This window comes from Pseudoalteromonas umbrosa, assembly GCF_030125375.1.
GTDB classification, from domain to species: domain Bacteria; phylum Pseudomonadota; class Gammaproteobacteria; order Enterobacterales; family Alteromonadaceae; genus Pseudoalteromonas; species Pseudoalteromonas umbrosa.
On sequence record NZ_JASJUU010000010.1, the window covers coordinates 1 to 57,671 of the forward strand.

The 57,671-nt window shown below is 43.2% G+C and carries 56 protein-coding genes (1 of these 56 running past the window's edge); 34 read left to right on the plus strand and 22 right to left on the minus strand.

The window, feature by feature from the left end:
• Positions 1-478: 478 nt before the first annotated feature.
• Complete coding sequence (locus tag QNM16_RS23985; RefSeq protein ID WP_284022909.1) at positions 479-1,012, plus strand: gamma carbonic anhydrase family protein; 534 nt, start codon at positions 479-481, stop codon at positions 1,010-1,012.
• On the opposite strand, the gene QNM16_RS23990 is transcribed toward QNM16_RS23985, so the two are convergent.
• Entirely contained in the window at positions 998-1,237 is a 240-nt protein-coding gene (locus QNM16_RS23990; RefSeq protein WP_063360129.1) for a DUF1488 family protein, read from the minus strand. The two genes, QNM16_RS23985 and QNM16_RS23990, sit on opposite strands and share 15 nt — an antisense overlap.
• Positions 1,238-1,239: 2 nt before the next feature.
• Positions 1,240-2,049 carry a shikimate dehydrogenase gene (gene aroE / locus QNM16_RS23995; protein ID WP_284022770.1) on the minus strand — a complete coding sequence of 270 codons (810 nt, stop codon included), beginning with the start codon at positions 2,047-2,049 and terminating at the stop codon, positions 1,240-1,242.
• A gap of 26 nt (positions 2,050-2,075) precedes the next feature.
• Here aroE and QNM16_RS24000 point away from each other — a divergent pair, with 26 nt between their 5' ends.
• Both QNM16_RS24000 and QNM16_RS24005 read left to right on the plus strand, forming a co-directional pair.
• Complete coding sequence (locus QNM16_RS24000; RefSeq protein ID WP_063369194.1) at positions 2,076-2,537, plus strand: group II truncated hemoglobin; 462 nt, start codon at positions 2,076-2,078, stop codon at positions 2,535-2,537.
• A gap of 103 nt (positions 2,538-2,640) precedes the next feature.
• Entirely contained in the window at positions 2,641-4,248 is a 1,608-nt protein-coding gene (locus tag QNM16_RS24005) for a methyl-accepting chemotaxis protein (protein WP_284022771.1), read from the plus strand.
• Positions 4,249-4,310: 62 nt separating this feature from the next.
• On the opposite strand, the gene hemF is transcribed toward QNM16_RS24005, so the two are convergent.
• The 6 genes from hemF to QNM16_RS24035 all read right to left on the minus strand — a co-directional run bounded on the left by hemF (position 4,311) and on the right by QNM16_RS24035 (position 9,247).
• Entirely contained in the window at positions 4,311-5,237 is a 927-nt protein-coding gene (gene hemF, locus QNM16_RS24010) for an oxygen-dependent coproporphyrinogen oxidase (protein WP_284022772.1), read from the minus strand.
• Positions 5,238-5,241: 4 nt separating this feature from the next.
• On the minus strand, positions 5,242-5,817 hold the full coding sequence (gene tsaC / locus QNM16_RS24015) for an L-threonylcarbamoyladenylate synthase type 1 TsaC (protein WP_284022773.1): 576 nt from the start codon (positions 5,815-5,817) through the stop codon (positions 5,242-5,244).
• Positions 5,804-6,382 carry a DNA topoisomerase family protein gene (locus QNM16_RS24020; protein WP_063360170.1) on the minus strand — a complete coding sequence of 193 codons (579 nt, stop codon included), beginning with the start codon at positions 6,380-6,382 and terminating at the stop codon, positions 5,804-5,806. Before QNM16_RS24020 ends, tsaC begins: the two co-directional genes overlap by 14 nt.
• Positions 6,383-6,552: 170 nt before the next feature.
• Positions 6,553-7,026, minus strand: coding sequence for a DUF494 family protein (locus tag QNM16_RS24025; RefSeq protein ID WP_063360135.1), 474 nt, complete (start codon positions 7,024-7,026; stop codon positions 6,553-6,555).
• Positions 7,027-7,028: 2 nt separating this feature from the next.
• Positions 7,029-8,108, minus strand: coding sequence for a DNA-processing protein DprA (gene dprA, locus QNM16_RS24030; RefSeq protein WP_284022774.1), 1,080 nt, complete (start codon positions 8,106-8,108; stop codon positions 7,029-7,031).
• 26 nt (positions 8,109-8,134) lie between these two features.
• Complete coding sequence (locus QNM16_RS24035; protein WP_284022775.1) at positions 8,135-9,247, minus strand: LysM peptidoglycan-binding domain-containing protein; 1,113 nt, start codon at positions 9,245-9,247, stop codon at positions 8,135-8,137.
• A 116-nt stretch (positions 9,248-9,363) separates the two neighbouring features.
• Here QNM16_RS24035 and def point away from each other — a divergent pair, with 116 nt between their 5' ends.
• Genes def through trkA form a run of 4 tightly spaced genes read left to right on the plus strand, consistent with a single transcriptional unit; the run spans position 9,364 to position 13,527 of the window.
• The gene (gene def / locus QNM16_RS24040; RefSeq protein WP_237138917.1) at positions 9,364-9,873 is read left to right on the plus strand and encodes a peptide deformylase; all 510 of its coding nucleotides are present in this window, start codon (positions 9,364-9,366) and stop codon (positions 9,871-9,873) included.
• Positions 9,874-9,904: 31 nt separating this feature from the next.
• A complete protein-coding gene (gene fmt / locus QNM16_RS24045; protein WP_284022776.1) occupies positions 9,905-10,849 on the plus strand; it encodes a methionyl-tRNA formyltransferase in 945 nt (314 codons plus the stop codon).
• Positions 10,849-12,132 carry a 16S rRNA (cytosine(967)-C(5))-methyltransferase RsmB gene (gene rsmB / locus QNM16_RS24050; RefSeq protein ID WP_284022777.1) on the plus strand — a complete coding sequence of 428 codons (1,284 nt, stop codon included), beginning with the start codon at positions 10,849-10,851 and terminating at the stop codon, positions 12,130-12,132. The genes fmt and rsmB overlap by 1 nt, the downstream gene beginning before the upstream one ends.
• Positions 12,133-12,150: 18 nt before the next feature.
• Positions 12,151-13,527: a Trk system potassium transporter TrkA gene (gene trkA / locus QNM16_RS24055; RefSeq protein ID WP_063360141.1), complete on the plus strand. Its 1,377-nt coding sequence runs from the start codon at positions 12,151-12,153 to the stop codon at positions 13,525-13,527.
• A gap of 46 nt (positions 13,528-13,573) precedes the next feature.
• Here the strand turns inward: trkA and QNM16_RS24060 are convergent, their stop codons facing one another.
• The 5 genes from QNM16_RS24060 to QNM16_RS24080 all read right to left on the minus strand — a co-directional run bounded on the left by QNM16_RS24060 (position 13,574) and on the right by QNM16_RS24080 (position 20,027).
• Positions 13,574-14,251: a flagellar brake protein gene (locus tag QNM16_RS24060; protein WP_284022778.1), complete on the minus strand. Its 678-nt coding sequence runs from the start codon at positions 14,249-14,251 to the stop codon at positions 13,574-13,576.
• A gap of 242 nt (positions 14,252-14,493) precedes the next feature.
• Positions 14,494-15,945, minus strand: coding sequence for a TrkH family potassium uptake protein (locus QNM16_RS24065; RefSeq protein WP_284022779.1), 1,452 nt, complete (start codon positions 15,943-15,945; stop codon positions 14,494-14,496).
• 83 nt (positions 15,946-16,028) lie between these two features.
• Positions 16,029-16,643 (minus strand): YigZ family protein, encoded by a 615-nt coding sequence (locus QNM16_RS24070; protein ID WP_284022780.1) that lies wholly within the window; start codon positions 16,641-16,643, stop codon positions 16,029-16,031.
• An 87-nt stretch (positions 16,644-16,730) separates the two neighbouring features.
• Entirely contained in the window at positions 16,731-18,053 is a 1,323-nt protein-coding gene (gene pepQ, locus QNM16_RS24075) for a Xaa-Pro dipeptidase (RefSeq protein WP_284022781.1), read from the minus strand.
• A 105-nt stretch (positions 18,054-18,158) separates the two neighbouring features.
• A complete protein-coding gene (locus QNM16_RS24080; RefSeq protein ID WP_284022910.1) occupies positions 18,159-20,027 on the minus strand; it encodes a transglycosylase SLT domain-containing protein in 1,869 nt (622 codons plus the stop codon).
• 380 nt (positions 20,028-20,407) lie between these two features.
• On the opposite strand from QNM16_RS24080, the gene fadB reads away from it, so the two are divergent.
• The 4 genes from fadB (at position 20,408) to QNM16_RS24100 (ending at position 24,535) form a co-directional block, all read left to right on the plus strand.
• A complete protein-coding gene (gene fadB, locus QNM16_RS24085) occupies positions 20,408-22,570 on the plus strand; it encodes a fatty acid oxidation complex subunit alpha FadB (protein ID WP_284022782.1) in 2,163 nt (720 codons plus the stop codon).
• 1 nt (position 22,571) lies between these two features.
• Positions 22,572-23,738 carry an acetyl-CoA C-acyltransferase FadA gene (fadA, locus tag QNM16_RS24090; RefSeq protein ID WP_284022783.1) on the plus strand — a complete coding sequence of 389 codons (1,167 nt, stop codon included), beginning with the start codon at positions 22,572-22,574 and terminating at the stop codon, positions 23,736-23,738.
• A 181-nt stretch (positions 23,739-23,919) separates the two neighbouring features.
• Positions 23,920-24,159 carry a sulfurtransferase TusA gene (tusA, locus tag QNM16_RS24095; RefSeq protein WP_063360147.1) on the plus strand — a complete coding sequence of 80 codons (240 nt, stop codon included), beginning with the start codon at positions 23,920-23,922 and terminating at the stop codon, positions 24,157-24,159.
• 235 nt (positions 24,160-24,394) lie between these two features.
• Entirely contained in the window at positions 24,395-24,535 is a 141-nt protein-coding gene (locus QNM16_RS24100; RefSeq protein WP_284022784.1) for a hypothetical protein, read from the plus strand.
• 115 nt (positions 24,536-24,650) lie between these two features.
• On the opposite strand, the gene QNM16_RS24105 is transcribed toward QNM16_RS24100, so the two are convergent.
• The 7 genes from QNM16_RS24105 to dnaA all read right to left on the minus strand — a co-directional run bounded on the left by QNM16_RS24105 (position 24,651) and on the right by dnaA (position 34,377).
• Complete coding sequence (locus tag QNM16_RS24105) at positions 24,651-25,103, minus strand: hypothetical protein (protein ID WP_284022785.1); 453 nt, start codon at positions 25,101-25,103, stop codon at positions 24,651-24,653.
• Positions 25,104-25,168: 65 nt separating this feature from the next.
• Complete coding sequence (glyS, locus tag QNM16_RS24110; protein ID WP_284022786.1) at positions 25,169-27,238, minus strand: glycine--tRNA ligase subunit beta; 2,070 nt, start codon at positions 27,236-27,238, stop codon at positions 25,169-25,171.
• A gap of 2 nt (positions 27,239-27,240) precedes the next feature.
• A complete protein-coding gene (gene glyQ, locus QNM16_RS24115) occupies positions 27,241-28,140 on the minus strand; it encodes a glycine--tRNA ligase subunit alpha (RefSeq protein ID WP_039611136.1) in 900 nt (299 codons plus the stop codon).
• Between the two features lie 184 nt (positions 28,141-28,324).
• Entirely contained in the window at positions 28,325-30,742 is a 2,418-nt protein-coding gene (gyrB, locus tag QNM16_RS24120) for a DNA topoisomerase (ATP-hydrolyzing) subunit B (protein ID WP_284022787.1), read from the minus strand.
• 12 nt (positions 30,743-30,754) lie between these two features.
• Positions 30,755-31,843 carry a DNA replication/repair protein RecF gene (recF, locus tag QNM16_RS24125; protein WP_284022788.1) on the minus strand — a complete coding sequence of 363 codons (1,089 nt, stop codon included), beginning with the start codon at positions 31,841-31,843 and terminating at the stop codon, positions 30,755-30,757.
• A gap of 10 nt (positions 31,844-31,853) precedes the next feature.
• Entirely contained in the window at positions 31,854-32,957 is a 1,104-nt protein-coding gene (dnaN, locus tag QNM16_RS24130) for a DNA polymerase III subunit beta (protein WP_284022789.1), read from the minus strand.
• 10 nt (positions 32,958-32,967) lie between these two features.
• A complete protein-coding gene (dnaA, locus tag QNM16_RS24135; protein WP_284022790.1) occupies positions 32,968-34,377 on the minus strand; it encodes a chromosomal replication initiator protein DnaA in 1,410 nt (469 codons plus the stop codon).
• A 695-nt stretch (positions 34,378-35,072) separates the two neighbouring features.
• Between dnaA and rpmH the strand changes: the two genes are divergently transcribed.
• The 4 genes from rpmH to yidC all read left to right on the plus strand — a co-directional run bounded on the left by rpmH (position 35,073) and on the right by yidC (position 37,680).
• Positions 35,073-35,207 (plus strand): 50S ribosomal protein L34, encoded by a 135-nt coding sequence (gene rpmH / locus QNM16_RS24140; RefSeq protein WP_005492430.1) that lies wholly within the window; start codon positions 35,073-35,075, stop codon positions 35,205-35,207.
• Positions 35,208-35,213: 6 nt separating this feature from the next.
• A complete protein-coding gene (gene rnpA, locus QNM16_RS24145; RefSeq protein ID WP_284022791.1) occupies positions 35,214-35,627 on the plus strand; it encodes a ribonuclease P protein component in 414 nt (137 codons plus the stop codon).
• Between the two features lie 188 nt (positions 35,628-35,815).
• Entirely contained in the window at positions 35,816-36,040 is a 225-nt protein-coding gene (yidD, locus tag QNM16_RS24150; RefSeq protein ID WP_284022792.1) for a membrane protein insertion efficiency factor YidD, read from the plus strand.
• A gap of 8 nt (positions 36,041-36,048) precedes the next feature.
• A complete protein-coding gene (gene yidC, locus QNM16_RS24155) occupies positions 36,049-37,680 on the plus strand; it encodes a membrane protein insertase YidC (protein WP_284022793.1) in 1,632 nt (543 codons plus the stop codon).
• A gap of 194 nt (positions 37,681-37,874) precedes the next feature.
• Here yidC and QNM16_RS24160 read toward each other — a convergent pair whose 3' ends face one another.
• Positions 37,875-38,012 (minus strand): hypothetical protein, encoded by a 138-nt coding sequence (locus QNM16_RS24160; RefSeq protein ID WP_284022794.1) that lies wholly within the window; start codon positions 38,010-38,012, stop codon positions 37,875-37,877.
• A 289-nt stretch (positions 38,013-38,301) separates the two neighbouring features.
• Here QNM16_RS24160 and QNM16_RS24165 point away from each other — a divergent pair, with 289 nt between their 5' ends.
• From QNM16_RS24165 to QNM16_RS24175, 3 genes are read left to right on the plus strand one after another with little or no spacing between them, the layout of a single operon-like run.
• Positions 38,302-38,973, plus strand: coding sequence for a cytochrome c biogenesis protein CcdA (locus tag QNM16_RS24165; protein WP_284022795.1), 672 nt, complete (start codon positions 38,302-38,304; stop codon positions 38,971-38,973).
• Between the two features lie 16 nt (positions 38,974-38,989).
• Complete coding sequence (locus tag QNM16_RS24170) at positions 38,990-39,448, plus strand: TlpA family protein disulfide reductase (protein ID WP_284022796.1); 459 nt, start codon at positions 38,990-38,992, stop codon at positions 39,446-39,448.
• Positions 39,448-40,179 carry a TlpA family protein disulfide reductase gene (locus QNM16_RS24175; RefSeq protein ID WP_284022797.1) on the plus strand — a complete coding sequence of 244 codons (732 nt, stop codon included), beginning with the start codon at positions 39,448-39,450 and terminating at the stop codon, positions 40,177-40,179. Before QNM16_RS24170 ends, QNM16_RS24175 begins: the two co-directional genes overlap by 1 nt.
• Before the next feature lie 9 nt (positions 40,180-40,188).
• Here the strand turns inward: QNM16_RS24175 and QNM16_RS24180 are convergent, their stop codons facing one another.
• Positions 40,189-42,360 (minus strand): winged helix-turn-helix domain-containing protein, encoded by a 2,172-nt coding sequence (locus QNM16_RS24180; protein WP_284022798.1) that lies wholly within the window; start codon positions 42,358-42,360, stop codon positions 40,189-40,191.
• A gap of 125 nt (positions 42,361-42,485) precedes the next feature.
• On the opposite strand from QNM16_RS24180, the gene mnmE reads away from it, so the two are divergent.
• From mnmE to QNM16_RS24260, 16 genes are all read left to right on the plus strand, one after another.
• Positions 42,486-43,850, plus strand: a complete 1,365-nt coding sequence (gene mnmE, locus QNM16_RS24185; protein WP_284022799.1) for a tRNA uridine-5-carboxymethylaminomethyl(34) synthesis GTPase MnmE — start codon at positions 42,486-42,488, stop codon at positions 43,848-43,850.
• Between the two features lie 840 nt (positions 43,851-44,690).
• Positions 44,691-45,137: an FMN-binding protein MioC gene (gene mioC / locus QNM16_RS24190; RefSeq protein WP_284022800.1), complete on the plus strand. Its 447-nt coding sequence runs from the start codon at positions 44,691-44,693 to the stop codon at positions 45,135-45,137.
• Positions 45,138-45,552: 415 nt separating this feature from the next.
• Positions 45,553-47,442 (plus strand): tRNA uridine-5-carboxymethylaminomethyl(34) synthesis enzyme MnmG, encoded by a 1,890-nt coding sequence (gene mnmG, locus QNM16_RS24195; RefSeq protein WP_284022801.1) that lies wholly within the window; start codon positions 45,553-45,555, stop codon positions 47,440-47,442.
• A 15-nt stretch (positions 47,443-47,457) separates the two neighbouring features.
• The gene (rsmG, locus tag QNM16_RS24200) at positions 47,458-48,078 is read left to right on the plus strand and encodes a 16S rRNA (guanine(527)-N(7))-methyltransferase RsmG (protein WP_237138894.1); all 621 of its coding nucleotides are present in this window, start codon (positions 47,458-47,460) and stop codon (positions 48,076-48,078) included.
• A gap of 13 nt (positions 48,079-48,091) precedes the next feature.
• Positions 48,092-48,877, plus strand: coding sequence for a ParA family protein (locus tag QNM16_RS24205; RefSeq protein WP_063360162.1), 786 nt, complete (start codon positions 48,092-48,094; stop codon positions 48,875-48,877).
• A 15-nt stretch (positions 48,878-48,892) separates the two neighbouring features.
• Positions 48,893-49,837 (plus strand): ParB/RepB/Spo0J family partition protein, encoded by a 945-nt coding sequence (locus QNM16_RS24210; RefSeq protein WP_284022802.1) that lies wholly within the window; start codon positions 48,893-48,895, stop codon positions 49,835-49,837.
• A gap of 138 nt (positions 49,838-49,975) precedes the next feature.
• Positions 49,976-50,356 carry an ATP synthase subunit I gene (locus tag QNM16_RS24215; protein ID WP_063360164.1) on the plus strand — a complete coding sequence of 127 codons (381 nt, stop codon included), beginning with the start codon at positions 49,976-49,978 and terminating at the stop codon, positions 50,354-50,356.
• A gap of 15 nt (positions 50,357-50,371) precedes the next feature.
• Positions 50,372-51,232, plus strand: a complete 861-nt coding sequence (gene atpB / locus QNM16_RS24220) for a F0F1 ATP synthase subunit A (RefSeq protein ID WP_284022803.1) — start codon at positions 50,372-50,374, stop codon at positions 51,230-51,232.
• A gap of 66 nt (positions 51,233-51,298) precedes the next feature.
• A complete protein-coding gene (atpE, locus tag QNM16_RS24225; RefSeq protein WP_023400939.1) occupies positions 51,299-51,532 on the plus strand; it encodes a F0F1 ATP synthase subunit C in 234 nt (77 codons plus the stop codon).
• Positions 51,533-51,583: 51 nt separating this feature from the next.
• A complete protein-coding gene (atpF, locus tag QNM16_RS24230) occupies positions 51,584-52,054 on the plus strand; it encodes a F0F1 ATP synthase subunit B (RefSeq protein ID WP_046357200.1) in 471 nt (156 codons plus the stop codon).
• A 16-nt stretch (positions 52,055-52,070) separates the two neighbouring features.
• Positions 52,071-52,604 (plus strand): F0F1 ATP synthase subunit delta, encoded by a 534-nt coding sequence (gene atpH / locus QNM16_RS24235; protein WP_063360166.1) that lies wholly within the window; start codon positions 52,071-52,073, stop codon positions 52,602-52,604.
• 14 nt (positions 52,605-52,618) lie between these two features.
• Positions 52,619-54,160 carry a F0F1 ATP synthase subunit alpha gene (gene atpA, locus QNM16_RS24240; RefSeq protein ID WP_063369164.1) on the plus strand — a complete coding sequence of 514 codons (1,542 nt, stop codon included), beginning with the start codon at positions 52,619-52,621 and terminating at the stop codon, positions 54,158-54,160.
• A 49-nt stretch (positions 54,161-54,209) separates the two neighbouring features.
• A complete protein-coding gene (gene atpG, locus QNM16_RS24245) occupies positions 54,210-55,070 on the plus strand; it encodes a F0F1 ATP synthase subunit gamma (RefSeq protein WP_039611157.1) in 861 nt (286 codons plus the stop codon).
• 32 nt (positions 55,071-55,102) lie between these two features.
• The gene (atpD, locus tag QNM16_RS24250; RefSeq protein WP_023400934.1) at positions 55,103-56,488 is read left to right on the plus strand and encodes a F0F1 ATP synthase subunit beta; all 1,386 of its coding nucleotides are present in this window, start codon (positions 55,103-55,105) and stop codon (positions 56,486-56,488) included.
• Between the two features lie 14 nt (positions 56,489-56,502).
• On the plus strand, positions 56,503-56,919 hold the full coding sequence (locus tag QNM16_RS24255) for a F0F1 ATP synthase subunit epsilon (protein ID WP_039611158.1): 417 nt from the start codon (positions 56,503-56,505) through the stop codon (positions 56,917-56,919).
• Positions 56,920-57,215: 296 nt separating this feature from the next.
• Positions 57,216-57,671 carry the 5' end (the start) of a winged helix-turn-helix domain-containing protein gene (locus tag QNM16_RS24260; RefSeq protein ID WP_284022804.1) on the plus strand. It continues 1,716 nt past the right edge of the window, so only the first 456 of its 2,172 coding nucleotides appear in the window; it begins with the start codon at positions 57,216-57,218; the stop codon falls past the right edge of the window.

Consider the following 57,671-nt stretch of genomic DNA (forward strand, 5'->3'; position numbering starts at 1 on the left):
ATAAATTGACTATATAGTCACTCATAAGAAATTGAGACTCTAAATATTTTGTTAGAACTCAATCTGTACGAGTGCCCACACAGATGATTGCTTCATATTTTTAAAGAACAGTGTAACTAACTCTCGGTTAGTTACCGCAGCCTTGCTGCGAAGTGGAGCGCCATATTAACCGCTTCACTTTTAAAGTCAACTAGAAAATTTAATTTTTTAATTAATCTTTCAATTTAACTTTAACCTTCACTTTAGTTTGCGTTTTCTCTCGCATCCCCCGTGTCAGTGGGTGCGCATTATAGGGAGCTGAGAAAATTGTGCAAGCACTTTTTAGAGAAAACTTATAAAAATACGCTGCTCGCGCAATTATTGAGCTAAACACACTAAAAGTGTACATTAAGCATTCGATTGTAGGTTTGTTATCTCTCTGTAGAGATTTAAATCATTAAACTCTACACTAGTGCTATCTTCTTTTTAGAGTCTTAAAATCATGTTAAGAACGTATAAAGGTATCGCCCCTAAGTTATCTGAAGGGGTATATGTAGATGAAAGCGCAGTTTTAGTTGGCGATATTAGTATTGGCAAACATAGTAGTGTGTGGCCTTTAGTGGCCGCGCGTGGCGATGTTAATTATATCACTATTGGTGAGCGGACCAATGTACAAGATGGCAGCGTTTTACATTTGACACGTAAAAGTCAAACAAATCCTGAAGGCTACCCTTTGATCATCGGTGATGATGTGACTGTTGGCCATAAAGTTATGCTACACGGCTGCAAGCTAGGCAATCGTATCTTGGTCGGTATGGGTGCGATTGTCATGGACAATGTCACCGTTGAAGATGATGTCATTATTGGTGGCGGTGCGCTAGTCCCACCTAACAAGACGCTGGAGTCTGGCTATTTATACGTTGGCAGCCCAGTCAAGCAAGCTCGTAAATTAACAGATCAAGAGCTCGCTTTTTTAAAAGTCTCCGCGCAGAATTACGTAGAGCTTAAAGATGAGTATTTAGAGGAAGGTTAACTCTATTTCACCAGATGCCGAATAGCTTTCATCCTCTATGAGCTCTTCGGCTTGCATTTCATAATCAAACTGATGATTTCTAAAATGCACCAAAGGTTCTTCTAGCGTTGCAGGTACCGCAATTACACATGGCACTATCATGCCAGAAACCATGGCAGTAAAGACTAATCGACTAAGAGCAACATCATAGTGAATATCATCATTAAATAAGACCGCTTGATTCATGATTATTTTACCCTTTCCAATACCGCTTCAACATTTGGAGATTTACCTCGCCACACAGTATACGCTTCAGCAGCTTGCCCAACTAACATGCCAATACCATCAATTAGCTGACAATTTGAATTATGCGTCGCTATCCAGTTTAAAAAGCTCGTCTGCGTATCACTATAAAACATATCGTAGCCCCAACTTGTCTGCGCCACGACATTACTTGCAATATTCGGTATGTCACCGGTGACGCTCGAGGATGTCGAGTTTATCACACCTGTGTAAGGTAAATGTGGGATTTCATTGAGTGCCACAGCCGTGACTTCACCGTAAGAGGCAAATAACGTCGCTAATTGTTGCGCTTTTGACACCGTACGATTTGCTACTACGATGTGTTTAACACCAGCCTGCAATAATGGATATATACACCCCCTTGCTGCACCACCAGCGCCCAAGAGCAAAATGACAGCATCTTGTAATTGCACTTGATGTCTGAGTAAATCCGATACTAGGCCAGCACCATCCGTATTATCACCTAATACTGTTCCATCATCTTGTCGCTTTAATGTATTAACAGCGCCAGCCAGTTTTGCCCGCTCAGTTAGCAGATCAGCATAATTAAATGCTTCTTCTTTGAACGGTAAAGTGACATTCGCGCCAAGTCCGCCATCTACAAAGAACGCATTGATACTATTAACAAAGCCATCTACCGGCGCCAATATAGCGGTATAGTCAATCTGCTCATTAAGTTCAGATGCAAATTGCGAATGAATCTCTGGCGATTTAGAATGCTTTATCGGGTTACCAAAAACCGCGTATTTATCCATTTTTAGCCTAACAATAGTGATAGTGAATGAAGCAGTTAATTAAACGTATCTTTAATAAAGATGCAAGTGAAGATCCTAAGACATCGCAAAATCATCATGCACCTAACCCCGAGCGCACGCCCTATGAATTAATTGGTGGTGAAAAAGGGGCGCTCGCTTTAGCAAACCGTTTTTATGATGTTATGGAAAGCGATCCCTATGCAAAACCACTTTACGACATGCACCCACTGCCACTTGATAGGATCCGTCAGGTATTTTTTGAATTCTTGTCTGGTTGGTTGGGTGGTCCTGACTTATTTGTCGAAAAGTATGGTCATCCGCGTCTGAGAATGCGCCACATGCCTTTTACTATCAACCAAGACCTGCGTGACCAATGGATGTATTGCATGGATAAAGCATTAGATGCTGAGATTGATAACCCACTACTGCGTGAAGGCTTAAGAAAGTCGCTGGCACAATTAGCGACACATATGATTAACCAAGACTAGTGTGCTATTTGTAATTTTGCATTAGCGAAGTCACTTTTGCGCTGAGTCAAATGGTACAGGATTATTCACACGCATAATGGATGCTTAATTTCTATTAGGTGCGATGCGTGTGAAGTCTATTCAACATAAAATATATGCCCTGCTCGCCGTTACTGGTGTATTGGTACTCATAGCCAGTATCTTGAGCAATAGTAGTCAACAAAAAAACCTCGCCGAGCAAACTGTCGAAACCAATATTCGATTACTGGCCGATAATTACTTCGACTCTATCAATACCATGATGCTCACCGGCACTATGTCTAATCGACATATTCTCGGGGAAAAGCTTCGTAACCATGACAATATTGAAGATGCTCACATCGTCCGTGGTGCTCAAGTCAATAAACTTTACGGCCAAGGAAATACCAACGAATCCCCACAAACGGATGCTGAACATGCGGCACTCAGAGGTGAAGAGCTCTTAGTCATCGAGCAACGCGGTGATGAGCGAGTTATGACTTACCTAAAACCCATGGTTGCCAGTGCTGATTACAAAGGCACAAATTGCTTAGGTTGCCATCAAGCGCAAGAAGGTGATGTGTTAGGTGCAGTCAAAATCAGCTACTCTCTGAGCGATATCGATAATACTGTCGATACCAATACCATATTTAGTACCGCACTACTAAGTACCATCTTTGCCACTGCGTTCATCATTTTAGGTGTCTTATTCCGCAAACTATTTATCGTTCGCTTAAAAAGGCTTGGTAAAACCATGCGCCTTGCTACGTCCAACCAAGATTTAAGCTTACGTATTGAAGATGATATAGATGATGAGCTAGGCCGCCTTGCTACTAACTTCAATAAAATGATGGCAGCCTTTAAAGATAGTATCGCCGAGGTGTCCCGTTCATCAAAAATCCTGATCCACTCTGCGGAGCATATATACACCGCTGCAGAAACCACAGAAGAAGCAATACAAGCGCAAAAACAAGGGACAGATTCGGTCGCTGCCGCAATCAATGAACTAGAGAGTTCATCCAGTGAAGTAAAAAATACCACCCACTTTGCCTCTGAAAAGTCTGACAGTAGCAATCACCTTGCGGAGCAAAGTATGTCGATTGCCCACACCACAGAGCAAAGTATCAATCAATTAGCCGATGATATTCGAGATGCGGCTAATCAAGTCAGTCAACTGCAAACACAAACTCTTGCCGTTGGCAAAGTGCTAGAGGTGATAAGCAGTATTGCAGAGCAAACGAATTTGCTGGCGCTGAATGCTGCTATAGAAGCCGCACGCGCAGGAGAAGCTGGCAGAGGGTTTGCTGTGGTTGCCGATGAAGTGAGGACTCTGGCAACCCGTACTCATGACTCTACTGATGAGATACGCCGCACCATAGATAAATTACAACAAGAAGCACAACAAACCGTCAGCGCAATGACGGCTTCCTGTGCTGAAGCGGATGATCGCGCACAGCAAGTGCAACAGGTTGCTCAGGCGTTAAAGGATATTTCATCTCAAATGCATGAAATCAATGCACTCAATGTGCAAATTGCCGATGCCACGGAGCAACAAAATCAAGCTGCTGAAGAGATCAACCAAAGTGTCGTCGCCATTCGTGATAATGCCGAGCAATCATTGGAGGATGCCCACGGTAGTAAACGAGTCAGCGAAGAACTACTCGAGCTAGCACGCTCTTTAGACGAGCAGGTGCGAGGATTCACATTAGACTAACCAATAAAAAAGGAGCATCATGCTCCTTTTTTAATAACTCAATCTTTGATAGCTCAACCAATTTATGAGAGCGAGTCTATATTCAACCAATCTTGTGGTTTTAAGAAATGCTCATATAACTTTGCTTCATTAGAGCCAGACTCTGGGGTGAAGTCATACTCCCATCTAGCTAATGGCGGCATCGACATCAAAATGGACTCCGTACGACCACCACTTTGCAAACCAAATAGTGTGCCTCTGTCCCATACTAAATTGAATTCAACATAGCGACCTCGACGATAAAGCTGAAATTCGCGCTCTTGCTCAGTCACCGGGGAAGCCTTCCTGCGCTCAATGATGGGAACATAAGCAGGCAAAAAGCCTTCGCCAACGGCTTGCATAAAGGCAAAGCTCTTATCAAAGCCCCATTCATTCAGATCATCAAAAAATAATCCACCTACGCCACGGGTCTCATCACGGTGTTTTAAGTAAAAATAATCATCACACCACTTTTTATACCGCGGATACACGTCATCACCAAATGGGTCACATAGGTCTTTTGCGACTTGGTGCCAGTGCTTAACGTCTTCCAAATACGGATAAAACGGCGTTAGATCAAAACCACCGCCAAACCACCAAATTGGCTCCTCGCCTTCTTTTTCGGCAATGAAAAAACGTACATTGGCGTGACTGGTAGGTATATGTGGATTTTTTGGGTGAATAACCAAAGAGACACCACAAGCATGAAAACTTCGCCCTGCTAATTCTGGTCGATGCGCTGTTGCTGATGCAGGCATTGACGCGCCAAAAACATGAGAATAATTGACACCCCCTTGCTCAATGACATCACCACCTCTAAGCACACGCGTTCGACCGCCGCCGCCTTCTGCACGCTCCCACTTATCTTCCACAAATTTACCACTGCCGTCAGCTTGCTCTAAGCCCGCACAGATAGCATCTTGCAGCTGCAGTAAGAATTCCTTGACCGTCTCTAAATTGACTTTGCTCACGCACTTAGCTCCTAAATACTTTGCCTGTCATGGCATCACGGATTTGGCTTGGTGCAGTGCGACCACCTAATTCACCCGCTTGATAAAAGCCAACACGTTCATTAAACATAGCTTTGGCTTCATCAATGGTCATTGCAGGCTCTTCACCACTGAAGTTAGCACTGGTCGATACGAGTGGCTTACCAAATGTCTTACACAGTTGTTTCACAACAGGGTGATCGGTCACTCGAACCGCAATACTCGAATGCTCACCCGTTAGCCATTTTGGTGTAGTCGATTTTGCAGGTAGAACCCAGGTGACCGGTCCTGGCCATGCTGAAAAGATCTCTGCACGCTTATCCATTGGGATTTTTGCGTCATCGACATAGTCTAAGCACTGGGCAAAATTGTCAGCAATCAGGATCAGGCCTTTTTCAATTGGGCGCTCTTTTAACGCTAAAAGTTTATGTACCGCGCTTTCGCTATCCGGATCGCACCCCAAACCAAAAATGGCTTCTGTGGGATAACAGATCAACTCACCTTGCTGCAATGCGTCAATCGCAGATTGCGGCTTAGCTGTTTGATTTTCATTGTGACTCATAGGGATCCTCAATCATATGCTGACAAGCTTTTTGCGGACATTGTAGCATAGCTTTTCCAGCCCGCTTTTTTTGTACCATCACAGGCCAATCGCACTGCTCACACTGATGTGCTACGGGATATTGATTCAAGCTATATTTGCATTTAGGATAAGCATCGCACGCATAAAAAAACTTGCCGTACTTGTTCTGTCTTTTCTGAAGGTGCCCTTTATGACATTTAGGGCACTGAGGAAGCGTATCAGCTTGCTCCTCTTCTTCATGCACAATGAAGTCGCATTCTGGATAACCGGTACACCCTATAAACATGCCATATCGACCATTTCTGATCACCAATGCTCGGCCACATTCTGGGCAAGGTGCATCATCTAATACTTTGATTTCGTTGCTCTCATGATGAGCAAAAGCGCGCATATAATCGCATGTTGGGTAATTGGCACAGCCGAGAAATGCCCCATTTTTAGAGTGCTTGACCACCAGCTCTGAACCACATTTTGGGCAGATCTCATATTCTTTTTCTAATGCATGTTTATCTGCATTAAAAAGAGAGTGATCAATTTTGCTCATTTTTTTACCTTCACTGTGCATGCTTTGCGCTATTTTACTGCGTGTATCAATATAAGGACAATAAAATTACACATATATTAGTTAAGATAGGCGTATTTGAAAGAATTAGAAAAACTGAGGACATGAATTTGCTACGGCACTTTGATAGTTCAAATATGCCGCAGGCATTGTTAGTGTAGTAACCCTGATGGTTGCTCGAAGATTAAATCTTCCATTTGTGCGTAGGCATGCTCTTTTCCAGGTACATTAAATAGCACCATTAAAATCACCCATTTCAAATCATCCAAACAAATAGATGATTTCTCGAGTGCCAGCATACGGTCAACGACCATTTCTCTGGTCGTGCTATCGATCACGCCTATTTGCTCAACAAACATTAAAAAACCTCGGCATTCTACATCGAGTACTCGACATTCTTCAGCCGTATAAATGCGTATCGCTGAGTCTGGTTTTGCGTTTAAGTAAGGAAATTCGTCACTGTGTTGAAGATCTGCTAGTTGCTCTAACCAATCCAAGGCTTTATATATTTCTGATTGATCAAAGCCTGCGCCAACTAACTCATCTGTTAACTGATTTTGCTCTACGAAGATATCCGCTTCGCTGTGAATATAGTTCTCAAATAAATACATCAGGATATCAAACATATTTAACCCCTCGCTAATTTGATGTAGCCGTTTAATACACGTTCTACTTTGTCTTCAAGCTCTAAGTCCAATAGTCTGGCAAGTACCTGCTCTACTGGCCACTGGGTCCTCTGTGCTAAGGTATCAACGTCAGTTACCTCATAACCGAGATTTTGCAAAACGAGGCAAGCCTCCTGTTTTTTCTCACTTTCTATAATATATAGACTGTTTTCGGGTAAAAAGCTCACCTCTTCGATAATATCGCTGACATTTTCAGTCAGCTTTGCGCCCTGCTTTATTAAAAAGTGGCATCCCTCGGATAAACTGTGGCGAATGGAACCAGGAATAGCAAATACCTCTTTATTTTGCTCAATGGCATAACGCGCAGTGACCAGTGAACCACTTTTAATCTCAGCTTCAACCAATAACACGCCCAAAGAGAGTCCTGATATAATTCGATTGCGTCTTGGAAAATTAGTTCCATGGGGTTTAGTACCGGGCAAAAACTCACTGACTATCAAGCCTTGTTCAACAATGCGCCAATACAGCTCGTCATGACGCTTTGGATAAATCACATCTGCACCTGTGCCCAACACCGCGATAGTCCCCCGCACACTATCCAGTGCACCACGGTGAGCAGCGCCATCTATACCTCTTGCCATACCAGAGGTAATAACAAAATTGGCTGCTCCCAATTGCTTAGCAAAATCATACGCATTGTCCACCCCTAACCGAGATGCACTGCGACTACCGACAATGGCAACTTGAGGTTGATGCAGCAGTTCGCTGTTGCCGCGGCAAAATAATAACCAAGGCGGGCTACAAATATGTTTTAGTGACTCAGGGTAATGGGAATCAAAGTAATGGATAATATGAATTTTTGAAGATAAACACTGGGTAAGGATACGATCCACTTTGCGCCAATCTATGGTGACCAGTTGCTGCGCTATGTGGTCACTCAGACCCAGCTGACAAAGTGCAGGTTGAGAAAAAATAAAAAGTTCCGATAATTCTATCTTTTGTTTTAACGCCAAGATGGTGCTCACACCAATGCCACGACAAAGGTATAAGGCCACTGCTTCTCTCAATGATAAATGTGCCATGCTCCCTCCTTGAAGCAATATTTATGTTAATTCGTTACGCTGTCTCCTATCTGAGCTGGTTGAGTCGTTTTCATTACCATCGCGTAACTAATATTGTCATAGACTTTGAATAGCATCAGCTCACCCACCTTTTCACTGGGCATGTGCCACACAGTGCTATTCTCACTGTTTTCCTCACCAAACCAAGACCCTATTTCTCCTACGAGCTTATCAAGACTGCTGGAGTCTTCTAAATACTTTGGCGTCCCACCACGCTCTACGACTGTCGGAGACTGGCGCAATATGTCTAATACACTGCCTTCAACCAATTGCTGCTTACTGCCTACGTTCAGCACCACAACAGACATAGGGCCAAACTCACTGTGTTGACTGCTACTGGCGATAATGGTGCCATCAACCGCCTCCGTAGGCCTACTCATTTTAAATGTCGCTTTAAAATCTTGACCTTGCGGCAATGGCATTAAAAAGTCACCGGCTTTAACTTCTCTTTTAACTGTTTCAATTTTTACAGTGCTCGGCACCCCTTCAGATATATCTCCCGCATTTAAAGCCCGTGCAGTCCCAACCAAAATAGTTTCATATGCCAGTGTTTTTAGACCATCTTTATAAGCACTGCCCCGACGGTAAATACCATAATTCCCGCCTTGAACAAGGTTACCTTTTACATATAACAAATGACCCGTAATGCTCATTTTAAAATTTTTATTGGCACCCAGCACAATGGGATGTCCGTCAATATCATTTTGCTCAAGTGCTTGGTCGTAACTTAAGTAAGGCTCTAGTACAGATAGAGGTAACGTCGGTATCGCGGTGCCTTTTTCCGCTATGATACGCACGTGTGGAGATAATTTTCTTACCCCTTTATCAATTACCAATATCGGATTCCCATGCTCATCCTGTCCGAGCGATAAAATATCACCAGGGTAAATCAAATGCGGATTATCAATTTGCGGGTTTTGCTGCCACAATGCTCGCCACTTCCAAGGGCTATTTAAATACAAACTCGAAATATCCCATAGTGTGTCACCCTTCTTAACCACATACCGCTTGGGCGCGTCAGATTTAACCGTCAAAGTATCGGCCATCGTAGGGAATACAGCTGAAGCTGCCAGTAATAAGGCTGCAATTTGAGATTTCATTCCGAATTCCTTGAGTTATTTTTAGATATTATCCACCAAAACCTGTTAAAGGGGAACGTGAATGGCTAAAATAAGAGCATACATTACCCCATTTATACAGACTGTAAAAGGTATCCATGGCAAAGTTAGAAGTGCTTACATTTCCAGACGAGCGTTTGCGTACAGTGGCAAAACCGGTGGAAGAAGTAAATGATGAAATCCGTCAAATCGTTAAAGACATGTTAGAAACCATGTATGAAGAAAACGGCGTTGGTTTAGCAGCAACACAAGTTGATATTCATCAGCGTATTGTAGTGATTGACGTGTCAGAAGAACGTAATGAACCGTATGTTTTGATCAACCCTGAAATCATCGCCACAGAAGGGACTATGGTCTGCGAAGAGGGTTGTCTCTCTGTACCCTACTCATATGCAAAAGTAGATCGTGCAGAGAAAGTGACCGTCAAAGCCCTTAATGAAAACGGTGAAGAGTACCAATTTGATGCGCAAGAACTGCTTTCAAACTGTGTACAGCATGAGTTAGATCACCTTGCAGGCAAGCTTTTCATTGATTACCTGTCGCCACTTAAGCGCCAACGTATCAAGAAAAAAATTGAAAAAGAAGCGCGCCTAGCGGCTAAAGCGTAATCATACACATTTTTTATTGGACAGATTATTCGTGAATACCCCTTTACGTATCGTGTTTGCTGGCACGCCAGATTTTGCTGCTCGCCACCTTCAAGCATTACTCGACTCCCATCATGAAGTTGTTGCTGTTTACAGTACTCCAGATAAACCTGCTGGTCGCGGTAAAAAACTGAAAGCCAGTGAAGTCAAAACACTCGCTCTAGAGAATAACCTACCCGTTATCCAACCAGCTTCTCTAAAAAACGACGAAGCAAAGCAACAACTTGCTGAGTTAAATGCTGATGTTATGGTCGTGGTCGCATATGGACTGTTACTACCAAAAGCCATATTAGAAACGCCTAAACTTGGTTGCCTTAATGTACACGGCTCTATTTTGCCAAGGTGGCGTGGTGCTGCCCCCATTCAACGCGCTATTTGGGCTGGGGATAAAGAAACCGGTGTGACCATCATGCAAATGGATGAAGGCTTGGATACCGGCGACATGTTACACATCGCCACGTGTCCAATCGATACGCAAGAAACCAGTGCAAGCCTATACGCAAAGCTCGCTGAGTTAGGCCCATCTGCATTGGTAGAAACATTAGATAAGCTCGCAGCGGGTAACATCACCCCAGAAGTTCAGGATGACGCACTATCAAACTACGCAAAAAAGCTCTCTAAGCAAGAGGCTGACATTGATTGGGCCATGGAAGCTGCGCAAATTGAGCGTAATATCCGCGCGTTCAACCCATGGCCAATGTGCTTTACGCAAATGCAGTCACAGACAGTGAAAATTTGGCAGGCTAATGTCGTCGAACAGCAAGGTGAAGCTGGTACAGTTTTGAGCGCAAACAAACAAGGTATTGTCGTTGCGTGTGGTACTCAGGCCTTACAGATCACCCAACTGCAACCGCAGGGTAAAAAGCCAATGTCGGCGCAGGACTTTCTAAATGGTCGCGCTGAATGGGTAACGCCTGGCAATAAGGTAGGTGCCTAATGGCGAATGTACGCGCACTAGCGGCACAAACACTATTTCAAGTCGTGGATAAAGGTCAGTCGCTCACAGCCCAATTGCCTTATGCTAGCCAAAAGCTCCCTGTCAAAGATCGCGCTTTACTGCAGCAAATGTGCTACGGCGTGCTGCGCTATTTGCCGAGCCTTGAAAACTATTGTCAGCAGTTACTTGATCAACCACTACGGGGCAAGCGTCGCGTATTTCAGTTTTTGCTTTATGTCGGTATTTATCAACTTCAGCATATGCGCGTCCCCGCTCATGCTGCGGTAGCTGAAACCGTTAACGCACTTAAGTCATTAGGTGCGCCCGGTATGAAAGGTCTAGTCAACGCAGTACTGCGCAACTTTCAGCGTCAGCAGGTAACACTTGAGCAAAGTGCGAATGAAATCATGGTCTGTCAGTATAACCACCCAAGTTGGTTTATCAAAAAGCTTCAAGCTGCTTACCCTGAAACTTGGACTGACATCCTAGAAGCAAATCAACAACAAGCGCCTATGTGGCTGCGTGTAAATCAGCGTCAAGCCGACACTGTTACCTACGCTAAGCAACTAGATCAAGCAGGCATTGACTATACACTTGATGAATCGCATCCTGATGGTATTTTACTTGACCACCCAGTAGATGTGACAAAATTACCGGACTTCCCAACTGGAGCAAGCTCTGTGCAAGATGCCGCAGCGCAAATGGCCGCTCGCTTATTATCACCGCAAGATGGTGATCTTATTTTAGATGCATGCGCTGCTCCGGGCGGAAAAACCTGTCATATATTGGAACTGGCAGATGCCCAAGTAACCGCATTAGATGCTGACGAGAAGCGTTTAGAGCGCGTCACAGATAACCTCAATCGTTTATCACTAGAGGCGCTATGCGTGCATGGGCTTGCTGATGAACCTGATAACTGGTGGCAAGGCGAGCAATTTGATCGTATTCTGTTAGACGTACCTTGTTCTGCAACTGGTGTGATCCGTCGTCACCCTGATATCAAATGGTTAAGACGCGCAACCGACATTGATGAACTGGCAGCGTTACAAGCTAAAATACTGGATAATATCTGGCCATTGCTAAAGCCAGGCGGTACTTTAGTCTATGCGACCTGCTCTGTATTGCCGGAAGAAAACCACCAGCAGATCAGTGCTTTCTTATCACGCACAGACGATGCAAAACACATTACTTTGCACGCACAAGACAAGGTTGAACAGCCTGGCTTACAATTATTGCCTGGCATCACGGATGGCTTCTATTACGCCAAGTTGCAAAAACTCTAAACGTTGTAAGTTTAAGCTATGAAAATCATTATTTTAGGCGCTGGACAAGTTGGCGGTACACTGGCAGAAAACCTCGTTGGTGAGCAAAACGAAATCACGGTTGTTGATATCGACGGTGAGCGTTTACGTGAGCTACAGGATAAATATGACCTGCAAGGCGTCAATGGACATAGTGCGCACCCAGAAGTGCTCAGGCAAGCGGGTGCCGAAGATGCCGATATGATTATTGCCGTGACCAGTTCCGATGAAGTAAACATGGTTGCATGCCAAGTCGCCTATAGTATTTTCAATACGCCTACAAAAATTGCTCGGATCCGCTCCGAGCAATATCTAGACTATCGCGAAAAGCTATTCCACAACGATGATCTACCCGTAGATCATTACATTGCACCGGAGCAATTGGTCACCAAGTATATTCGTCGATTAATTGATTATCCCGGTGCACTGCAAGTTCTGCAATTTGCAGATGGCATGCTGTCACTGGTTGCGGTCAAAGCATATTATGGTGGCTTACTGGTTGGTTACGCGCTGTCAGCATTGAAAGAGCATATCCCTAATGTTGATACTCGAGTGGCTGCAATTTACCGTCAAGGTAAAGCAATCAAGCCTCTGGGTACAACCGTGATAGAAGCGGATGATGAAGTCTTCTTTATCGCCGCTACTAAACACATCCGCGCAGTCATGAATGAGCTGCAAAAACTAGAGCAATCGTATAAAAAAATCATGATAGCAGGTGGCGGTAATATCGGTGCAGGTCTTGCTCGCTCGTTAGAGAAAAATCATAGTGTTAAACTGATTGAACGCAATCACAGTCGTGCATCTCAGCTTTCTGAAATGCTTGATAATACGGTTGTATTCTGTGGTGATGCCTCTGATCAAGAGCTCCTATCTGAAGAACATATCGAACAAGTAGATGTGTTTATTGCCGTTACGAACGATGATGAAGCCAATATTATGGCTGCCATGTTAGCCAAACGTATGGGTGCGCAAAAAACCATGGTGCTGATCCAACGCAGTGCCTATGTTGACCTTGTGCAAGGTGGTGAAATTGATATCGCAATCTCACCTCAGCAAGCCACGATTTCAGCCCTATTGACCCATGTTCGTCGTGGTGATATCGTCAATGTTTACTCGCTACGTAAAGGTGCTGCAGAAGCCATCGAAGCCGTCGCACACGGTGATGAGAATACCTCCAAAGTCGTAGGTCGAGCGATCCGTGATATTAGATTGCCACACGGCACAACCATTGGCGCAATAGTGAGAGACTCTGAAGTACTTATTGCCCACGATCACACTGTAATTGAGTCAGGTGATCACGTTATCATGTTCTTAATCGATAAAAAGCAAATAGGTGTCGTAGAAAAGCTATTCCAAGTCAGTGCGCTATTTGTATAACACACATCCGAGATGGCCTGTATGCGCCATCTCATCACAGCGAAGATTACTCATTACCCAGTACAGAAATATCAATTAAATAATCTTTGAGTATCGCCTGTACTTGCTTATCTTGGCTGTCTAAATGTATGCCCAATGACACTATGTCTTCTTGGTTTTCTTTCACTCGGCACACTTTACCGACAAGCGTGAGCTTTCGAGCATCTTTGCCCTCAATTAAAATCTCACAAGACAGTTCTTTTAACTCTTCTGGCAAATGCGTTTTCTGAACATCAAACATTAAACCCGCTAAAGAAATATCTTTGATGACACCTACTTCACTTTTCCCTTCAACATTCAATACAGCTGGTATCAAAGTAGGAATACGAGTTTGAGCACGTAGTTTATAGGTTTGCACTTCGTTAGGGTAATATAGATAAATGAGTCTGGCTGGGTGTGTTGTGACAGATTTAATGGTTTCTTTAAATGCGATAATTTGTCCATCACCTTCTTCAGGTAAAGCACGTACAATCACCTCAGTGCCTTCTTTGACATAATCCATTGCTGCCCCCAAGCGCTGGTGGCTGGGGTGGTTTAAAATAATAAATTGATTCTCAAGGGCACCGACAAACTCAGTTTTAATCCGCTTGCGATTGGCTGGCAGTACAATCTCCATATCGACAATACTTCCCGCCCGCATCTGTAAGACTTGCAAACGATTTTCTGCCAACTCTTGTATAGTCATGCTTAATACCTCTAACTATCTCGCTGTGTCTTTTAGCAGTATGACATCGGTTTATGACGCCATCGCATAATTACTATGAATTATCGTCTAGAGAGAGGAAAACTTTAACTTTTAAGCGAGAATTCACACTTGATGATGGGTTGAAAAGCCCATCATCAGACTTTTGGAGGGAGTAAAAAGAGCAACTCTAAAGAACATGACCACGGCATCCTTGCCTTAGTATAAACCCAATATCTAAAGACCTAGCCACGCCAAAACGTTGGCGTAAATAACACTAATAGAGTAAATATTTCTAAACGACCAAATACCATCGCAAGCGTCAAAATCCACTTAGCGGTATCGGTGATATCACCATAGTGCGCAGCCACATCCCCCAAGCCTGGACCTAGGTTATTGAGGCAAGCGGCTGTTGCAGAAAACGCGGTGATATTATCAAGCCCCGTGCCCAGTAGCGCGATCATGATAATTACAAACACCAAAGCATAGGCGGAGAAAAATCCCCATACCGCTTCAACCACCTTGTCTGGTAAGGCTTTTCTACCCAATTTAATCGAATAGATGGCTCTTGGGTGCACCAAGCGATTTAGTTCCCTTATTCCCTGCAAGTACAGTAAAAACACACGAACCACCTTCATCCCACCACCAGTAGAGCCGGCGCAACCACCAATAAAGCTAGAAAAAATCAGTAAAATAGGCAAAAACAGCGGCCAAGCTGAAAAGCTATCGGTTGCAAAGCCCGCTGTCGTACTGATTGAGACAGCTTGGAACAAAGCATGATCTAGTGTCTCATCACCATCGCTATACACTTGATTTGAAGATAATACCGCAAAACAGATCACCACCAGCGCCAGTTGAATAAACAAGAAGACTTTAAATTCAGGGTCGCGTAAATATGCTCGCACACTGCGACTTGCCACCGCCGCATAATGCAGCGAGAAATTAACTGCGGCAATGAGCAAGAACACCACACAGATAAAGTTAATCATCGGGCTATCAAAGTGACCAATCGACGCGTCATACGTAGAAAAGCCGCCTATCGCAATGGTCGCAAACGCATGACAAATGGCATCAAACCAGCCCATTCCAGCAAACTTATACGCCAGCGTACACGCAGCAGTCAGGGCCACATAAATGTACCAAAGGTGTTTTGCCGTATCGGCAATACGCGGCGTCATTTTCGAGTCTTTCACCGGGCCCGGTGTTTCTGCACGATATAACTGCATCCCACCAACGCCAAGCATAGGCAGCACCGCGACCGCAAGTACAATGATCCCCATGCCGCCAAGCCACTGCAGCTGTTGACGGTAAAACAGTACTGACTTTGGTAAATACTCTATCCCAGTTAAGACCGTGGCACCTGTGGTTGTTAAACCAGAAAATGCTTCAAATACCGCGTCGGCAAAAGAGAGGTTAGGTTCATCGAGAAATATAAGAGGTACGGATGCAAACGATCCCAGTACCAACCAAAATAACACCACAATCAAAAAGCCTTCTCGGGCTTTGAGTTCACCGCGTTCTTTTCGGTTTGGGTAATAGGCCATCAGACCAATTAAGACACTAAAGATAAAAGCCAAAACGAAAGGCACACCACCACCATCTTTGTAGATCAAAGACACCAGTGCTGGCGGCACCATAGTCAAACTAAACAGTGCGACGAGTTGGCCAAGAATTTTTATAATGGTACGAAATTGCATAACGCAGATCGCTTGTTGTTATGATTAAACTTGATTGTCTAATACACTCGGGCGTTAGTAAACCTCATAACCCGACAAAGCAATTACTTTTGTAGTTTCATTGTCACACTACCGTGGGTCAGATCAAATATTGACTGAATGGCCAGCTTGGCTTCTCGGGCATCAATCTCTATTTGCCAGCCAATATTTGCTGTAAACGTATGTTGGATATTCAGCACCTGATACTGACTAGCTAAGTGTTGCTCAATGACCCCTTGCAGCGCATAGTCGGACTCACCTATGAGCACTGCTGCAGGTACTTTCACAGCTGTCGTCAGCACATTCAAGGCGTTATTCAAAGTGCCCCCATAGGCTCGAACTAGGCCACCTGTTCCCAGCTTAATCCCCCCGAAATAACGTGTTGTCACCGCGGTAATTTCACCAATGCCAGAACCCATTAAGACATTCAACATGGGTTTTCCAGCCGTGCCATTCGGCTCACCATCGTCAGAAAAGCCCAAGACATGACTGCCTCCTGGTGCCCCAGCCACATGCGCCCAACAGTTGTGACGCGCATCTGGATATGCGTCATTAATACTGCGAATAAATGCTTTTGCATCATCCACTGTAGGGGTATGCGCAACATGCACCAAAAACGTACTTTTTTTGATTTCTTCGTGGTGTGAAATGGTTTCAGTTGGGATTTTATATTCTGACATAAGGTATTTTCTAGCAAAAAGGAGCCTTTCGACTCCTTTTATTAAACAAGCTGAGCCGCACTTGAACCAGTACGACACACCAACATATTAATCTAAGTTAAGATCGCGCGTCATATTCTCTAAACGGTCTTCGTGAACAATAATATTGTCTTCAATACGGATCCCGCCATATGGCTTAAACTGGTCAACCTTATCCCAATTGATATGCTGCGCGTGTTCGCCTTTCGCTAAATCGCTAAGTAATGAATCAATGAAATATAAACCAGGCTCAATGGTAAATACCTGCCCAGCTTCAATGCGTCTTGTACAACGTAAGAATGGGTGCCCTTCAGGTGGTGCCTGATGTGTACCTTGCTCATCAGCCATAAAGCCCCCCATGTCATGTACTTGCAAGCCAATGTGGTGGCCCAATCCATGCGGAAAGAACGTTGATGAAATACCCTTCTCGACAATCTCATCTGCACCTAAGTTCACCACTTTAAAGTCAGACAAAATTTGCGCCATACGACGATGGCAATCAATGTGTAGGTCACCGTACAGTTTGCCCAGCTCTAGTGCATTACCAAGGGCTATTTGATGTTGGTTTAACGCATCTACCATTTCTGCAAATTGCCCTTGCTTAGCAAAGTCATAGGTACGCGTGATGTCTGAAGCATAACCATTGAAGTTGGCGCCTGCATCAATTAAGAATGAGAGATGCTTGCTCGGAGCCTGACGTTCAAAATGCGTGTAGTGCAAAATCGCACAGTGCTGGTTAAGCGCCACGATATTGCCATACGGCGTATCATTTTCCATATGTGCAGTCGCATTCAAATACGCCTGCTGAATAGAAAACTCAGATCCACCAGCATAAAATTCATCTCTGGCAGCTTGGTGGCCAAGTACCGCAATGCGGTTAGCTTCGCGCAGACAGGTCAGCTCATATTGTGTCTTGTAAGCACGATGATAATGCAGATAGTTCATCACTGGCTCTGGGTTCATTTGACCAAAACCAAGCGCTTGCGCGACCTCGAGGTATTCGCCGATATAGGCAAACTTCTCTTTGTCATAAGGCAGTAGTTTTTCAACCTGCTCAGGGTGAACTAGCAACGTAATATCAAAATGCTCAGCCCAAAAATCACTTGGCTCATCAGGGACTTTATGCCAAAAATCTACAGGACGATAAAAAATCAATTTAGGCTTATCTACGCCATTGGCCACTAACCAACAGTGTGGGTTATCGATGACCGGTAACCAAGCTTTAAACTGCGGATTAACTTTAAATGGATAATACATATCATCCAAAAACTGGCGTTTAGCTTGACCGGAATGAATAACTAAGCCATCTAGGCCTTCGCGCTCAACGATGGTTTTAGTACGCGCCTGAAGCGTGGTGATATGCTCTGCATACAAATTTGCTAATGTGTCCACAGTGTACCCATATTAATTCTGTTCGATTATGTTTGAGTCTAACATAGCACCGTCTCAAAAACGATGCCATGCCAACTCCTTGAAATGACGTTACAGCACGACGCTTTAACGTTTGCCGCCTATACTCATATCCAAGATCCCTGCCAACACATTCCCATCTCGACCAAGCTTGGTATGATAGACCTGTCGATACGCCATCACATTTTTCACATAGTCCCGAGTTTCTCGATATGGAATAAGCTCAATCCATAATTCAGCAGGCATGGCTTCATCCGGTACCCAGCGCTTCACTCTGTGATAACCAGCGTTATAGGAAGCGGTCGCTAATATCTCATTGCCCTTAGTTTTACGCTTTAAGTACTCCAAATAGTCCGTCCCAAGACGAATATTAATAGACGGTGTCATCAACTGCTTCTTAGAGACACGCTTTTTCGCCACATAACGGGCTGTGCTCGGCAGCATCTGCATCAAGCCATAAGCATCAGCAGAGGATCTCGCATCTGGTGCAAAACTACTTTCACGACGTGCCACCGCATAGCTCCAAGCAAGATCAACCCGATTTCGCTCACTATAACGCTCAAATAAACTGTCAAACGCCATCGGGAAGCGTAAATCGACATAGTTCCATGCTTTAATCTGCGCTAGGGTATAAATGGTGCTGTCATACCAGTCTAATTCTGCAGCCAATATCGATGCCGCAAGCTTTTCTTCAGTACTGGATGTGTTAGTTAAATAGTTCCATTCTCTACGAGCGTGGGTAAAACGCTCCAGTTCATACAGTGCTTTTGCCCGTTTAAAGCCGGGCGCTTGTGACACACTCGCTAACGTTTGCTCATTGACATCCAGTGACTGCGCATTCATTGACGGTGGTAAGTTCAGTCGCGCCGCTGCCAGAAAACCATAATAATCTCGCTTACTGGCCAGTGACTGCCACAGTGATGTCGCTTTGGCTGAGTCTCCACGTTTAAAGTAGCTGTAACCGAGCCAATAAGTTTGCCCATTGCTCAAGTTATCCATACCTGTGAACAATGCTGCGATCCCTTCCCAATCTTGCTCTTTGAGCATATTACTCATCAGCCATTGACGGAGCTTCACATCTTGTAATTCAGTAGGCACTTTATTCAACCAAAAACGCGCTTGCTCATGCCCTTTTGATGCCAAAGCCAGCGCAAAGCGATAAGCTACACTGTCTTTCTGCGCTTGGCTAAATTCAAACATGTCTTGCAGTTTATCCCATGCCCTAAGCGCCAACTTGGGGTCACGCCAAATAAGTCGTCTGACGCCATACACCGCGATTTCACTTTCTTTTTGACTGCGCTGTTTATAACGATATAGCCCAGCTGACGCACTTGGGTTTCTGCGCACTGCGACATATAAATCAGCAAGATACGCTTCATTGCTTGGCAACAGCGTTTTTAAGTATTTAATTAACGAGGTTTGGCCGCCTTGTGCTGCCTTGGTAATGCGTTGCCAAATTAACGCTTGTGAGCGGTAACCTGCTTTTTGCCACTGTGAAAATAACTTATCGCAGGCTTTAGGTTGTGACTTGCCCACCACCCACAAAGGTTCAACTTGATCTAAAATTGCTTTTTTGGGCGCGCCTAAATCCAGTTGAAACTGCAAATACGTGCATTTTAACTCTGCATTATTTGTTGTCTGATAATGTTCAATAAATAACGCTTTCTTACCGCGCTTTTTTAAATAGTTCAGCCAGCTTTTGCGCACAGGCCAATCCAAGGGCGTGTGATCATAAACAGATAAAAACTGACTAATTTCTGCTTGATATTTTAACCTCGGATGACGTTTATAAAATGTCATCTCGACGTAAGGCTTCAATGGATGATCAAGTTCATCCAGTGCGTGTTTAAATTTAGTGTAATTTCCTGACCAAGCGATTCGCTCAGCTTGTATAAAATCTTGATGGGGCTTTTGCGCATACCCTTGGGTACTTAACAAAGTGAAAAAAGCGCACATACCCGTACTAAAAAACCGAGAGATCCGTAATTTCATGGCGACCTATACTTTACATAAATGCGTTGTATATCCAGACCCAGCTAATTTAAAAACCGTGTTTAAAGACAAAAGCTGAGTACTTCCTTAATTAAACTGCGTCACGCAGCCTTGAGCAGCACCTATGCCCTACTCATAATCAAGTTATGCATGATTGAAGGTTTAAATAAACTGAATGCGTAAACCTTAAAACACCTTAGTCCAATCTATGCACTTAGCCACCTTAACATCCCAATTTATGCTTTACAGTAAATCTGCGGTAAATTTTTCATTGCAATTTTCATTTAAAGGCGCCACACTGAATGAAATGACAACTCATCGTACCAGTGTCACGGAGAACAAGTATGTTAATCAAAAGCGAGTCCTTTGTAGTTGATTTTTGCAAAGGCAATATTGCTGAGTTTAAATTTTGTCTGCCCGGTTCGGTCAACAAGCTCTCTCAACAAACCCTGCAAGACTGTGCCAAAGCACTAGCTGAACTCAGCACACGTGATGATGTAAAAGGCCTAGTTTTTACCAGTGATAAAGACCACTTTATTGTTGGCGCCGATATCTTCGAATTCTTACCGACCTTTAATCGCCCTGAACAAGAACTCGTAAGTTGGATCAAAGATGCCACTGACGTATTCGATGCGATTGAAGACTTACCTTTCCCAACTCTATCTGCTATCAATGGCCTAGCACTAGGCGGTGGATGTGAGTGGGTACTTGCTACCGACTATCGTATTGCAACTCCTAATGCCAAAATCGGTTTACCTGAAGTCAAACTTGGGATCATGCCTGGTTTTGGTGGTACCGTGAGACTACCTCGTGTGATTGGTGCAGATAATGCCATGACTTGGATTTCAACCGGTCAGGAAAATCGCGCGCCCGATGCCTTTAAAGTCGGCGCATTAGATGCCGTTGTTGCAGCGGATAAATTAATGGACGCCGCGATAAAAACACTAGAGCAAGCCATTGATGGTAAGCTCGATTGGCAAGCAAAGCGCCAACTTAAACTTGAGCCTTTAAAGATGAATCGTGTCGAGCAAGGCATGAGCTTTGCCATGGCAGAAGGCATGGTCATGGCAAAAACCAAAGGCCATTACCCTGCGCCAGTGATGGCAGTCAAAACCATCAAAGCGGCTGCTAATCATACTCGCGCAGAGGCTATGGCAATCGAAAATGCCAACTTTGCAAAATTAGCCAAAACAGCTGAAGCGGCGGCGCAAACTGGTATTTTCCTAGCGGACCAGTACATTAAAGGCGTTGCCAAAAAACAAGCAAAAGCAAGCCAACTTGATATTAAGCAAGCGGCTGTACTCGGTGCTGGCATTATGGGTGGTGGCATTGCCTACCAATCAGCCTATAAAGGCACGCCGATTGTCATGAAGGACATCAACCAAGCTGCGCTTGATTTAGGCATGGGCGAAGCGGCCGGCCTACTGGGTAAAAAAGTAAAACGCGGCCACATGAAAACAGAGAAAATGGTTGCGACGCTTGGGAAGATAAAACCAACACTCAACGAGCGTGATTTAGAAAACTCAGACATCATTGTTGAAGCCGTTGTCGAAAACCCACAAATTAAAAAAGCAGTGCTGGCTGATTTAGAAAAGCAGTTACCAAAAGGCACTGTACTGACGTCAAATACCTCTACTATCCGTATTGACGAGTTAGCAACTGCGCTTGAAAACCCAGAGCATTTCTGTGGTATGCACTTCTTTAATCCAGTACCTAAGATGCCACTTGTTGAAATTATTCGTGGTGAAAAAACCTCAGATGACACAGTAGCAGCTGTTGTTGACTACGCATTGAAACTCGGTAAGTCCCCAATTGTCGTTAACGACTGCCCAGGCTTTTTCGTAAACCGCGTCTTATTCCCTTATTTTGCAGGCTTCAGTAAGCTCGTTGTTGAAGGGGCTGACTTTAGTAAAATAGACAAAGTCATGGAAAATGTGTTTGGTTGGCCTATGGGTCCAGCTTACCTGCTTGATGTCGTCGGTATCGACACGGCAAATCACTGTACAGGTGTGATGGCTGAGGGTTTCCCTACTCGCATGGCCCGTCAAGACAAAGACCCAGTTTCCTTACTGGCCAATGCAGAGCGTTTTGGTCAAAAGAATCACAAAGGGTTTTACCAATATGCGCCGGATAGAAAAGGCCGCTTGAAAAAGAGCAAAGACCCTGAATCATTGGTCCTTTTAAGTCAGATTTGTGATGATGCGCAGCAGTTTGACAAGCAAACTATTATTGAGCGCTGCATGGTCCCTATGATCAACGAAGTACTGCTTTGTTTGCAAGAGGGCATTGTCGCTTCACCACAAGAAGCAGATATGGCACTCATTTACGGTATTGGCTTCCCGCCATTTAGAGGTGGCGCTTTCCGTTACTTGGATCAAATTGGGTTAAGTGAGTTTGTTGCTATGGCAGATAAATATGCTGACTTAGGTGAAATCTACCAAGTTTCAGAGCAAACGCGTGCTTGGGCAGCAGAAGGTAAAGTGTTCTATCAAGTGGAGGGCCAGTAATATGGAACATGCAGTTATCGTAGATTGTCTTCGTACCCCTATGGGTCGCTCCAAAGGCGGTGTGTTTAAGCATCGTCGTGCAGAAGATCTCAGTGCACACTTAATGAAAGGCCTACTTGAGCGCAACCCACAAGTTGCCCCAGAGTCCATTGATGATATTTATTGGGGCTGTGTACAACAAACACTTGAGCAAGGTTTTAATGTTGCGCGTAATGCGGCGCTTCTAGCTGGTATCCCCCATTCAGTACCCGCTGTTACCGTGAACAGATTATGTGGTTCATCCATGCAAGCACTGCATGATGCAGCGCGTGCTATCATGACAGGTGCAGGCGATACTTACCTTATTGGTGGTGTTGAGCATATGGGTCATGTCCCTATGACTCATGGCGTAGATTTTCACCCAGGCCTTTCAACTTCGGTTGCACAAGCAGCTGGTGTTATGGGCTTAACCGCAGAGTACCTTGCTACACTACATGGTATTAATCGCGAGCAACAAGATGCGTTTGCAGTGCGCTCACATCAACGTGCTCATGCAGCCAGTATTGAAGGTCGTTTTGCAAAAGAAATTTTACCGACCGAAGGACATGACGAACACGGCATTCCTGTATTAGTTGAACATGATGAAGTTATTCGCCCTGAAACTAATCTTGAAGGACTAAGTCAATTACGTCCTGTATTTAATCCAGCCAGTGGTACTGTAACTGCAGGTACTTCCTCTGCATTGTCTGATGGCGCGTCAGCCATGCTCGTCATGAGCGAAAGCAAAGCCAAAGCACTTGGCTTACCTATCAGAGCGCGCGTTAAGTCAATGGCTGTTGCAGGTTGCGATCCATCTATCATGGGATATGGCCCTGTTCCAGCGAGCAAAAAAGCGCTTAAGCAAGCGGGCATTCAAGTGGAAGACCTAGACGTAGTAGAGCTTAATGAAGCATTCGCCGCACAATCTCTACCGGTTATGAAAGACTTGGGGTTACTTGAAGTTGCCGATGAAAAGGTAAACCTTAATGGCGGCGCCATCGCACTTGGTCACCCGCTGGGTTGCTCAGGTTCAAGGATCAGTACCTCACTTATTCATATCATGGAAGAAAAAGATGCCAAATATGGCCTTGCAACCATGTGTATTGGTTTAGGTCAAGGCATAGCAACCGTATTTGAACGCGTGAATTAACACGCTTGTTGTCATCACCAATTTCAACTTGGTAACCAAGGCAAAGTCATAAATTGTGGCTTTGCCTTTTTTATCGCCTCTTTGAATTTCAGGATATTGTAACAATTTACCTCAGCCCTCTTTAAATCTTCATACATGCCAAGTTAAAATGTCTTTTTTAATAAAGGCTAAGTGCAATTTTATGAGTTTTGATAATGCTGACCATACATTAGATGCCGTTGGGTTGCGTTGCCCTGAACCGGTTATGATGATCCGTGGTATGGTGCGAAAAATGAATCATGGTGAAACATTATTAATCGTGGCTGATGACCCATCGACCACCCGGGATATACCAAACTTTTGTGAATTTATGGATCACACATTAGTTGCTCAAGAAACCGCGCAAGCACCCTATCAGTATTTAATTAAAAAGGGCCAATAAGCCCTTTTTAATTAGCCAAAGACAACCTCTACACAAATCACCTTTTACATAATTAGTTTTCTCGGTGCTCTATATCTCATAGCACTGTTACACATCTACCTTAGTTAAACTTAATGGTTTACCCACACAGTGGTGCATAAAAATGTAAGCTCCTACCGAGGTATTCAATGAATTATTTTATAAAGTAATACGGTAGTTCAAAAAATAGGTAAAAAACAAAGTAAAAGGAAAAGATATGAAATTACAGCTAAAAACAAAAAAAATTAAAAACCTAGACCTTCAAGCTATCAAGCCAGCCCAAACGAATGCAGTCGCAGGCGGTAGAGCCAGCGTTCATGTTTGTGCGTCTCGTGATTACCCTTGTAAACCTGAATAGTATTAAACTTTAGCTATACGGCAAGCACGATAACTTGCCGTTTCACTTACGACCACAATTAGATCCACACCTTAAGCTCGCATCGACCCGTTACATAACAACATTGTATTATTTTTTAGTCTCTTTGAATTAAAACAGCTGGCTTATGCGACACCCTGTAATCTAGTGTGATGCGATACCATCCTTTTTTATCTGGTGTAAAACTAAAGTAATTATAAATAGTATTGCAATCGGCCGGCTGCGGTTGTCCAAGTGTTATTAAGCTTTTATAGCGATAACCACAGTTATACCCTTGGCTCCATGCCTCATCCGCGATTTTAAATTCATATACTTTGTCTGGGCTCATAAACCGAGCGCGAACCATATATGTGCCATTCCCTTGAGGCTTAAGCTGGTATATATCTTCGGCATCCCATAAACTAAAATCACCGCGCAGATACAAAGCTCGATCAATGACTTTCGCTTCTGGTTGGCTCACATCATTACTCGTTTGATCTCCCACCTTTGGAGAGGCACAGCCAGCAAGTCCTAATAATATTAAGATGGATAACGCGATTTTGTTTTGCACTTGTCTCACCTTTTTTATCAATAAAAAAGCCAGCATCATAGCTGGCTTCACAGATTATTTTTATCTTAGTTTTGTAAAACTGAGATATCCGCTGTGTTTAAGAATAAGCGGCTGAGCTGGCTCAATAATGCCAGGCGGTTATTCTTAACCGCTTCATCATCAGCCATAACCATCACATTGTCGAAGAAGTTATCAACTGCTTCACGTAGGCTTGCCAAACGCGTCAACGCTTGTTGATAGTCGCCTTGTGCATATACAGGAGCAAGCTCATCAGTCAATGCCGCAACTTGCTCTGCCAGTTGTTTCTCAGCACCTTCAATCAATAACTCAGCCGACACTGCCGCATCGCTGGTTACATTATTCTTCGCCAAGATATTGTTCACACGCTTATTAGCAGCAGCAAGTGCTTCAGCTTCATCCAATGTACGGAAGTGGCTAACTGCTTTAACACGACGATCGAAATCAACAGGTTGTGCTGGACGACGTGCCAATACCGCTTGGATCACATCAACGCTTATCCCTTCGTCTTGATACCAAGCGCGGAAACGGCCTAGCATAAACTCAAAGACATCATCAGCAACCTTGTCATTTGTCAGCTTGTCGCCAAACAGTGTTTGTGCCTTAGCAACAATGTCTAAAATGTCTAACTGAAGCTCTTTCTCAACCATGATACGTAATGCACCAATGGCAGCACGACGCAATGCAAATGGGTCTTTATCACCTTTTGGAATTTGGCCGATACCAAAGATCCCCACTAGCGTGTCAAACTTATCAGCCAACGCAACGGCAAAACTAATTGGGTTTGACGGTAATGCATCACCTGCAAAGCGCGGCATATATTGCTCGTTTTGTGCAACTGCCACTTCTTCTGCTTCACCGTCAATACGCGCATAGTGCATACCCATGACGCCTTGAACATCTGTAAACTCCATGACCATTTCAGTCATTAAGTCTGTTTTGCTTAGAAGGCCAGCGCGTTCTGCCAATGCTTTATCCGCACCAAGTTGCTCAGCGATATAACCTGCCAATGCAGCAATACGCTCAGATTTGTCTTTCAATGTGCCCAGCTGTTTTTGGAATAAAACGCTGCCAAGCGACTCTAAACGACTCTCCAGAGTTTTCTTCTTATCTGTTTCAAAGAAGAACTGTGCATCTGCTAAACGCGGACGAACTACTTTTTCATTACCCGAGATAACCACATTTGGATCTTTGCTTTCAATGTTTGATACAAATAAGAACTTGTTGATCAGCTCGCCTTTGTCATTCAATAACGGAAAGTACTTCTGGTCATCTTTCATCGTATAGATGAGCGCTTCATCTGGTACAGACAAGAACTCTTCATCAAATGATGCGGTCAGAGTTACTGGCCATTCAACCAAAGATGTTACTTCTTCAAGTAAGTCTTCATCCATTGCAACAACCGCACCCAGTTTTGCAGCTTCCGCTTCAATCTGAGCACGGATCTGTGCTTTACGTACATCATAATCAGCAATGACATACGCTTTCTTTAAGGTATCAAAAATGTCATCAGCATGAGCTAAAGTCGTACGTGATGGATGATGGAAGCGGTGACCTTGCAGTTCATTAGTGATCTGTTTGCCCAGAACTTCACCTTTAATGATCTCATTACCTAGCAGTGCTGCAACCGTGTGTACTGGGCGGATAAATTGTGTTTTATTCGCCCCCCAACGCATTGGCTTCGGAATCGGTAATTTAGCTAAGGCTTTTGCAATGACATCGCTCAGAAGTTCTGTTGCCTGTTGGCCTTTTACAGTCGCCTTATGAAGTAACCAAGCGCCCTTTTCAGTTTCTAACTTGTCAGCTTCGCTAACATCAATGCCACAGCCGCGTGCCCAACCTTGTGCTGCTTTTGTCGGGTTGCCCTCGGCATCAAATGCCGCTTTAATAGCCGGGCCTCGTTTTTCAACGACTTTGTCTTGCTGCTGAGTCTCAAGTTGCTTTACCTGAATACCTAAACGACGAGGTGATGCATACCAGCTCACACCTTGATGCGCAAGCTCTAGCGCTGCTAATTCCGCCGCGGTGTTTTGAGCAAATGCTTCAGCTAACTTGCGCAGTGCTTTTGGTGGTAATTCTTCAGTACCAATTTCTACTAATAAATTTTCAGTTGTCATGATCAGTCCTTACAAAGCGGGAATCCAAGTGCTTCACGCGCTTCAAAATAAGCTTGTGCACACGCTTTTGATAATGCTCTTACACGCAAGATATAACGCTGACGCTCTGTCACAGAAATTGCGTGACGCGCATCTAATAAATTGAATGCATGAGATGCTTTCATTACTTGCTCATAAGCTGGTAATGGTAAGCCCGCTTCGATTAACTTTTGGCTTTCTTTTTCGCACTGATCGAACTGATTAAATAACGCATCGACGTCAGCATGCTCAAAGTTGTAAGTCGATTGCTCGATTTCATTTTGCATGAATACGTCACCATAAGTCACACGACCCATAGGACCATCTGTCCATACTAGGTCATAGATGCTATCCACACCTTGTATATACATGGCTAAACGCTCTAAACCATAAGTGATTTCACCCGTTACCGGAGAGCACTCAATACCACCGACTTGCTGGAAGTAAGTGAACTGGGTTACTTCCATGCCGTTTAGCCATACTTCCCAACCTAGTCCCCAAGCACCTAATGTAGGTGACTCCCAGTTATCTTCAACAAAACGAACTTCGTGCGTTAGTGTGTCTATACCCAGAGCTTCTAACGAGCCAAGGTATAACTCTTGAATATTATCCGGTGATGGCTTGAGTACAACTTGGAATTGATAATAGTGTTGTAAACGGTTCGGGTTTTCACCATAGCGGCCATCGGTTGGTCTGCGACATGGCTGAACATACGCGCTCGACATTGGTTCTGGACCAATTGATTTCAGGAAAGTCATCGGGTGGAATGTGCCCGCACCAACTTCCATATCTAGTGGTTGTGCAATTACACAGCCTTGCTGTGCCCAATAGTCCTGTAAAGCCAGGATCAACCCTTGAAAGGTTTTGATATCATATTTTTGCATAGTTGGCTTTTATATTTATTTGGTACATGGGACTCAAATTAGCAGCAAATCAAATAGCGCAAAATTGAGTTTTAATGATTGAAAATTATGCTCAGTATACCGTGTGCAGTGCACAGAATTAAGCGTTAAAACGAAAAAAAGGAGGGTTTACCCTCCTTTTTTATGGATTTGCTTTGAGGCAGACTTATACGTCTAAGTTAACTACTCTTAGTGCATTCTGCTCAATGAAGTCACGACGAGGTTCAACTTGGTCACCCATTAATGTAGCGAATAGCTGATCTGCTGCAATCGCGTCTTCAATAGTTACTCGTAGCATACGACGTGCATCAGGGTCCATTGTTGTTTCCCACAACTGGTCTGGGTTCATCTCACCCAACCCTTTATAACGTTGTGTATACAAGCCACGCTTAGACTCATTGATTAGCCAATCAAGGGCTTCAACGAAGCTTCTAACTGGCTGAGTCTTCTCTCCGCGCTGGATATAACCACCTTCCTCAATGATATGCGCAATTTGCTTACCGGTGTTTGCAATGCGTGCATAATCTTTCGAAGTAATAAAGTCATAGCTTAGAGTATGTGCCTTATCAACGCCATGCTGACGAATATTCACTACAGGATAATACATATGACGTTCATCATCATAACTCACTGCTGCTGAGAAAATTGTCGCATCATCATCATGCTTAATAAGATCAGCAACAAGCGCTTCGCTCCAAGCAGAAACTTTTGCTTCATCACTTAAGTCGGCTTCAGTCAGCTCTGGCTGGTAGACAAGACGATTCATAATAGAAGCTGGGTATTTGCGCTGCAAACGCCCAATTACATCAACAGTCTTTTGATAATCATGTACTAAGTTTTCTAAACGATTACCTTCAATAGCAGCAGCCCCTTCGTTTGAATAAAGTGCAGCGCCATCAAGAGCTAATGTTGTTAAGTACTCAGTCAATGCATGATCATCTTTAATGTAACGCTCTTGCTTACCTTTTTTCACTTTATAAAGTGGTGGTTGAGCAATATACACATAACCACGTTCTATGATTTCTGGCATTTGACGATAGAAGAAGGTCAATAGCAGCGTACGAATGTGTGAACCATCCACGTCCGCATCGGTCATGATAATGATGCTATGATAACGTAACTTTTCAGGATCATATTCATCACGGCCAATACCACAGCCAAGCGCGGTAATCAGTGTTGCAACTTCTTGTGAAGACAACATTTTATCAAAACGTGCTTTTTCAACGTTTAAGATCTTACCTTTCAAAGGCAGTATCGCTTGGTTCTTACGGTTACGGCCTTGCTTAGCAGAACCACCTGCCGAGTCACCCTCCACTATATATAGTTCAGATAATCCAGGATCTTTTTCTTGGCAGTCCGCCAATTTACCTGGTAAGCCAGCTAAGTCCATAACACCTTTACGACGTGTCATCTCTCTTGCTTTACGTGCAGCTTCACGAGCTCTTGCAGCATCAACAATCTTATTCACGACTGTTTTAGCATCTTGAGGGTTTTCTAGTAAGAATTCATTCAGCTTCTCAGCCATGGCTTGTTCAACAGCGCCTTTCACTTCACTTGAAACGAGCTTGTCTTTTGTCTGAGACGAGAACTTCGGATCTGGTACTTTAACACTGACAACCGCAGTTAGACCTTCACGCGCATCATCACCGGTTGCACTGGTCTTGTTCTTCTTATTAAAGCCCTCTTTTTCCATGTAAGTGTTAAGTGTTCTTGTTAACGCCGCACGGAAACCAGCTAGGTGGGTACCACCATCTCGCTGTGGAATATTGTTCGTGAAACAATAGATATTCTCTTGGAAACCATCATTCCACTGCATAGAAACTTCAACACTGATGCCATCTTCACGTTCAGTGGTAAAGTGGAAAACATGCTGATGTACTGGTGTTTTTTTGCGATTAAGGTATTCAACAAACGCTTGGATACCACCTTCATATTTGAAGTGGTCACTTTTATTTTCTTCACGCTCGTCGGTAAGAATAATACTTACACCAGAGTTTAGGAAAGACAGTTCACGAAGACGCTTCGCAAGAATGTCATAGTGGAAGTTTATATCAGAGAAGGTTTCTGGGCTTGGCCAAAATCTCAGTTCAGTACCTGTTGATTCTGCCTCACCGATAATTGCTAAAGGTGCATCTGGCACACCCATAGTGTACTTTTGTTGATGCACTTCGCCATCTCGGCGGATAGTTAATTGTAGTTTTTCAGAAAGTGCATTAACAACAGAAACACCTACACCGTGTAGGCCACCAGATACTTTATATGAGTTATCATCAAACTTACCACCTGCGTGTAGTACAGTCATGATTACTTCAGCAGCTGAAACGCCTTCTTCTGGGTGAATCGAGGTTGGTATACCACGACCATTGTCGCGTACAGAAACAGAACCATCAGTATGAATTGTCACGAATATATCGTCACAGTATCCAGCCAATGCTTCATCAATTGAGTTATCAACAACTTCGAAGACCATGTGATGTAATCCAGTTCCATCATCAGTGTCGCCGATATACATTCCTGGACGCTTTCTTACTGCATCCAATCCCTTCAGTACTTTAATACTGGATGAATCATAATTATCAGACATGGTTAATTCCAATTAATTTGTTATTAAACGACCATGTTCCACGTGGAACATCTCAATATGTTTATCAAGCTGTTCCACAACAGGCGTTAAACTGTCTAAACTGATTGCCGAGATAAATAACTGGGAGTCACAAATAGCAAGTAACTTTGCTACACACCCTAAAGTCTCAGAGCTCAGTTCAGATGGTAAATCATCGATTAGCAATATCGACTGCTTTTCAGTCTCTTTTTCAATTAAGTTATTTTGCGTAATCTTCAGCGCGTAGAGCAACAATTTAAGCTGTCCTCTAGACATTATCCCTTCAACACTGTGACCATGAACTTTAAAATTAAAGTCCGCTTTATGTGGACCTCGGCTCGTATAACCGAGTTTTAGATCACGCTCAAGCTGTGATTGAAGAACGTCACTTAGTTCCCCTTTCCAACCCGCATCATAGCGAGCTTCAAGGCCTTCAAAAACAGGGCTAATCCCCCCTATCTTATCAAAAAAATAGCCTTCAAACCTACTTATATACGCTTTTCGATAGATATTTATTTGTTCAGCTAATTCAATAAATTGCTTGTCCCAAAACTTTATCTGTTCAATACAATTGGCAGGCTTAGTTTTCAGTAACGCGTTACGTTGTTTAAGGACTTTATTGAAACTTTTCCAAACGTCGAAAAACAAATGTTCCACGTGGAACACACCTAGATCAAGAAACTTTCTTCTCTCTTTCGGGCCACCAAAAAACAACTCATAACTTTCAGGCGTAATAACTTGCACAGGTAAAACTTGTGCTAATTCTGCAATGCGACGACTTGCTTGCCCTTGAATACGAAGCTGTGTATCTCCGCTTTGGTCTTTACTGATACCAATTGGTATAGACAAGTTATGTAATTGTTTTTTACCGTGAACAATACATTTTGCCTGACTACTGCGGATCATTAATTTATGTTTATTTGTGCGAAAAGAGCGGCCACTAGATAAGAAATAAATGGCTTCAAGCAGACTGGTTTTGCCACTGCCATTTTGGCCTAAAATTAAATTAAGATCTTTTGAAGGGGAAAGAGAAATTGCCTCAATGTTACGAAAATCATTGAGGCTAATATGTGTCAAACTCATTGAGCGCCCTCTACAGGCGCATTGGCATTACAACATACATAGCATCATCTTCGCCACTGCCTTCTATCAAAGCACTGCTATTTGAATCAGCTAATGTAAATTGAACATCTTCTGTTTTTAAAGTGTTAAGCACATCCAGTAAGTATGAAACATTAAAACCTACTTCAAGGTCATCACCTTGATAGTTTACTTCTACAGTTTCTTCAGCTTGTTCTTGTTCAGGGTTGTTGGCGCTTATCTTCAGCACACCACTGCTTAGGTTAAGCCTAACGCCCCGGAACTTCTCATTTGATAAAATAGATACGCGTTGGAATGCGCTGCGCAACCATTCACGGTTAGCCGTTACAAGCTTATCGCCACCTCGCGGTAGGACACGACGATAATCAGGGAAGCGCCCATCAACAAGCTTACTTGTGAAGATAACTTCTTGATCAATAATACGGAAATGATTCGCACCAAATTGTATAGTCAACTCTTCATCATCCGCAGGAAGTAGGCGCATGATTTCTAATACCCCTTTACGAGGAATGATCAGCTGACGTTGTGCACCAAGTGATTGCTCAAGTTGTTTCTGTGCGATGGCAAGTCGGTGACCGTCTGTTGCAACCGTTTTAATCTCGTTACCATCCACCTCAAAAGACATACCATTTAAGTAATAACGTACATCTTGGTTTGCCATTGAGAAATGCGTTGCTTCAAGTAATTTACGTAACTCGAGACGCGTGAGCTTAAATTCAACCTCACCTTGCCATTCTTCCAAATTAGGAAAATCTTCTGCGGCCAGTGTCGTCAATGAAAATCGACTTTTACCGCTGGTCAACAAAACTTGGTGTTCTTGCGTACTGAAGTGTAAGTCAGAGCTATCAGGAAGACTCTTGCAGATATCTAGTAGCTTTTTAGCAGGCAGTGTAAGCTTGGTGTCTGCGGTATCATTGTCGAGGGTTACAGATGCAACCAACTCAATTTCTAAGTCAGTGCCAGTCATCGACAGCACACCATTTTTTACTTCTAAATGCACATTCGACAAAATAGGAAGGGTGTGTTTGCGCTCTATGGCACCAGACACCTGCATTAACGGCTTTAAAAATTGTTCTCTTACTATCGTTATTTGCATCACTCAACCCTTAAGATGACAATGTTCTGATCAAGTTTTGATAATCTTCTTTTACTTCGTGGCTTTCCTCACGAAGTTCTTTTACTTTACGACATGCGTGCAATACGGTCGTGTGATCTCTACCACCAAACGCGTCACCTATTTCGGGCAAGCTATGATTGGTGAGCTCTTTTGAAAGAGCCATGGCGACCTGTCTCGGACGTGCAACAGATCTACTACGTCGTTTAGATAATAAGTCTGATACCCGAATACGATAATACTCAGCCACTGTACGCTGAATATTGTCAATCGTTACCAACTTATCTTGCAGTGCTAACAAGTCACGTAGCGCCTCTTTAACAAATTCGATCGAGATCGGGCGGCCTGTAAAATTCGCATTTGCGATAACGCGATTCAACGCGCCTTCTAACTCACGTACATTCGAACGCAATTTTTTCGCGATAAAAAATGCGACTTCATGAGGTAAGTTAATGTTACTTTGCTGCGCCTTTTTCATCAAAATCGCAACTCGCGTCTCGAGCTCTGGAGGCTCAATCGCGATAGTTAGACCCCAACCAAAACGCGATTTCAATCTATCCTCTACCCCTTCAATTTCTTTCGGGTAGCGGTCAGAAGTCAAAATAATCTGTTGATTGCCTTCTAACAGCGCATTGAAGGTATGAAAGAACTCCTCTTGAGAACGCTCTTTATTGGCAAAAAATTGAATGTCATCAATCATCAACGCATCCACGCTACGATAGTAACGCTTGAACTCTTCAATTGCGTTGTTTTGCAGCGCTTTTACCATATCTTGCACAAAACGTTCTGAGTGCATGTATACGATTTTTGCATCTGGCTTTTTGTCAATAATGCCATTACCCACAGCATGTAAAAGGTGTGTTTTACCTAAACCAGTGCCACCATAAATAAATACAGGGTTAAAAGCAGAACCTGGGTTATCAGCAACTTGAGTTGCCGCAGCTTTTGCTAACTGGTTAGATTTACCTTCAACAAAATTATCAAAGGTATAGTTTTCTTTGATATTAGATTTAACGCTAGATTTCGGAGCGGGTTCAACTTTTACATCGTTAACAGGTGCCTGCATAACACTTTTAGACGACACATGCGCTGTTGTTGGCGCATGCGTATCACCTATAGATGATTCTGCAGATACTTGCGGCTGAACTTGCGCCATCGGTTTACTACCGACATCAAAACGTAACTCTGGTGCTTCATCACCACAGATTTCAATCAGTAGTTCATTAATTCGATTTAAGTACTTTTCTCGAACCCAATCCAACACAAAACGATTAGGTGCATAGATGGTTAAAGTATCTTCGGTACTTTCTGCTTGTAGTGGCCTAACCCACATATTGAATTGCTGCGACGGCAATTCATCTTGCAAAACATATAAACAACTTTGCCAAACCGACAGATACACATTGCACTCCGAAATAGTTATTATTCCCGTACATCAATAGTGTTGGTTTTTAATGTGCATTCACAAAATAACCAACAGAGTTATTCACAGCTAACTCAGAGATCTACGGAAATGTTTGTATATTATCAATTATTCACAGGTGGAAGCCGGGTATTATGAAGGGATCTTATCCACAACATCAATATTGACTTTTAAAAAAATTAAGATCTCACCAAACAAAAAAGATAAGCAACTGTTTTTAATGAGTTTTTAATTTCACTTATTTGAAAAGATCTTATCAAAAAAAGAGCAAGATCTCACCATAAAATTACGATCAATTTAAGTTTTCCAAAGGTTGTTTGCAATTTGCGCCCAAGCTCTGTGGAAAACCCACCCAAGATCAAACAACTTGATCCACAGCTAAGATCTCGATCTTATATAGATAGATCACAAAAGTTGATCCTTCTATATATAGGTAAGAAAATGACTTTCCCTTATCTATATATAGAAAGCATAAAATTAATTACCTTATTTGGGTAAGTTAAGTGTGTTTCTATCAATTTTGCATCAATTTGCCTATAAATTAAGCTTACCATCACAATTATGATTGACTTTCATGCGCGTCGGCTTTAATATCTCGCGCTCGCAATGGCACCTGTGCCAGGATCGCGACCTGCATAGGATGTTTTAACTTTAACCGATCGGATGGATTAGTTATGAAAAGAACTTTTCAACCAAGCGTACTTAAACGCAAGCGTACTCACGGTTTCCGTGCTCGCATGGCTACTAAAAATGGCCGTAAAGTACTAGCACGTCGTCGTGCTAAAGGCCGTAAAGAGCTTTCTGCTTAATATTAAGTGGAAGGTTTAGGCTTCAGCAGGGAGTTACGTCTGTTAACTCCCTCGCATTACTCCCGCATATTTCAAGAGCCAGCTCGTGCAGCTACCCCTGTTTTTACACTATTAGCAAAACCTAATGATGTAGGTCACCCACGTCTTGGATTAACCGTTGCTAAAAAACGTTGTAAAAAAGCCTGTCAGCGCAATCGCATTAAACGTCTTGCCAGAGAAAGCTTTCGTCTAAATAGACATAAACTAGATAACATCGATATCGTTTTGATGGTCAAAACAGGTGTGGATGAGCAAAGCAATGAAGAGCTTACAAAGCAACTGAATAAACTTTGGCGCAAAATTAACGAACGTTGTAAACTGGGCGCACCAAAACCTAAACACCATAAAAAACGCCCTGCCAATAAAAAGCCGAAAAAATAACAGCGCTTTTATACTTCTATATCCGTCCTAACATGGCTATTTTAAGTGAATTAAGGTAAGGTTAGCTCACCTTTTAATCACTCAATTATCGAGTCTACCTCGCGACTATGAAACACGCCTCGAAGACCAAAAGCGAGTGTAAACGATTGGTGGATTATCCGCTTTCGGTAATACGTTTATTTTTGATCATGCTTATTAAAGCCTATCAGAAATTTATCAGTCCCATGCTTGGACCACATTGCCGATTTAATCCAACGTGCTCAAGTTATGCAATTCAGGCAATTAATTTACACGGAATTGCAAAAGGGAGTTGGTTAGCGGTTAAACGCATATTAAAATGTCACCCTTTAAGCGCAGGTGGGGATGACCCCGTCCCTGAAAAATCGAATCAAGATAAACAACACGAGAAATAAGAGCTGTTATGGAATCGCAACGCACGTTTTTATTGATCGGATTGCTTTTAGTCTCTTTTTTGCTATTCAGTGAATGGCAAGAAGAACAAGCTCAAAGCAAAGCCGAGACCAGTGCTGTCACACAAGTGGCCACTTCACCTTCAAATAACGACCAAGCGGATATTCCGACTTCTAGCGAAGCGGACGTACCGGTTGCACAAACTCAAGCTGTTCGTTCTGTTATCACAGTAACGACAGATGTGTTTGCAGTGAAAATCGATACAAAAGGTGGTGACATTGTTGAAGCCAAACTACTTCAACATGCAGAAACGCATGGTAGCGATATACCTTACTTACTACTTGGTGAATTTGAAGGGAAGCAATATATTTCACAAAGTGGTCTGATCGGCCTAAATGGTCCAGATGCATCAAGTGAAGGTCGCCCTGTTTACTCGAGCGAGCAAAAGTCATATACCCTATCAGGTGATGAACTTCGTGTGCCGCTGACATTTGTTGACAAAAAAGGCGTTCAATTTACAAAAACATTTGTATTCAAAGCAGGTCAATATGACGTTGCGCTAGAATATGATGTAGTCAACTCGACAGAAAACCCTGTTCAAGTTCAACTGTACACACAAATCAAGCGTACAGCACAAGACAAAGACAGCATCATGACTCAAACGTACTTAGGAACAGCATATGGCACACAAGATGAGCCATATGAAAAGTACGCATTTGACGATATGGCCAAAGCGAACCTGAACGAAAATACACTGGGTGGCTATGTGTCATTTATCCAGCATTACTTTGTGAGTGCTTGGGTTCCTCAGCAAGACGTCAACAACACTATTTACAGCTCACTGAGAAATAATCAAGGCATCATTGGTGCTAAAGGCGAGCCTGTTAACATTCAAGCTAATTCTGAAGCAAAATTATCTGCCATTTATTATATGGGTCCAAAAGATACCGATGCACTTGAAGCGATCCACGAAGACTTAGATCTAACAGTGGATTATGGTTGGTTATTCTTTATTTCTCAGCCTCTACTTGTACTACTGAAGTTCTTATACGGCATTTTAGGCAACTGGGGTCTAGCTATCATCGGTATTACCGTGATCGTGAAAACTATCCTTTACCCGCTAACAAAAGCACAGTACACATCAATGGCAAAAATGCGTGCATTACAACCGAAGATGCAGCAATTAAAAGAGCGCTACGGTGACGACCGTCAGAAGTTCGGTCAAGCCATGATGGAAATGTACCGCAAAGAAAAAGTGAACCCTATGGGTGGCTGTTTCCCTCTATTACTGCAAATGCCTATCTTCTTAGCGCTATTCTATGTATTCCTAGAATCCACAGAATTACGTCACGCTGAGTTTGGCTTGTGGCTAACTGACTTATCAGCGATGGACCCATACTACGTGCTACCGATTCTATTTGGTGCAAGTATGTTCTTAACGCAAAAACTTCAACCAATGACCATCACAGATCCAATGCAGCAGAAAGTGATGACCTACATGCCAGTGGTCTTCTCTATCTTCTTTATTTGGTTCCCATCAGGTCTGGTACTTTACTGGTTAGTATCGAACTTAATCTCTATCGCACAGATGCTTATCATTTATCGTGGTATGGAGAAAAAAGGCATAAAAGTACGCGACTAACGCGCAATCGCCTAGCAAAACGCCCGCTTCTGCGGGCGTTTTTGATCTTGTACATACAACTAATGTATCCATCAAAATCCTGCGTCAAAACGTTACTATGTGGCATTTAACTGGTCGTTACTTTAAACATAGTAATCACACACCATTTGCAACTCCAAGATGATAACAAATGCTGATTTCAGGCAGTGAACATATCACATTTCACCAGACTTATGCTCCATAAGCCAAATACTAAACTCAACCAAAACCCTGCTCTGCATCTCAATCAATATTTGATCAAAAGGCACAATAACATCCCATGTAGCAGCACTTATGGGCTTTAATATTAACATACGCAGCTTCTCCCTGAAGAAAAGAGGCGAGACCGCAATGCACCAATTAATCAGATCCAAGTTTGGTGAGATAAATTAGCGGTCGCACAGCAGTATGGCATACCAACAAATCAAACTTAGGAAACCAAGCATATATTCGAGATATTAATTAGGCTTAAATAAATTTTTTAAAACCAAATAAAACATAGACTTGATAAATTTTGATATCGATTTTATGCCCCTTTGATAGGTCTTAAAAGCGCGCTCGTGCACTCTAATTGCTCATTCTCGACATCAGAAGAGCAAGCATATGGAGCAAACGATTTTAGGGGCATTGACCACGTCAGACATCAATGGCTGGCAAATTCCCGCCGTATTTTTTATCGGCCTACTTACCAGTCTAACCCCCTGTGTATACCCAATTTTACCAATTACCGTTGCTACCTTTGCACAGCAAAAGCACCCTCGCATTGCCCCCCTACTGTACTGTATTGGTTTTGCATTCATTTATGCTGGGCTGGGCTTTATTGCAGCCACAACCGGCAGTTTATTTGGACAAGTAGCAAGTAATCCACTCGTCTTGTTAGGGTTTGCCAATTTATTATTGCTTTTTGCTGCTATTAATAAAGGCTTAATCACATTACCGGCTCTGCACTTTCAGATAACCAATGCCAGTGCCGTACCGCTGATTATGGGCATGATCAGTGCGTTAGTTGCCGCGCCATGTACCTCGCCTATTCTAGGTGCATTACTGATATTTGTTGCTTCCGCACACCAACCTCTGCTCGGTGCCAGTCTGTTATTTAGCTTTGCACTGGGAATGAGTACATTGCTGCTACTGGCTGGCACCAGTGCAAGACTGCTCGCAGCTATGCCTAAATCAGGGAAGTGGCTGGCTCACATTAATAACCTCACCGCACTCATGCTCTTAATCATGGCGCAATATTTTCTTATTCAGGCTGGCAAAAGCTGGCTATGGTAACCACAAGGAACCTCTTATGAAGTCTTTAGCACCTCTATTCATCTTACTCGGTATACATACAAACATTTACGCAAAAACCTACTCGCCTTTGTTAGCTAATACGCTAGACGGACAGGCGATTTCAAGCCAAGGTCAGGTGACTTATTTGAAGTTTTGGGCGACTTGGTGCGCATACTGCATTGAAGAAATGCCATTACTCGAGCAGAGCTATCAACAAGCCAATACGGGATATCAGGTAATTTCCATCAACATCGGGTTTAATCAAAACAAACACGGCATCACGCACTACCTTAATCAAAATGGCTATCGCTTTCCTACTGTCTTTGACAGCGACGGCAGTATCACACGCCAGTATTATGTATTGGGCACGCCACAACATATTTTAATAGATGAGTTCGGCAATGAACTTTATCGCAGTGCACTATTTACCGATGAATTAGCAAGCAAATTAACTGAATTACAAGGAAGAAAATAATGTATATACAAGTAAAGTTTGGCCTGATATTGGCTTTTTTTATAGTAAGTTACAAAGCAAATGCATCAGCCAGCGAATATATCTTTATTAATATCTGGGATGAATATAATCAATCCACTAAATTGCCACAGCCAATGGGTGAACGTATTTTTATTCAGCCAGATATCAATATCGATAAGCCCAGCTTAACGCAGTTTGTCACGACAAATCCCAAATTTAACGGGATCCGCATAGATCACAACAATCAACTCATGTTTAAATTTCAAGTGCGAACAACCCCGACAAGGGTTGTTGTAAACGAGGGGCGTGTGATCTTCAAAGAAGCACTTATCAGAAGTGCTCCATCTGAAGCTACTTCAAACACCCAGGTACCGTTACAAACATTATCGGGCACACTGCTTTCAGATACATTGATACACAAAACATATAAAGTACTTTTTTTCAGCGATAGTCTCTGTCCATTTCAGCATATTCCCAATTGTGAAAAACGCATTGAGCAAAATAATCAGCTCGCTCAGCAAAATGACCGTGTGCTTACTGTGATAAAGCCCTTTTATGTAGACAAGCAAAATGCTCTCAATTACCAACAGCGCTTTGAGGTTAAGCACGATATTGTCTTTGATACCCATAATCAGTTATTTGAACAGTATCAAATCACTGAACTTCCCTATTGGGTTTTGTTAGACAATGAAGGGAAAACCCTCTATCGAGGCACCAACGTGCCGCGATAAGTCATCTAATTACTCTAAAATCCATTTACTTTGACAATAAACACTGTAGGGCGCATCCAACAAGTCCAAAATATTTTTATCTGTGTGCCCTACTAAACGTGTAAACTCATCCAATTGCTGCAATAAGTCATCGCTGTTTCTGAGTGCACTCAACTTCGTTTTGGTATCTGCAGCAAGGGCAACGTTATTTATCATCTGAGCTGCTGCTGAGGTATAAAACAACATGAGATGCGCATCACTATTATCGCTGTCTGCAAGCGCTAACGCCTGCTCTGGTTGACCTTGCCTAAGATGTATATACATCTTTGTATACTCAGCATAAATCGCAACATCAAACAATTCAAAGCGTTGATATTCCAATAAAGCCTGTTCAGTTAATGTTTGTGCAGCCTCTAATTCACCCAGCTTTATCCCAATCCAAGCCAGCATAAGTTGAGTATTCGCACGTGTCAGTGGTGAGATATAGTCAATCTCAAGTAATTGGTGATATTGCCGCCGTGCGTTATCTAATGCGTTTTGGTCGTTTTTCACCAAGCCGATGTCCATCCAAGCCATCGCCTTCAGTAACTGAAGTTGCTCAATGGCTGGTAAAAATGACTCATATATTTTCACTTGTTCCAGGTAATATAAAGCTTTCTCGCCCTGATGAATCTGAATATAAAAGAACCCCAAGTAAGTGAGTACTTGCATTTTAAAATATTCATTACCGCTGTCAGCAACGATTTCCAGCGCCTCTAATAAACTCTGCTCCCCTTCATTAACCGGCACTAAATAATTTTGCCCATACGCAAATAAACTGCTTGCCAATTCTAAGTTTGAAGAGAGCTGTCGATAGTAGTCTATGGCCTGATTTAGTACTTTTTTACTTTGTACTAAGTTAAGGTGTTTTTTATCCTGTGGTCCAGTAGCTGGTGGGTTTGCAAGATAAAATGAGCGCTGTGCTTCACTGTAAGCAAAAGAGCGACTACCTATGAGTGCATAAGCAGCATTCATCGCCAAGGTGTAATCTTGCCATTGCAAAGTATGCCAATAAATATCAGCTTGCAGTTGATACGCACTGGCGATCAATTCTATTTGTTGGCTTTGCTGTGCCGCTCGCAGTCCAAGCTCTGCACTATTGAGCGCAGCTTCAAACTCACCAAGTGCCTTTTCGAATGTCCCTTTATACAGATGATAACGAGCTTGCAATCCATCAGGCGCGTCACCCAATGTGATCTTATCAAAGCGTGCTTTCGCCTGCGTCACATCCCCTTGCTGCCAAGCTACCTGCGCTAATTCCAATTGTGAGGGTAAGTGCTCTGGCACACGTACTAGGGCCGCTTCAAAATAGGATTTTGCTAGTTCAGGACCATACTCGTTCAACGCTTGCAAACCACGATAATAATCACTGAGGTCTTTTACAGGCGCAGCTATTTTATTTTCATGATCGGACGTCACTTCTAGAGCCAATAGCACACTTGTAGCAATATCACTGAAGTTATGCCCTAACTGCTCGACGATTACATCTATTGTTCGCCCATCTAGGCTGGCTTGCAGGACAAATCGCTGCTGTCTTGGTTTTAGTGTCAGCACTAATGTATGTGGCTGTTTCTCTTTAGATAGCTTTAGCAGCTCCGGAGCTTGGCTTTTTGGCTTCAATTGATAGTGGTTTTGTAACTGTGTTTTTAATTCGCTTTCGATCGCGTAACCCCACCACGCGTTGGCCTCGACGCCCGTGTCATTTTGCAAAGGTAAAATCAATAAGGCTGGTTTTTGCTGAGTTTGCTCACTTGATGATAGTGGCCAGATAGCGTGTATTTTGTCCATCGAAAATAACAAGACAGCAACTACGCTCAGTGCCACGCCTATTTGCTTGGCACGTTTTTTTGTACATTTTTCGGCGTGCACCTCACAGATCCACTGATAACCTTGCTGTGGTAGCGTGCGAATATACATAGGACTTTGCGCGTTATCGCCCAATGCTTGGCGTAATTCATTGATACTTTGTGTCAGTGCGGCTTCTCGGTATTCACCGTGCTGCCATAATGCGCTCAATAATGTTTCACGTTTAATGACTTGGTTGGGATGCGTGAGAAAATAAGCCAGTAACTGTAAGACTTTAGGACGAAGAAGCTGCTGCGATTGCCCAGAGTATAAAACCAAGCGCTCAGCATCAAAACGAAATGGACCAAATAACAACACGGCTCAGAGTTTCCTTATCTCTACATCTTACATAATTGACTCTATTGATTAACTTCCACTATACCTGAGAAATGCCATTTGCTGTACAATTAAGCTCAGAATACACTCATTTAGCAAGAGCCATCATGATTGCACAAGATACAATAGCAGCTCAGGCAACCGCCCCAGGTCGTGGTGGTGTCGGCATCATCCGAATTTCAGGCACGGGTGCCAAACAAGTTGCTGAAAAAATATTAGGTAAATGCCCAAAAACGCGATATGCCGAGTACTTACCTTTTAATACCTTAGCTGGTGAACAGCTTGATCAAGGTATTGCGCTATTTTTCCAAGGCCCAAACTCATTTACCGGCGAAGATGTGTTAGAACTACAAGGCCACGGCGGGCCAGTTGTTATTGACATGCTGCTCAAAGAGATTAGCCAAATTGACGGAGTAAGACTGGCAAAACCAGGTGAGTTTTCAGAGCGTGCATTTATGAACGATAAGCTAGATCTCACTCAAGCCGAAGCCATTGCTGATCTCATCAATGCTACCAGCGAACAAGCAGCGAAAAGCGCCCTGCACTCTTTACAAGGCGACTTTTCAAAACACATCAATGTGCTGGTGGAACAAGTGATCCACTTACGTATGTATGTTGAAGCAGCCATAGATTTCCCAGACGAAGAAATCGACTTTTTATCTGATGGCAAAGTGTCTGGTGACTTACAAGCGATCATCGATCAGCTTGCTGAAGTCAGACAACAAGCCAAGCAAGGCAGCATTATGCGTGAAGGTATGCGTGTTGTTATCGCAGGTCGCCCAAACGCAGGGAAATCTTCACTGCTAAATGCCTTAGCTGGTCGAGAAGCCGCGATTGTCACTGATATTGCAGGCACTACACGCGATGTTTTGCGAGAACATATTCATATTGATGGCATGCCACTGCACATCATTGACACAGCTGGGCTGCGTGAAAGCCCGGACAAAGTCGAGCAAATAGGTATTGAACGCGCATGGGAAGAGATCAGCGGCGCCGATCATGTGCTATTTATGGTCGATGGCACGGAAACTCTAGAGACTGATCCGATCAAAATCTGGCCTGAGTTTATGGAAAAGCTGCCAAAAGGCATGGATATCACCGTCATTCGCAACAAAATCGATCTATGCGGAGAACAACAAGGGCTATGTCAGCAAGGCAATTACCCTGTTTTAAGACTCAGTGCACAAGCCAATGCCGGCATTGATATACTGAGAGACCACTTAAAAGCGTGTATCGGATTTACCGGTGCGAACGAAGGTGGCTTTATGGCTCGCCGTCGTCATTTAGATGCATTAGAGCGTGCTGCTGAACATTTAGAAATCGGTCAGACACAGCTTGAAATGCATATCGCAGGCGAAATTTTAGCAGAAGAGCTGCGCTTAACTCAGCAGTACCTCAATGAAATTACCGGTGAGTTCACCTCAGACGATCTACTCGGTAAGATATTCAGTTCATTCTGTATTGGTAAGTAACCATTCTCACATGTGCTCTTAGCAATGGCGTTTAAACACCGCACACCAAGGGGCTGGCAATTTGCCATCCACTTGGTGTGTGCCTTGCTAAAAGCGGTTTTACCCACCACCGAAATAGACAATCCCACTAAGATAATCCCTCTCCCAATTAGCTCATCGTAAACTCAAAAGCTATCTAAAAATCTGCTATTACTGGTTTTTGACTCGACCAATATCCAATTTGATAGACAAAAGATGATCGCTCCCTACTGCTAGACTAAAAAGCAGCTTAGGTGTACCAGTGTCTTTAAAACACACCCACCCTATCACTGAAATAGACTGCTAATATACGAAATAGTATCGGACATAATGAAAATTATTATATGTTGATGCGTACCTTAAATGACGTAAGAAATAGAAATCTATCGCTTCAACACATGAAATCCCTGTCAAAATGAGGGGGTCACACCAGAAAATAAAACTTTTTTAGAATATTTGCTTATATAGATCTAATTTTATAGATCCAAAAAAAGTAGATCACCCAAGATGAAAAGATCGTTATCCATAGGGTAATTATCCACACCCGCTAAAATGAGACTGACTTTTGTGCGCCCTTCTAATAATCAAGTATACCAGACTCTCATTACCACACTGATTACCCCCCGCTTATCCACAAAAACAAAGCCAAAGAACACCATGGAATAATTTATTAAACCCTTTACAATCAACACCATAAACAAAACAATTCACAAAAGAACATAAATTACACTGAAAAACTTTATCCCAAGACTTAAGTAACACTTTACTTCTGATCAATCCACATTAATATGACCAGCACACAAGATTAAAAAACGAATCATAATGCGCAATATTGAGATCATTATCGGTAGCCAAATGGGCTCTGCTGAATACGTCGCTGAACAATTAGCTGAAGATCTAACGACACGATCTTTCAACTGTAATTTACATGAACAGCCTGATTTATCAGAGTGTAATAGCCATACATGGTTGCTTGTCACCTCTACATATGGCGCAGGTGATTACCCAGAGAATCTATTGCCCTTTATCTCACAGCTGACTGAAGCGTCTGATCTAAGCCATATCAGCTTTGCAATTATAGGTATTGGTGACTCCAGTTATGACACTTATAACTATGCGGCAACAAACAGTGAAAAGCTGCTGGTGGAAAAAGGTGCGCAAATACTGATCCCTACCCTAAAAATAGATGTGTTAGATGAAGCATTGCCTGAAGATACTGCACTGGCATGGCTGCCTCAATTAAGTGAGGTTATGGAGAAAAATAAATAAAGATCAGTTCTACATAACTTATCCACAAATTTTGTTATTTTAAACACCATATGTGGATAACCTTTGATCTAACTGCTGATCTAGTATTACTTATCCATTGGATAAATTTAATCGGATGTGTGCCTGTGTATAAATAGCCCTTTTGATCAAAGCTTATACGCCCTTAGATCCGATCTAATTCACATTATATGATCTAGCCTAAGCTTATGGATCATAATAGGAATATAACCTTATACACAGATCTGGCTCTGCTTAAATATAAGATCAATAAAGATCTTTAAAAAGATCCTTATATATTTTTAAGTGATCCATTTTGAGTTCAGGTTAAAATTTAATCGTTTCACTTCTGCGTTTTTCTAGGTAGAATACGCACCCTTTCGAAATTTGCTGGTTGTTTTTAAGTAGGATCCCGTAAATGATTTATCATGAACATTTTGACGTAATCGTGGTTGGTGGCGGTCATGCTGGTACTGAAGCTGCATTAGCTGCAGCTCGTATGGGTATGAATACCTTATTGTTAACTCACAATATGGACACTTTAGGCCAAATGTCTTGTAACCCAGCGATCGGCGGGATCGGTAAAGGGCATCTTGTTAAAGAGATTGATGCACTAGGTGGTGCGATGGCTCAGGCCATTGATAAAGGTGGGATCCAATTTAGAACGCTGAATTCATCTAAAGGTCCTGCGGTTAGAGCAACTAGAGCACAGGCAGATCGCGCATTGTATAAAGCTGCGATCCAAGATACTTTACAAAATCAAGAAAACTTAAAAATTTTCCAACAAAGCTGTGATGATCTTATTGTTGAACAAGATCAGGTAAAAGGCGTAGTTACTCAAATGGGACTACGATTTAGTGCCCAATCGGTTGTTTTGACTGTAGGTACATTCTTAGGTGGACAAATTCACATTGGCCTTGAGAATTACAAAGGCGGAAGAGCAGGGGATCCACCTTCAATCGCGTTGGCACATCGATTACGTGAATTACCATTTCGTGTAGACCGATTAAAAACCGGCACGCCTCCGCGAATTGATGCAAGAACGGTTGATTTTTCAGTGATGCAAGAGCAACCAGGTGATACACCAACACCTGTGTTTTCATTTTTAGGTAAGCAATCTGATCACCCACAACAGATCCCGTGTTATATCACTTACACAAATGAAAAAACACATGATGTGATCCGTGAAAACCTGCACCGATCACCTATGTATGCTGGTGTGATCGAAGGGATTGGACCAAGGTACTGTCCATCAATTGAAGATAAGATAGTACGTTTTGCTGACAAAGAGAAACATCAAATCTTTGTTGAGCCTGAAGGACTAACGTCCTATGAGTTATACCCGAATGGTATTTCCACCAGCCTACCTTTTGATATTCAATTAGATATCGTAAGATCGATTAAAGGATTCGAAAACGCACATATTTGCCGACCTGGTTATGCGATTGAATATGATTTCTTCGACCCAAGAGACTTAAAACAGTCTTTAGAGACCAAATTTATTAATGGTTTATTTTTCGCAGGTCAAATTAATGGCACTACGGGTTATGAAGAAGCCGGTGCACAAGGCTTGATTGCGGGTATGAATGCTGCCTTACAAGTGAAAGGTGAAGATGCTTGGACGCCGCGCCGAGATGAAGCTTATACAGGCGTTTTAATTGATGACCTTGCTACTTTAGGCACAAAAGAACCGTATCGTATGTTTACTAGCCGTGCAGAATACCGCCTGTTATTACGTGAAGATAATGCTGATTTGCGCTTGACTGAAAAAGGCCGCGAGCTTGGTTTAGTCAATGATGAACGTTGGGCTGCCTACAATGATAAGTTGGAAGTCATGGAGCAAGAGTCACAGCGTTTACGTTCGACTTGGATCCACAAAGATCACGAAGCATTAGATCAAGTCAATGCGTTGCTAAAATCGCCACTAACCAGAGAAGCGAGTTTAGAGGATCTGATCCGTCGACCTGAGGTGAGCTATCGCGAACTGATGACGATCGATGGTTTGGCCAGTGAGCACGAAAATTGGCAAGCATTAGAACAGGTTGAAATTCAAACCAAGTATGCAGGTTACATTGCGCGTCAACAAGATGAGATAAATAAACAGCTTCGCCATGAGGAAACTTTACTGCCTGCTGAGTTTGATTATAGCCAAGTAAGTGGCTTGTCAAATGAAGTCGTGGCTAAGCTCACAGATGCGCGTCCGCAAACGATTGGTCAAGCTTCACGTATTTCTGGTATCACCCCAGCGGCTATTTCGCTATTATTAGTGTATCTGAAAAAGCAAGGGCTGTTGCGCAAGTCGGCGTAACAGCGATGGAAAACTGTGTTACTAGAACAACTCAATGCTTTGTTAGCTGAAACGGAGATTTCGCTGACCGAAAATCAAAAACAGCAGCTTGTCGATTATGTCGGGCTGCTCGACAAATGGAATAAAGCTTACAACCTAACTTCTGTGCGTGATCCAAAAGAGATGATGGTAAAGCATATCTTGGATTCGCTTGTGGTTGCCCCTCATCTTAATGGCAAGCATTATATCGATGTTGGTACAGGCCCTGGATTACCGGGTATCGTTTTAGCGATAGCTTTGCCGGACACTGAATTTGTGCTGTTGGATAGCCTCGGAAAAAGAGTACGTTTTTTAACCCAAGTAAAACATGCGCTTGGATTAAAAAATGTCACCCCAGTCCAGTCACGTGTTGAAGAATATCAGCCAAGTGTTAAATTAGACGGTGTGTTGAGTCGTGCGTTTGCATCACTGCAGGATATGGTCCAATGGTGTACGCATTTAATTGACTCATCGGGACGATTCGTTGCACTGAAAGGAATGTATCCGCAAGAAGAATTGGACAGCCTGCCTGAAGGTATTTCTTTGGAGCAAAATGTCACCTTGCAGGTACCCAATCTTGAAGGTGAGCGCCATTTAATTATTCTTACTAAAGACTAAACTCGAGGATACTGTGGCTAAAGTCATTGCAATTGCAAACCAAAAGGGTGGTGTTGGCAAAACAACCACTGCGGTGAACCTTGCTGCCTCGATGGCGGCAACCAAAAGAAAAGTACTGCTGATAGATTTAGACCCGCAGGGCAATGCGACAATGGGCAGTGGTGTTGATAAATATGGTGAAGTAGCTACCATCTACGATTTACTTATTGAAGAAACACCGATTAAAGACGTTATCTGTACAGACACATCTGGTGAATATCATTTAATTGCAGCTAATGGCGATGTGACGGCTGCAGAAGTCAAATTGATGGAATTGTTTGCCCGTGAAGTACGCCTGCGTAATGCCATTGAATCGGTGCAAGATGAGTACGAATTTATCTTTATTGATTGCCCGCCGTCTTTGAATATGTTGACCGTTAATGCGATGGCCGCGGCTGACTCCGTCATGGTACCGATGCAGTGTGAATACTACGCGCTTGAAGGCTTAACTGCATTAATGGATACAATCACGCAATTATCAAAACTGGTAAACCCTGAACTGCAAATTGAAGGGATCTTGCGTACTATGTATGATCCTCGTAACCGATTGGCAAACGATGTTTCTGAGCAACTTAAACAGCACTTTGGCGAGAAAGTATACCGAACGGTGATCCCGCGTAACGTACGTTTAGCTGAAGCCCCAAGTTTTGGTGCACCTGCAATGTATTATGATCGTGCATCAAGTGGTGCAAAAGCATATCTTGCATTGGCGGGAGAAATGTTGCGTCGTCAAGAAAAACAAGCCGCTGCTGTAGCATAAGAGGATAATAACAAGATGTCGGTGAAAAAAAGAGGATTAGGGCGTGGTTTAGATGCATTGTTAAGCTCTGCAAAACCACCTGCAGGGGCAACACAACCAGAGGCTCCAAAAGCCCCTGAAGTTGAAGCATCATCAGCACCTGTTAGCCAACCATCTGAAGCATCTGAGCAAGAATTACAGCGATTACCGATAGAGTTTCTACAGCGTGGCAAATATCAACCGCGTAAAGATATGTCAGAAGAGGCACTGGAAGAATTAGCGAATTCTATTCGTGCACAAGGCGTATTACAGCCAATTGTTGTGAGACAATTGGCTGCAGAGCAATATGAAATCATTGCGGGTGAACGCCGTTGGCGTGCATCACAACTTGCCGGTTTAGATGTAGTGCCTTGTATCATTAAAGATGTTGAAGATGATGCGGCGGTTGCCATCGCACTGATTGAAAACATTCAACGTGAAGATCTCAATGCCATGGAAGAAGCGGTTGCCTTAGATCGTTTACTAAATGAATTTGATTTAACCCACCAGCAAGTCGCGGATGCTGTCGGCAAATCGCGTACAACCGTGACTAATTTGTTACGTTTAATCAATCTCAATGATGATGTGAAAATCTTGTTAGAACATGGTGATATTGAAATGGGCCATGCTCGGTGCCTATTGTCGCTACAAGGTGAAGCACAATCTGAAGCTGCCCGAACTGCTGTAGCAAAAGGCCTGACGGTACGTGAAACTGAGAAATTGGTTCGCGCTATGCAAGAGCCGGTGGTTAAAAAAGAAACTAAAGAAAAAGACCCAGATGTCAAACTGTTAGAACAGCAGCTCGCAGAAAACTTGGGCGCAAAAGTAGAGATAAACTACAATCAAAAAGGCAAAGGGAAATTGGTTATTTCTTATGCTGATCTTGATGAATTAGACGGTATTCTTGGGCGGATCCACCCAGATTTACAACAACCCTCCTAAAGGTCAAAATTGCGACGAAATGAGCGCTTAAATTATGCTGCATTTCGTCGCGTCAAGTTGCAAATTGAGCAGAAATCAGTATAATTTCGCCAGTTTTTATACCCTGATAAATTTTAGCGTCATTAAGGTTAATATAAAGTGACTCATTCGTTAGCTGGCCCGTATAGACGCGCCGCATTAAAAGGTGTCTTGCTTCAGGGTATCGTAGCATTAGTAGCTGCAGTAATAGTTTTAGTAGGTTGGGGAGCCCATGCAAGCCTGTCAGCATTGGTTGGCGGACTCGCAATTGTGTTTCCGAACCTAGTATTTGCCTTGTATTCATTTCGATTTGTCGGAGCGAGCAAAGCAAATCAAGTGTATGACTCGTTAAAACGAGGCAAAGGATTAAAATTTTTGCTAACCATTTGCATATTTGCACTGGCGTTTAAACATTTGAGTGTCATGGCGTTGCCATTTTTCTGTTGTTACATACTAGTGATGTTTTCGCAGTGGCTAGCACCGATTTTTTTTAATCATTAACTTTTGGGATAAAACATGGCTGCAGAAGAAGTTACTCTATCAAGCCATATTCAGCACCACTTGACCAATGCCAAGATGTGCTCGACCGATGCCGGTCTTGCCTTCAATAAAGCATGTGCGGATAGTGGATTCTGGACATGGCACATAGATACCCTCGCATGGTCAATCGGTTTAGGTCTGGTTTTTTTATGGATCTTCCGAAGCGCCGCTAAAAAATCCACTACTGGTGTACCTGGCAAATTTCAATGCTTTATTGAGATGGTTGTTGAGTTCGTTGGCGACAACGTACGCGATACTTATCACGGTAACAGCAAGTTAATTGCTCCACTGGCCCTAACAATCTTTGTTTGGGTGTTCTTAATGAACTTAATGGACTTGATTCCTGTTGATTTCCTACCTGCATTTGCTGGCTTTGTTGGCGAAACTGCATTTGGTATGGACTCACACGATGTATACATGAAAATTGTACCGACAACTGACTTAAATATGACGGCTGCATTAGCAATCGGCGTATTCCTTCTGATGATCGGTTATTCAATTAAAATCAAAGGCATCGGTGGTTTTATTGCTGAGCTAACGCTTCACCCGTTCAGCACTAAAAACAAGCTTGGTATGGTTTTCCTTATCCCTTGTAACTTGTTACTTGAAACTATCGCGTTGTTTGCTAAGCCTTTCTCGCTAGCACTACGTTTGTTCGGTAACTTGTACGCGGGTGAGATGATCTTCATCTTGATCGGTGCAATCGGCTTGATGCAGTTACCACTGCACTTTATCTGGGCAACTTTCCACATCTTAGTTATCGTTCTACAGGCATTCGTATTTATGATGCTTACGATCGTATACCTGAGCATGGCAAGTGCTAAAGATAGCCACTAAGAATATAATTTTTAAAAGATTTTTTAACTTTAACTTTAATTTACAAATGAAACTTTGGAGAAAAAAATGGAACTAGTATTAGGTCTTAAGCTTATCGCTGTTGCTTTACTTATCGGCTTCGGTGCAATCGGTACTGCTATCGGCTTCGGTAACATGGGTGGTAAATTCCTAGAAGCATGTGCTCGTCAGCCTGAGCTTGCGCCTTCACTACAAGTTAAAATGTTCATCCTAGCTGGTCTAATCGATGCGGTAGCGATGATCGGTGTTGGTATCGCTATGTACATGTTGTTCGCGCTTTAATTTTTAAGACAATAGCTGAATCGAACAACTGTCAAGTAAGGAGGAGCGGTCGTGAACTTAAACGCCACTCTAATAGGTGAATTAATTGCATTTACGGTGTTCGTACTTTTCTGTATGAAGTACGTATGGCCACCGCTAAATGGTGCAATTGAAGCTCGCCAGAAGAAAATTGAAGATGGTTTAGCTGCCTCTGATAAAGCTGAAAAAGATCTTGAGCAAGCGCGTGAACAAGCTGCTGAGCAGCTTAAAGAAGCAAAGACTCAAGCGGCTGAAATCATTGAGCAAGCTAAAAAGCGTGCTGCGCTTATCGTTGACGAAGAGACAACTCGTGGTCAACAAGAGCGTGAGAAGATTATTGCTCAAGGACACTCTGATATCGAAACAGAGCGTAACCGCGTAAAAGAAGAGCTACGTACTCAAGTAGCAACTCTTGCCGTGGTTGGCGCTGAAAAGATTTTAGAGCGTGAAATCAATCAAGACGCACATAGCGATATCGTTGATAAGCTAGTTGCTGAGCTTTAATTAGGAGGGTATGAGCATGTCTGAATTGACTACTATCGCTCGCCCATACGCTAAAGCGGCTTTTGAACTTGCTGTTGAAAAAGGCACAGTTGAAGCTTGGAATGAAATGCTGTTCTTCGCCGGTCAAGTGACCAGCGATGAACAGGTTCAGACACTACTTGGTAGCCTTGCTACTCAAGCAGAGCAGTCTGAAATCATCATCAAGCTATGTGCTGAACAACTCGACGAGCAAGGTCAAAATCTTATCAAGCTGATGGCCGAAAATGAGCGTTTATCTGCAGTCCCTGCAGTTGCTGATTTATTCGCTGAATTTAAAGCGGATTATGACAAAGAGATCGACGTTACTGTGGTTTCTGCAACTGAACTTGCTCAAGAGCAGCAAGATAAATTGGGCGCTGCGTTAGAAAAACGTTTCGCACGCAAAGTTAAGCTGAATTGTAGCATCGATGAAACCGTAGTAAGCGGTTTGGTTATTAAGGCTGGCGATACCGTAATTGACGGTAGCGTACGCGGTAAATTAGACCGCTTAGCAGTGTCGCTACAATCGTAATTGGGAAAAAGAGCATGCAACTTAATTCCACAGAAATTTCTGCACTGATCAAGCAGCGTATTGAGCAGTTTGAAGTTGTAAGTGAAGCACGTAACGAAGGTACTATCGTATCTGTTACTGACGGTATCATCCGCATCCACGGTCTAGCTGACTGTATGCAAGGTGAGATGATCGAGCTTCCTGGCAACCGTTATGCTATCGCACTAAACCTTGAGCGCGACTCAGTAGGTGCAGTAGTAATGGGTCCTTACGCAGACCTTAAAGAAGGCGTAAAAGTACAATCTACAGGTCGTATCCTTGAAGTACCAGTAGGCCGTGGTCTACTAGGTCGTGTTGTTAACACACTAGGTGCACCAATCGATGGTAAAGGTGCACTAGACAACGACGGTTTCGAGCCAGTTGAAAAAATTGCACCAGGTGTAATCGAGCGTCAATCAGTAGACGAGCCAGTACAAACTGGTTATAAGTCTATCGATGCGATGATCCCAGTTGGTCGTGGTCAGCGTGAGCTAGTTATCGGTGACCGTCAGACTGGTAAAACTGCACTTGCAATCGATGCAATCATCAACCAAAAAGACACAGGCGTTAAGTGTGTGTACGTAGCGGTTGGTCAAAAAGCATCTACTATCGCAAACGTAGTACGTAAATTAGAAGAGCACGGTGCACTTGAAAACACTATCGTTGTTGTTGCATCTGCTTCTGAATCAGCAGCGCTACAATACCTAGCGCCATTTGCTGGTTGTACTATGGGTGAATACTTCCGTGACCGCGGTGAAGACGCACTAATCGTATATGATGATCTTTCTAAGCAAGCTGTTGCTTACCGTCAGATCTCACTACTACTTAAGCGTCCACCAGGCCGTGAAGCATACCCAGGTGACGTATTCTACCTTCACTCACGTCTTCTAGAGCGTGCATCACGTGTAAACGCTGATTACGTTGAGAAGTTCACTAACGGTGAAGTGAAAGGTAAAACAGGTTCATTGACGGCATTGCCAATCATTGAAACTCAAGGTGGTGACGTTTCTGCATTCGTACCTACTAACGTTATCTCAATCACCGATGGTCAGATCTTCCTAGAAACTGACTTATTCAACGCAGGTATCCGTCCAGCTGTTAACGCTGGTATCTCGGTATCTCGTGTAGGTGGTGCAGCGCAAACTAAAATCGTTAAGAAACTAGGTGGTGGTATCCGTCTAGCGCTAGCTCAGTACCGTGAACTAGCTGCGTTCTCTCAGTTCGCTTCTGACCTTGACGATGCTACGCGTGCACAGCTTGAGCACGGTGAGCGTGTAACAGAGCTAATGAAGCAGAAGCAATATGCACCTATGTCTGTTGCTGAAATGTCTCTGTCTCTATTTGCTGCTGAGAAAGGCTTCCTACAAGACATCGAAATCAACAAGATTGGTGATTTCGAAGAAGGTCTTATTGGTTTCGCTAACAGCACATACGCAGAGCTAATGACTCAAATCAACGAAACTGGTAACTACAACGCTGAGATTGAAGCGCAACTTAAAGAACTTCTAGAGAAGTTCAAGTCGACGCAAACTTGGTAATTTAGTTATTCATGGTGACTTCGGTCACCACTGATTCGGAGAGAGAGTCATGGCCAGCGGAAAAGAGATAAAAAGCAAGATCGGGAGTATTAAGAATACTCAGAAGATCACCAGCGCGATGGAAATGGTTGCCGCTTCTAAAATGAAGAAGGCGCAAGACCGTGTGGCATCAAGCCGTCCATACGCTGAGAACTTACGCAAAGTGATCGGTCGTATTGCTCAAGCAAATCTTGACTTCAACCATCCGTTCCTAGAGGAACGTGATGTGAAGCGAGTTGGTTACATTGTTATCTCAACTGACCGTGGTCTGTGTGGTGGTTTGAACTCAAATGAGTTTAAGAAAATCACATTAGATGTTAAGGCGTGGAAAGAAAAAGGCGTTGATGCCGAATTTGCTACTTTAGGTAGCAAGGCTGCTGGTTTCTTCCAACGTTTTGGCGGTGAGTTACTCGCTAAAAAAGCGGGTCTTGGAGATGCTCCTTCAGTACAGGACGTAGTAGGTCCAGTAAAAGTAATGTTAGATGCATTTACTGAAGGCAAAATTGACCGCTTGTTCGTTGTGTACAACAAATTCGTGAACACAATGAAGCAAGAGCCAACGATCGAACAGTTATTACCTTTGCCAAAAGCTGAAGAAGAAGTATCAGCCCACGCTTGGGATTACTTATATGAGCCGAGCCCAGAAGCGATCTTAGAGACGCTACTGGTACGTTTCATTGAGTCACAGGTGTACCAGGGTGTAGTAGAAAATGCTGCATCTGAACAGGCTGCCCGTATGGTTGCGATGAAAGCCGCAACTGATAACGCAGGCGACCTAATGGATGAGCTGCAACTTGTTTACAACAAAGCACGTCAGGCTGCAATCACACAAGAAATCAGTGAGATTGTTGGCGGTTCGGCTGCTGTATAACGCTTCGGCAAAGTTTAACGAGAGGAATAGACATGAGTTTAGGTAAGGTCGTCCAAATTATCGGCGCCGTTGTGGACATCGAGTTCCCACAAGACAACGTGCCAGCCGTATATGACGCACTAAAAGTTACAGAAGGCGACCTAGCTGGTTTGACACTAGAAGTGCAACAGCAGTTAGGTGGCGGTGTGGTACGTGGTATCGCACTTGGTACTACAGACGGTCTACGTCGTGGTATCTCAGTAGAAGGCACAGGCGAGCCAATCAAGGTTCCAGTTGGTACAAAGACCCTAGGTCGTATCATGGACGTATTAGGTCAGCCTATTGATGAAGCAGGTCCAATTGGTGAAGAAGAGCGTATGTCAATTCACCGTGCTGCGCCTTCATACGAAGATCAATCAAGTTCAGTTGAGCTACTAGAAACAGGTATCAAGGTAATCGACCTTGTATGTCCATTCGCTAAAGGTGGTAAAGTTGGTCTATTCGGTGGTGCCGGTGTTGGTAAAACCGTAAACATGATGGAACTTATCCGTAACATCGCAATCGAGCACAGCGGTTACTCAGTATTCGCAGGTGTTGGTGAGCGTACACGTGAGGGTAATGACTTCTACCATGAGATGAACGACTCAAACGTACTAGATAAAGTATCTCTAGTATACGGTCAGATGAACGAGCCACCGGGTAACCGTCTACGTGTTGCACTAACGGGTCTAACGATGGCTGAGAAGTTCCGTGACGAAGGTCGTGACGTACTTTTCTTCGTAGATAACATCTACCGTTATACACTTGCAGGTACTGAGGTATCAGCACTACTAGGTCGTATGCCTTCAGCGGTAGGTTACCAGCCAACTCTTGCAGAAGAGATGGGTGTACTACAGGAGCGTATCGCATCGACTAAGACTGGTTCAATCACTTCAATCCAAGCGGTATACGTACCTGCGGATGACTTGACTGACCCGTCACCAGCTACAACGTTCGCGCACTTAGATGCAACAGTTGTACTTTCACGTGACATCGCGTCTCTAGGTATCTACCCTGCGGTAGACCCACTAGATTCAACTTCACGTCAGCTTGACCCTCAAGTAATCGGTAACGAGCACTATGAGACAGCACGTGGCGTTCAGACTGTACTTCAGCGTTATAAAGAGCTGAAAGACATCATCGCGATCCTAGGTATGGACGAGCTATCTGACGAAGATAAGCAAGTTGTATCTCGTGCTCGTAAGATCCAGCGTTTCCTATCTCAGCCGTTCTTCGTTGCTGAGGTATTCACTGGTGCACCTGGTAAATACGTATCTCTTAAAGACACAATCTCTGGCTTTAAGGGCATCCTAAACGGTGATTACGATGATATGCCAGAGCAGGCATTCTACATGGTTGGCTCAATCGACGAAGCAGTTGATAAAGCTAAAAACATGTAATTTAGGAGGTTGTTATGGCAATGACAGTACACCTTGATGTAGTAAGCGCAGAGCAGAATTTATTCTCTGGTGCTGTGGCTACAATTCAAGTGACAGGTAGTGAAGGTGAACTTGGTATTCACCCTGGCCACGCGCCACTCCTGACTGGCCTAAAGCCTGGTATGGTACGTTTGGTTAAAGAAGATGGTGCTGAAGAGTTCATCTACGTTGCAGGCGGTACGCTTGAAGTTCAACCTAAGACAGTAACTGTTCTAGCGGACGTTGCTATTCGTGGTGAAGAACTTGACGAGCAGGCTGCTGAAGAAGCTAAACGTGAAGCTGAAGCACAGCTAGCTTCAGGTACTGCAAGCGAGCTGGATTACCAGCGTGCCGCTATGCAGCTTGAAGAAGCACTTGCTCAGCTACGACTACTTCGCCAGCTGCGTAAATAAGCAGCCACCTATCTGGTTTGAAACCCACATGTTGAAAAGCATGTGGGTTTTTTTATGCCTGTGATTTTGTGAGCTTTATTTGTATTACATTAGTTATGTTTTGCGATTAGTGGAATGAAGCTGACTAAGTTTTGCTAAGGTGATGTATATAAATTGAATAAAAATCAAGCTGTAACTCCTTACTTTATAACGCTATCCTCTCATACTAGTTACATCAGGTTATATATTAGCTTGAGTAAAATAAAGCTTTGAGTAAAATGGGAATTCGTTAGCAGCCTACGCGTTTAATACTCACCATGAATGAAGTAAAATTTTCTAGGCAAGTAAAGGAAGTCAGATTTGGTCATTGGGTGCTTGATCCAAAGCGTCAATGCATTTGTGATGGTGACACTACTCGTGAACTGGAGCCGCTTTTATTTCGTTTACTTTGCTATTTGATAATTAATAATGAGCAAATAATTACTCGGCAAGACTTGGTAGACGATGTATGGAGCCAGAATTACGTTGATGATAATGCAATTAACCGCGCCATGTCGGAGTTGCGAAAGATTTTAAAATCTGAAAAGCAACGCGGTATCGTAGTGAAAACACATTATCGCAAAGGGTATAGTTTTTTCCTTGAACCTGAAATTATATACTATCCAGATAAGCTTTCTCCAAGTCATACAGAACCAAATCCAAGTAGTGCGACTTCAACAACATCTCAAGTCTCTAAAAGTGAATCAACAGGTAATGCTGAAAAGGCACCTAAT

Coding starts and splice junctions, on each gene's coding strand:
- QNM16_RS23990 (WP_063360129.1), bottom strand. CDS start 1,237: ATGAATCAAGCGGTCTTATTTAATGATGATATTCACTATGATGTTGCT.
- aroE (WP_284022770.1), bottom strand. CDS start 2,049: ATGGATAAATACGCGGTTTTTGGTAACCCGATAAAGCATTCTAAATCG.
- QNM16_RS24000 (WP_063369194.1), top strand. CDS start 2,076: ATGAAGCAGTTAATTAAACGTATCTTTAATAAAGATGCAAGTGAAGAT.
- QNM16_RS24005 (WP_284022771.1), top strand. CDS start 2,641: ATGCGTGTGAAGTCTATTCAACATAAAATATATGCCCTGCTCGCCGTT.
- tsaC (WP_284022773.1), bottom strand. CDS start 5,817: ATGAGTCACAATGAAAATCAAACAGCTAAGCCGCAATCTGCGATTGAC.
- QNM16_RS24020 (WP_063360170.1), bottom strand. CDS start 6,382: ATGAGCAAAATTGATCACTCTCTTTTTAATGCAGATAAACATGCATTA.
- QNM16_RS24025 (WP_063360135.1), bottom strand. CDS start 7,026: ATGTTTGATATCCTGATGTATTTATTTGAGAACTATATTCACAGCGAA.
- dprA (WP_284022774.1), bottom strand. CDS start 8,108: ATGGCACATTTATCATTGAGAGAAGCAGTGGCCTTATACCTTTGTCGT.
- QNM16_RS24035 (WP_284022775.1), bottom strand. CDS start 9,247: ATGAAATCTCAAATTGCAGCCTTATTACTGGCAGCTTCAGCTGTATTC.
- def (WP_237138917.1), top strand. CDS start 9,364: ATGGCAAAGTTAGAAGTGCTTACATTTCCAGACGAGCGTTTGCGTACA.
- rsmB (WP_284022777.1), top strand. CDS start 10,849: ATGGCGAATGTACGCGCACTAGCGGCACAAACACTATTTCAAGTCGTG.
- trkA (WP_063360141.1), top strand. CDS start 12,151: ATGAAAATCATTATTTTAGGCGCTGGACAAGTTGGCGGTACACTGGCA.
- QNM16_RS24060 (WP_284022778.1), bottom strand. CDS start 14,251: ATGACTATACAAGAGTTGGCAGAAAATCGTTTGCAAGTCTTACAGATG.
- QNM16_RS24065 (WP_284022779.1), bottom strand. CDS start 15,945: ATGCAATTTCGTACCATTATAAAAATTCTTGGCCAACTCGTCGCACTG.
- QNM16_RS24070 (WP_284022780.1), bottom strand. CDS start 16,643: ATGTCAGAATATAAAATCCCAACTGAAACCATTTCACACCACGAAGAA.
- QNM16_RS24080 (WP_284022910.1), bottom strand. CDS start 20,027: ATGTGCGCTTTTTTCACTTTGTTAAGTACCCAAGGGTATGCGCAAAAG.
- fadB (WP_284022782.1), top strand. CDS start 20,408: ATGTTAATCAAAAGCGAGTCCTTTGTAGTTGATTTTTGCAAAGGCAAT.
- fadA (WP_284022783.1), top strand. CDS start 22,572: ATGGAACATGCAGTTATCGTAGATTGTCTTCGTACCCCTATGGGTCGC.
- tusA (WP_063360147.1), top strand. CDS start 23,920: ATGAGTTTTGATAATGCTGACCATACATTAGATGCCGTTGGGTTGCGT.
- QNM16_RS24100 (WP_284022784.1), top strand. CDS start 24,395: ATGAAATTACAGCTAAAAACAAAAAAAATTAAAAACCTAGACCTTCAA.
- glyS (WP_284022786.1), bottom strand. CDS start 27,238: ATGACAACTGAAAATTTATTAGTAGAAATTGGTACTGAAGAATTACCA.
- glyQ (WP_039611136.1), bottom strand. CDS start 28,140: ATGCAAAAATATGATATCAAAACCTTTCAAGGGTTGATCCTGGCTTTA.
- gyrB (WP_284022787.1), bottom strand. CDS start 30,742: ATGTCTGATAATTATGATTCATCCAGTATTAAAGTACTGAAGGGATTG.
- recF (WP_284022788.1), bottom strand. CDS start 31,843: ATGAGTTTGACACATATTAGCCTCAATGATTTTCGTAACATTGAGGCA.
- dnaN (WP_284022789.1), bottom strand. CDS start 32,957: ATGCAAATAACGATAGTAAGAGAACAATTTTTAAAGCCGTTAATGCAG.
- rpmH (WP_005492430.1), top strand. CDS start 35,073: ATGAAAAGAACTTTTCAACCAAGCGTACTTAAACGCAAGCGTACTCAC.
- yidD (WP_284022792.1), top strand. CDS start 35,816: ATGCTTATTAAAGCCTATCAGAAATTTATCAGTCCCATGCTTGGACCA.
- yidC (WP_284022793.1), top strand. CDS start 36,049: ATGGAATCGCAACGCACGTTTTTATTGATCGGATTGCTTTTAGTCTCT.
- QNM16_RS24160 (WP_284022794.1), bottom strand. CDS start 38,012: ATGTTAATATTAAAGCCCATAAGTGCTGCTACATGGGATGTTATTGTG.
- QNM16_RS24165 (WP_284022795.1), top strand. CDS start 38,302: ATGGAGCAAACGATTTTAGGGGCATTGACCACGTCAGACATCAATGGC.
- QNM16_RS24170 (WP_284022796.1), top strand. CDS start 38,990: ATGAAGTCTTTAGCACCTCTATTCATCTTACTCGGTATACATACAAAC.
- QNM16_RS24175 (WP_284022797.1), top strand. CDS start 39,448: ATGTATATACAAGTAAAGTTTGGCCTGATATTGGCTTTTTTTATAGTA.
- mnmE (WP_284022799.1), top strand. CDS start 42,486: ATGATTGCACAAGATACAATAGCAGCTCAGGCAACCGCCCCAGGTCGT.
- mioC (WP_284022800.1), top strand. CDS start 44,691: ATGCGCAATATTGAGATCATTATCGGTAGCCAAATGGGCTCTGCTGAA.
- mnmG (WP_284022801.1), top strand. CDS start 45,553: ATGATTTATCATGAACATTTTGACGTAATCGTGGTTGGTGGCGGTCAT.
- QNM16_RS24210 (WP_284022802.1), top strand. CDS start 48,893: ATGTCGGTGAAAAAAAGAGGATTAGGGCGTGGTTTAGATGCATTGTTA.
- atpB (WP_284022803.1), top strand. CDS start 50,372: ATGGCTGCAGAAGAAGTTACTCTATCAAGCCATATTCAGCACCACTTG.
- atpE (WP_023400939.1), top strand. CDS start 51,299: ATGGAACTAGTATTAGGTCTTAAGCTTATCGCTGTTGCTTTACTTATC.
- atpH (WP_063360166.1), top strand. CDS start 52,071: ATGTCTGAATTGACTACTATCGCTCGCCCATACGCTAAAGCGGCTTTT.
- atpA (WP_063369164.1), top strand. CDS start 52,619: ATGCAACTTAATTCCACAGAAATTTCTGCACTGATCAAGCAGCGTATT.
- atpG (WP_039611157.1), top strand. CDS start 54,210: ATGGCCAGCGGAAAAGAGATAAAAAGCAAGATCGGGAGTATTAAGAAT.
- atpD (WP_023400934.1), top strand. CDS start 55,103: ATGAGTTTAGGTAAGGTCGTCCAAATTATCGGCGCCGTTGTGGACATC.
- QNM16_RS24255 (WP_039611158.1), top strand. CDS start 56,503: ATGGCAATGACAGTACACCTTGATGTAGTAAGCGCAGAGCAGAATTTA.